The organism is Pseudarthrobacter sp. MOO14, assembly GCF_058267675.1.
Genome location: NZ_CM177849.1, coordinates 1,589,913 through 1,647,348, shown reverse-complemented (window position 1 = coordinate 1,647,348; position 57,436 = coordinate 1,589,913). Strand labels below are relative to the sequence as shown.

The window sequence follows — 57,436 nt, the reverse complement described above, 5'->3', positions numbered from 1 at the left end:
AGCCTCTGGCACCTCGCCGCCGCCCTGGGGGCGGAACGCGTTGCCGTACTACCGGACGCCGCGGCCTGGCTGGCAGACCACCTCAGCCGGTCCCGCTCACCGGGTCCGGGTGGAGTGGTCCTGGGCATCACGGGCGGGTGCGGCGGGGCAGGGGCCACCACGGCTGCCATCTGGATTGCGCAGGCAGCCGCCCGGCTCGGTGTGCGCGTCCTGATGGTTGACGGCGATCCCTGGGGCGGGGGACTTGAACTTGCGCTCGCCGCGGAGGACAATCCTGGCCTCCGCTGGCCGGACCTCGCCGAGGCCAGGGGCAGCATCGACCCCGTGCAGCTGGTGGATTCCCTGCCTGCGGCGGGAGGGTTGTCCTTCCTCTCGTGGCCTGCCACCCGGGAGCAACCGCTGCCGGTCCCCGCCGCTGCCATGGCCGGGGTCCTCGACGCCGCCCGCCGTGGCTACGAACTGGTGGTGGTCGATGTGGGGCGGGGTGCAGGGCCGCTGACCACGGTGGCGTGGGACTGCGACCGGATCATGGTGGTGGTCCCGGCCCAACTCAAGGCGGCGGTGGCAACCGTGCGACTGCTCCAGGAGCTTCCCCCGGTCGAGGCGGCACTGCTGGTCCGCGGGCGTTCGGGCGCCGCGTTGGACAGTTCACTGATCGCCGACGCCGTCGGGCTGCCGGTGCATGGCAGGATCCCTGAACTGCGCGCCGTACCAGGTGCCACGGAAGCGGGCCGCCTGCTGGACTTGGGGAAGCGGCGCAACATCCGGCGCTTCGCCGCCGCCGCCCTCGATTGGCTGGGCGATGACCTGTACGCGGGGGACGTGGCATGAGGCACCCGCAGGGAACTCCCGGAATCATTGGGCGGGATCCGGGCAGCGGGGCGGCGCAAGGAAACGCCGGCGCCCGGCGGAGCGCCCGGATCCTGGAAACCAACCAGGCAGGCCGCTCCTGGCGGTCGCGGGATGCAGCAGGGACCGGAAGGGCAGTGGACGCCGGCCTGCTGGAGTCGGTCCGCGAGTCGATGATGGCCGAGGCAGGGGCCGTGACGCCTTCACGGGTTGCCGCGGCGGTCCAGGCCACCGGCAAGCTGCTGGGTACCGCCGGTTCGCTGGCAGCAGTAGAGCGGATCAGCGCCGAACTCAACGGCCTGGGCCCGCTTCAGGAACTCACCCGGGATCCGGCCGTCACGGACATTTTCGTGAACGAGCCGGGTTCTGTCTGGGTGGACCGGGGACATGGCATCGAGCGGGTTTCCGTCCGGTTCGCCGATGAAGCCCAGGTGCGGGCACTGGCCGGCAGGCTTGTGGCTGCAGGTGGCCGTCGCCTGGATGACGGCTCGCCGTGCGTCGATGTAAGGCTTGCCGGCGGCTACCGTGTCCACGCCGTGTTGCCGCCGGTTTCCACGTCCGGGACGCTCCTGAGCATCCGGATCCGCCGGGAGCAGGTGTTCACCATGGCGGAGCTTCGGGCCGCCGGAATGTTCGGCGCGCGGGTGCAGGCAGTGCTGGAGGCCGTGGTGGCCAGGAGGTTAAGCTTCCTGGTCAGCGGGGCCACCGGTTCCGGCAAGACCACGCTGCTGTCCACGTTGTTGGGATTGTGTGCGCCGGACGAACGCCTCGTCCTGATCGAGGATGCGTCCGAGCTCAACCCGGTCCACCCGCACGTGGTGGCCCTTGAATCGCGTCATGGAAACCTTGAAGGCGGGGGAGCCGTGGACCTGGGGGAACTCGTCAGGCAGGCCCTGCGCATGCGCCCGGACCGCCTGGTGGTGGGCGAGTGCCGGGGGCCCGAAGTGCGCGAGCTCCTCACCGCGATGAACACCGGCCACAGCGGTGGCGGCGGAACCATCCATGCCAACACCGCAACGGCGGTGCCGGCCAGGCTCACAGCACTCGGGGCCCTCGCCGGATTGGGACCGGAGGCCGTGCGGCTCCAGGCTGCCAGCGCGCTGGACGTGGTCATCCACCTCGGCCGGACGCCCCGGGGCAGGGAAGTCCTCTGTGTGGGACTCCTCGGCGACGGTCCCGAGGGCCTAGGCGTGGTGCCGGCCGTCGAGGAATCCGGAAAGCCGGGTCCGGCGTGGCCTGCGCTGGCTGCCCGGTTGGGGCTGGATTCCGGGGAAGCCCTGTGACACTCTTCCTGGCGGCGCTCCTTTGCACCGCCGCGCTGCTCCTCAAACCGCCGCTGCGTGCGCCGGCGAGGCTGCGTTCCGTGGCGCGGAATTCCCCGGGTGCGCAACGAACCACCAGGCGCACGATGGTGCCGTGGTCCCGGCGCGCCGGCCGCGACTCTGTCGGTAAACGCGGAATGGGCCTGACCCTGGTGGTGCAGCAATTGGCGGCGCTGCTCAGGGGCGGAAGGACGCCCGCCCGGCTGTGGGATGAACTGTGGACCGTGTACGGCGTCCCCGGCGGCCAAGAGCAGCGGCTCCAGGACGCCGCACGCTCCCTGGGCCCCGTACTGTCGAGGGGGTCAACCACAGTCCTCGCATCAGCGCGTGCAGCCGCGGCTACCGGAGCTCCCGTGTCCGAGGCCATCCGTCGGGTGCTTCCCACGGCATTTCCGGGCCGGGACCGTGAAGCCGGAACATGGTCCGAGCTGGCGGCCTGCCTCGATATCGCTGAAGCCAGTGGATGCCCGCTCGCTGACGTGCTGACCAGGTTCGCGGCCCAGCTGGAGGCCGCGGAGGACGCCGACGCCGCCAGGCAGACGGCCCTCGCCGGGCCTAAGGCCACGGTCCGCCTGCTGACCTGGCTTCCGTTGATGGGACTCGGCCTGGGCGCAGCCTTGGGGGTCGATCCGGTGGCCACGCTGCTGGGCACTCCGCTGGGACTGGCAGCGCTGGCAGGCGGCGTAGTCCTTACCATGGCCGGCCGGGTGTGGTCCGCCCGGCTCGTTTCGGCCGCCGCGGAGTCAGGGCCATGATGCCGGAATGGGGCCACGGGCCGGCCCTGTTCCTGCTCCTCGCCATGGCTGCCTGGTTGTCGTGCTCGGGCCGCAGCCGGTCACGCCAACGCCTGCGGCAGCTTAACCTGGACACCCCGCGGGAGAACCACCGCCAGGCGGCTGCGCGGACCGAAAACCGCTGTGCCCGCGGCCTCAAGGACACGGCCATGATGCTCGAACTCGTGGCGGCAATGCTGGATGCCGGCGCCGGAATCGGACGTTCGCTGGAACTGGTGGCCGCTTCCGCAGCTCCCCACTACCGGGACTCGCTGCGTCCTGTGGTCTCCGCGTTGGCCATCGGCGCCGACTGGGAGACGGCGTGGCGCAGCTCCGCGGTACGGCTCCCGGAGGTCCTGGAGCTTCGGGATGCCCTGGGGTTTGCCGCGCTGACCGGCGCACCCTCGTCCGCGATCCTGTATGCGCAGGCTGCAAGGCTTCGGCGGGAGAGATTCCGTGCCGCAGAAAAACGCGCCGCGTCGCTCGGCGTGAAGCTGGTGGTCCCGCTGGGCCTTTGCTCGCTGCCGGCCTTCATCTGCCTGGGCGTCGTCCCGGTGCTGCTTGCCTTGGTTCCATCCGGTTCCTAGACCTCCGGCCGGATACCCCGGCGCCTCTGTCCTTTCCTCCACAAGCTGGCGGCGGCCCGGCTTTTCCACTTAGCCCACCCCACCCCTTACCGGCCGCAGCGCCGGCGGGAAGAGTCGAGACAGCCGGGAAACACCCCGGCAGACCCGCGAAAGGAAAACACATGTCCATCCACCACCACCGCTGCTCCGCCGGAACCCCTGCGCTCGCCGACTCCGCCACGGCCGGCACCTCACCCGGCGGTCAAGGGTTCGCCACCGGCGGTACCGGGCACGCTTCCGCGCCCATCGCTTCTGCCAGGCATGGCGCAGCGGCCGCAGACGGTAATGTCGTTGAGCTTTACCCGGGATCGGATCCATTCCGGCATGGGAACCGGCGCAGGGCCGGGCTGCTGGGCTCTGAGGCAGGTATGGCCACGGCGGAATATGCCATCGCCACCCTGGCCGCTGTCGGCTTCGCCGGGCTGCTCGTGTTCATCCTTCGCAGTGATGAAGTCCGCGGCTTCCTGCTGAACCTGATCCGGACCGCGCTGGCGTTGCCGTGACCGGCTCCCATGCGCCGGGCACTGCCGATTCACCCGACACGCCCCATGCACCGGGCAGGACCCGTTCGCCGGACAAACCCCAGGCAGCGGGCAACACCAGTTCGCAGGACCCGCCCCATGCGCCGGACAAACACAATGTACCGGGCACTGCCGATGTGTCGCCCAGGGGGATGGCCAGGGGCGCGGTCACAGCAGAGTTCGCCGTGGCGCTGCCGGCGGTACTGGCGCTGCTTGCCATGCTGCTGGCCGGAGCCGCCGCAGGTATGACGCAACTGCGGATCGAAGAAGGAGCCCGCGCCGGGGCGCGGGCCCTGGCCCGAGGCGAAGACCCCGGCGCCGTGCAACATACAGTCAGGACCCTTGCCGGCGACTCGGCGGCCGCGTCCATTGCGGCCGACGGCGAATGGTTCAGCATCACCGTCACCGACCATGTGTCCGGACCCCTGGGAGCGTCCATTCCGTGGACCCTCACCGCACGCGCGTCGACGCGGAGTGAGTCGCCGGGAACCGGTGGCGCAGACGGGACCCGCAACGGCAGCGGCCTGACCGATGGAAAGGGAAACCGGTGACGGGGATGGAAACGTGCCTCCCAGCAAAGGTCCGCGCGTGCCGCCCAGCCTCAAGGGAGTGCCCAGCCGACAGGCTGGGTCGCCTTGGCGGTTCGTCCAGCTGGACGGGTGCGCACGATGGCCGGGAGCGCGGCTCCGGAACGGTCATGGCGGCAGGGCTCGCGCTGGTGGTCATGACAGCCATGGCCGTCATGCTCTTGCTCGCCCAGTCGGCCGTGCTGGCCAGCCGGGCGGCTGCAGCCGCGGACTTGGCAGCCCTCGCAGCGGCCGACGCCCTCCGCGGCATCACCACCGGGGAACCCTGCATGGTTGCCTCAGAGGTATCGGGCCGCCATGCCGCCACAGTGATCAGTTGCGTGGAAGGTGCCGGGCAGACGATTGACGTGCGGACCGAGCTTAACGAACGGTCGCTCCTGGGCGCCGCCACGGGACATGCACGGGCCGGGCCACCTCCGTGAGGAGATGCCATGGGGGGCGGCGCACGGGACTGTCCACGCCGCGCCGCACATCCTTCAGCCTGCAGGTCCTTCAGTCCCCACGTTCTTCAGCCCTGCACGTCCTTCCGACCGGCACGTTCCGCTCAGCTCCTGGCGTCCAGCACCTCCCGGCTGGCTTCCGAGGCGTCCTTGAGCAGGACATCCAGCAGGGTTACCGCCGCGGCCTTGTCCAACGGGTTGTTCTTATTGCCGCACTTGGGCGACTGGACACAGGACGGGCAGCCGGTGTCACACTCGCAGGCCTTGATGGCGTCCCGCGTGGCCGCCAGCCACACCACGGCCTTGTCGAACCCCCGTTCGGCGAACCCGGCGCCCCCGGGGTGCCCGTCATACACAAAGATGGTGGGCACCCCGGTATCGGCGTGCAGTGCGGTTGAGACCCCGCCGATATCCCACCGGTCGCTGGAAGCCACCAGGGGAAGAAGCCCTATTGCCGCGTGTTCGGCAGCGTGCAAGGCACCCGGGAACTGTGCCTCGATCAGTCCCGCCGCCGTCAGGGAACGGTTCTCCACCACGAACCACACCGCTTTGGTGAAAAGGTCGCGTGCGCCCAGCTCCAACGGTTCCTCGCCCAGCACCTCATTGGAAATCAGTGCCTTGCGCTGGAAGGAAACCACCTGGGTGGTGACCTTTACGTCGCCGAAGTGGACCGTCACGTCACCCCACTGCATGGTTCGCTGGGTCTCCAGCACCTCGATCTGGGTCACGTCCCGCGCGGTCGTGTAATAGTCCGGGTTGGCGCGCCGCACCATGACGCAGTGGTCGTCTTCGTTGAGGTCCTCCACCACATAGGTGTCGCCCTGGTGGACGTACACCGCCCCGGTGTGCGCCTGGTAGTGGGTCTGCGGCGAGTCCATGGTTCCCAGGAGCGAACCGGTCTCGGCGTCCACGATGCTGACGGGTCCCCCTCCGTCCGCCCGGAGGTTGACCATGGCGGCGGCACTCTGCGAATGGGTCCAGAACCAGCCGGCCGGCCGGCGCCGGAGGTAGCCCTGTGCCACCAGCCGGTCCAGGAGCATCTCTGCGGTATCGCCGAAGAGATCGAGCTCCGCCGGTCCCAGCGGCAGTTCAGCGGCAGCGGCGCACAGATGCGGCCCCAGGACGTAGGGATTGGACGGGTCAAAGACTGTTGCTTCCACTGAAACGTCGAAGATGGCTTCGGGATGGTTCACCAGGTAGGTATCCAGGGGGTCATCGCTTGCCACGAAAGCCGCAATCGCATCCTGGCCGGCGCGGCCCGCCCTGCCGATCTGCTGGAACAGCGAGGCCCGCGTCCCGGGCCACCCGGCCACCAGGACCGCATCAAGGCCGGAAATGTCGATCCCCAGCTCCAGGGCCGACGTACTGGAAACACCCAGCAACTGGCCGGAACGCAACGCCTTCTCCACCGCCCGGCGTTCCTCCGGCAGGTAGCCCGAGCGGTACGCGGCCACCCGTTGCGGCAGGCCCGGATCCACCTCGTCAAGGAGCCGTTTGGTAATGGCGGAGATGGTTTCCGCGCCACGTCGTGACTTGATGAACGCGATGGTGCGGATCTGCGCGGACACCAGGTTGGCCAGCAGGTCAGAGGTCTCCGCCACGGCCGTCCGTCGTTCCTTGGCACCGTTCTCGCCGCGGACGTCCGTCAGCGCCGGTTCCCAGAGTGCCACCGTGGTGGCACCGTGGGGCGAGCAATCGCGGGACACCGCAGTGACGGGGGCGCCAATGAGGCGCGCGAAGGAGACGTCAGGCTCCGACGCCGTGGCCGATGCCGCAATGAACACCGGCTCCGGGTACGACGATCCTGCCCCGTAGTAGGCGCAGATCCGGCGCAGCCGCCGCATCAGGTTGGCCACATGGGAGCCGAACACGCCACGGTAACTGTGCGCCTCATCGACGATGACATAGCGCAACCGGCGGAAGAACGACGCCCACCACGCGTGGTTGGGGAGGATGCCGAAGTGCAGCATGTCTGGGTTGGCCAGGATGAAGTTCGCGTGGTCCCGGATCCAGCGGCGGGCAGCGGGATCGGTATCCCCGTCGTAGGTCTCCGCCCGGACCGTAGGGAGTTTCAAAGCCCGGATGGCGTTCAACTGGTCCGCCGCCAGTGCCTTGGTGGGGGAGAGGTACAGCGTCACGGCGCCGTCGGCGTGGATCTTCCCCGGGTCGGCCAGCACACGCAACTCCGACCGGTGGATCGCGTCCAGCGCCGGCAACTGGTACGCCAGCGATTTCCCCGACGCGGTTCCGGTGGCCACCACCACGTGCTTCCCCTCATGGGCGGCGTTGGCTGCCTCCACCTGGTGGCGGTACGGCTCCCGGATGCCGAGCGAGCCGTATGCCTCAACGAGGTCCGGGTGCATCCATTCAGGCCAAGGCTCGTGGACCGCCTCCCGCGCAGGGATGGTGCGGACATGACGGAGCTGTTCCGGTTCCGGGCCGCGGCCCAGGAGGGGAATCAGGGAGTCATGGGGGGTCACCCCACCATTCTTCCACCCGGCACCAAGCCGGAGGGCAGCGGTTCGCCAAACGCACAACCGGGCCGTGGCACCCTCAGCTGAGCGAAAGATCCGCTCCGTCATGGGACGCCGAGAGCATCAGGACGCGGGCCACCGTGGTCCAGCCCAGGTGTGAGTACAGCTTCTGTCCGTCAGTGGACGCCAGCAGGAGTCCTGTGCGCACGTCGTGGCCGAAGGCCTGTGCCGCCAAGGCCCGCATGATGAGGCTGCCCAGGCCCCTGCGCTGGAATGCGGGCTCGGTGATGATCTTGTCGAACACCGCGGTATCGCCCACGACGAATACCCTTCCGCTGGCCGCGATCTCGTCCCCGGAGCGGACCTCTGCGTAGTGCACGCCATCCCGCTCGAACGTGGACAGGCTCAGGTCGTCGTCGGAAAGCCATGGATCCTCGGCGTCCTGGGTCTCCATGTCCACGATCATCATCGTCTGCGAATCGGAGGTGACGTTCAACCCGTGCTTGGCCGCCAGGCCGGTGAACCGGGCGGGATCGTGCGTAAGGATGGTCAGCACGCGGGCGGGCGCCTCGGCAGTCGTGGCGGCGAGGGCCGCGAATTCGTCGGGGCTGGGTTCGGACGCAAAAACTTCCCACTCACCGCTGGTATCAGCCCGGAGCACGGCCGGGAACCGGCCCTGCGTCGAGGTCCGGTAGCCGCGACATCCGGCCCAGCCCGCAACCCACACCTGAAAAAGGCCAGTGATGTCTTCAACCAGGGTTTCCTGACTCATGGCATGAAGACTATTCCAGCAGGATCGCAAGCAACAGGGGGTGGCCCAGTGCTTATGGAATTGTGATGCGCCCCCGCTCCCGGGCCGGCGGTAACCCTGCTCCGGGCCGGCGGTACCCTTAAATACGTGGCTTTGAACCGAATTGTGCTCTTTTACGGCTTTACCCCTATCGCGGATCCGGACGCCGTGCGGCTTTGGCAGCGCGCCCTCTGCGAGAAGCTCGGCCTGACCGGCCGCATCCTTATCTCCAAGGACGGAATCAACGCCACGGTGGGCGGGGAAATCGGCGCGGTCAAACAGTACGTCAAGACCACCCGCGAGTACCCGGGGTTCCGGGGCATCGACGTGAAGTGGTCCGACGGCGGCGCAGAGGACTTTCCCAGGCTCAGCGTCAAGGTGCGGGACGAGATCGTCTCCTTCGGTGCGCCCGGAGAATTGACCGTCGATGCCAATGGAGTGGTGGGCGGAGGCAAGCACCTCAAGCCCGAGGAACTGCACGAACTGGTGGACGCCAAGAAGCAGGGCGGCGAGGACGTGGTGTTCTTCGACGGCAGGAATGCCTTTGAGGCCCAAATCGGCCGGTTCAAGGACGCCGTGGTCCCCGACGTCGCCACCACGCACGACTTCATCAAGGAACTCGACTCGGGCAAGTACGACGACCTCAAGGACAAGCCCGTGGTCACCTACTGCACCGGCGGCATCCGCTGCGAGGTCCTCTCCAGCCTGATGGTGAACCGCGGCTTCAAGGAGGTCTACCAGCTCGACGGCGGCATTGTCCGCTACGGCGAGGCCTTCAAGGACCAGGGGCTCTGGGAAGGCTCACTCTACGTCTTCGACAAGCGCATGCACCTCGAGTTCAGCGAGGACGCCAAGACGATCGGCCAGTGCGCCCGCTGCTCGGCACCCACCAGCAAATTCGAGAACTGCTCCAACCCCAGCTGCCGGACCCTGACGCTGTACTGCGCCGGGTGCGCCTCCAGCCCGGAGACGCTCCGCTGCCCCGAAGGCTGCGCCGCTGCCTGAGCCCGCACGTCAAAGCCTGCGGAGCCGGAACGCATAGTTCGCCGCGCTGCCCGCTTCCAGCCGCACCGTCAGGACGCTCCGGGTGGAGAGATAGAAGACGTTCTCCCGGTTGATGCCGCAGCGAAGGCCAAGATCCACCAGCGTCACGTCCTCGGTGCTCACCGTGAACGCCACCCGGCGTTGGCTTCGGCAGGCCAAGGCCAGCGAGTATGTGCCGGCCTCCAGGGCCGGTGATGCCACGGTCCGCACTTCGCCGGACCCCAACAACCCGGCATCGGCCTGGACCTCGGGTGCCGTACCCTCCGGCAGGGCACGGGACACCCAATCATCGAGGTCGGCGCCGCTGACCGGGTCCTGTTGCAAAGGATCGCGGGTGAACGCTGGAACCGGGGCGATGGTAGTGCCGCCCTGGACGGCACCGGCCCGGCCGTCGTCGTACGTATATTCGCAGCCTGCCAGGGCACCTGCCGCAAGCACCAGTCCAAGGGCGACGGCGGCCGCGGGCTTCGGTGCCCGCGGCGCCCGTGCTGTCCCTCGGGGAAGGGGCGCGGAGAACCTCCGCACACTGGGCATAGTCCGACTGTATGCCCGCGACGGGCGCCGGGCCAGAGCCGGAAACCGGTGTTATTGCGCCGGGGCCAGCCGGTACGCGTAGAGCAGCGGGGCGTCCACGCTGGAGCTGCTGATTTGGACCCGGCCGCCGGCAGGCAGGTTGATCCTGGTGGTCTCGGCACGGCCGTTGCAGGCCGCACCCGCTTCGGTGACGGCCTTGCCGTCCAGTGACACCGCGAAGAACGCCTTGCCGGTGCCGGCACACACCGCCGTGAGCGTGTAGCTGCCGGCAGGAACGGAAGCTGCTTCCTGCACGAGGTGGTCCCGGTTGAGGATCTTGCCCGAATCCTGAAGCACCACGTCCGCCGGGGACGTGGGCAGCGCCGTGGCCCGCCACTGCGGAACATCCGCGGCCTCCACCGAGCCCGCAGGCGAACACCCTGCGACGGTGAGCCCAAGGGCTGCGGCCACCAGTACCGCCGGCAGCGTACGGCGTACCGCGGCGGTGCGGGCGCGCGGAAGGAAGGTCAGGCGGGAAGGCATGCTTCCACCGTACCCCGCTGCCGGGCCGGACTAAACTTGAGCGGTGCCTAAATCCCCGTACGAGTTCACCGCCGGCAACACTCCCGACGCACCCCGCAGCGACCTTCCCGGGCTGCTGGCGGCGCTCGCCGCAGACCTCCGCAGGATCGACTACACGCTCGACGGCGTCGCCCGGCTGCTGGGGCCCACGGCCTCCGCGGCGCTGAACCGGGACCAGGTCATTCCCGCCATGCTGGCAACCGCGCAGGCAGTGCAGCGCACCGCAGCGGCGGCGCCCCTTGCCGCCGTCGTCCGGCTGTGGCTCCTGGCCGAGCCGCAGGAACGGGAAACGCTCGACGCCGCGCTGCCGGGCATCGGCGTGGAAGGGCTCCTGGAGCTGGGGCTGGTCCAGCCCGTCCCCGGCACGCCCCGCATCACGGCCAAAGCCGACCTGCGCCCGTACGGCTGGGATGCCAACCCCGACGGCAGCGGCGGCGCTGAACTGTGGGTGGCCAGCGACCTCGCGGCCCACCAGCAGGCAGGAGTCCTGCGGCGCGACCATGTCCTGGGCATCGGGCAGGCGTCCACCACGCTGGTGCAGACCACCGTCCGGCAGCACACCGAACGCGCCCTGGACCTGGGCACGGGGTGCGGCATCCAGGCCTTCCACCTGCTGCACCACTGCCAGCACGTGACCGCCACCGACATCTCCGAACGCGCCCTGGCCTATGCCCGCTTCAACATCCTGCTCAACGCCGAGGCACTCTCCGTGGACCCGGACCGGCTCGAGGACCGGGTGAGCCTGCGCCTGGGTTCGCTGCTGGAGCCGGTGGCCGGGGAGGAATTCAGCCTGGTGGTGTCCAACCCGCCGTTCGTGATCACGCCGCGCAGTGCCGGAGAGGACGCGGCCGGCCAATTCACCTACCGCGACGGCGGTCTGCCGGGCGATGAGATCGTCGCGTCCCTGGTGGCGGACCTGCCCGGCGTCCTGGCGCCGGGCGGTGTGGCCCAGCTGCTGGGAAACTGGGAAGTCCCTGCCGGCGCCAACTGGGATGAGCGGCCGAGGTCCTGGGTGCGGGCAGGCACCGACGCCTGGTTCATCCAGCGGGAGCAGGTCAGCCCGGAACAATACGCGGAAACCTGGCTGCAGGACGCCTCCGAATCCCGGGACCGGGCACACTACCGGGACGCCTACGCCGCGTACCTCGCGGATTTCGGGTCCCGGAACGTCGCCGGGATCGGCTTTGGCATGGTGTGGCTGCGGCGCCCCGCTGCGGCCGGGCAGGAAACCATCAGCCGCTTTGAGGAAATCACATACCCCATCGAGCAGCCCATCGGACCCCACCTGGGCGCCGCCGTCGAACGCAGCGACTGGCTGGCAGGGCACGATCTCGCCGGAACGCACCTGCTCGTGGCCGACGACGTCACCGAGGAGCGCCACCAGCGCCCCGGCGCCGAGCACCCCGGCGTGATCCTGCTCCGGCAGGGCGCCGGGCTGCGCCGCACCAACCTGATGAGCACCGAGCTGGCCGGGTTCGTCTCGGCGTGCGACGGCGACCTGGCCGCCGGGCAGATCGCCGCGGCCCTGGAGGCCCTCCTGGGCGGCGAGGCCGGGTCGTTCCAGCGCTTGCTGCTTGCCGACGTGGCCAACCTGGTGCGGGACGGCTTCCTCATTCCGGCCGTGTTTCCGGCCGAACAGTAAGCCCCCTTATGCTCCAGGCCGCGCCCCGTCTTTTCCACATGAATGCGCACGATTCCCCAAAATATGGTGAACTAGGCGAACATGGGCTCATCTGCCCCAGCAACCTTTTTCTGTAGGAGCACCGTGCCAAGCAAGGCCAAAACCGGCAAGAAACTCGTGATTGTGGAGTCTCCGGCCAAGAGCAAGACCATCGCCAAGTACCTCGGCGAGGGCTTCATCGTAGAGGCCTCCATTGGTCACATCCGCGACCTGCCGCAACCGTCCGAACTCCCCGCCGAGCTGAAGAAAACGTCGGTGGGCAAGTTCGCCGTCGACATCGACCACGACTTCAAGCCCTACTACGTGGTGTCTCCGGACAAGAAGAAAAAGGTGACCGAGCTCAAGGCTGCGCTCAAGGACGCCGACGAACTTTACCTCGCAACCGATGGGGACCGCGAAGGCGAAGCCATCGCGTGGCACCTGCTGGAAGTGCTCAAGCCCAAGGTTCCGGTCTACCGGATGACGTTCGGCGAAATCACCAAGGAAGCCATCCAGCGCGCCATGGGCAACCTGCGCGATGTTGACCAGGACCTGGTGGATGCGCAGGAAACCCGCCGCGTGCTGGACCGCCTGTACGGCTACGAGATCTCCCCGGTGCTGTGGCGCAAGGTGGCCCGCGGCCTGTCCGCCGGCCGCGTGCAGTCCGTGGTCACGCGCATGGTGGTGGACCGCGAACGCGAACGCATGGCCTTCAAAGCCGCCTCCTACTGGGACCTGACCGGCCAGTTCGGCGCGGACTCGGGCTCGTTCAAGGCCAAGCTCGCCGCCGTTGACGGCGCCAAGGTGGCCAGCGGCCGCGACTTCAATGACAACGGCGAGCTCACCGCCAAGAACGTGGCCCACCTCAACGAGGAGCTTGCGACGTCCCTCGCCGCCGGGCTCCAGGATGCGGACTTCCGCGTCCGCTCGGTGGACACCAAGCCGTACACCCGCCGCCCGGCCGCGCCGTTCACCACCTCCACCCTCCAGCAGGAGGCCGGCCGCAAGCTGCGCTTCTCCTCAAAGAGCACCATGCAGGTGGCCCAGCGGCTCTACGAAAACGGCTACATCACCTATATGCGTACGGACTCGTCGGCGCTGAGTGACGAAGCCATCACCGCGGCGCGCCGGCAGGCCTCGGAGCTCTACGGGCCGGAATACATTCCGCAGTCCCCGCGCGTCTACTCCAACAAGGCCGCCAACGCGCAGGAAGCGCACGAGGCCATCCGCCCGGCAGGAGACTCCTTCCGCACGCCGGCCCAGGTTGCCAAGCAGCTCTCCGGGGACGAGTTCCGCCTGTATGAGCTCATCTGGAAGCGCACCGTGGCGTCCCAGATGGGCGATGCCAAGGGCTCGACGGCGACCATCCGCCTGGGTGCCATTGCCGCCGACGGGCGGGACGCCGAGTTCTCCGCCTCCGGCACCGTCATCACCTTCCCCGGCTTCCTGGCCGCCTACGAAGAAGGCAAGGACGAGACCCGCGGCGATGACGAGTCCGACGAAGCACGCCGGCTCCCGAACGTGGCCAAGGACGACTCCCTCACCGCCGCGGACATCCAGGCGGTAGGCCACGAAACCTCGCCGCCGCCGCGCTACACGGAAGCGTCCCTGACCGCCGAACTGGAAAAGAAGGGCATCGGCCGCCCGTCGACGTACGCGTCCACGATCTCCACCATCCAGGACCGCGGCTACGTCCGGAAGCAGGGCTCCGCGCTGGTGCCCAGCTGGATCGCGTTCTCGGTGATCCGGTTGCTGGAGCAGCACTTCAGCGACTACGTGGACTACGAATTCACTGCCGACATGGAAGGCGACCTGGACAAGATCGCCAACGGCCAGGAGGCGGGAGCTTCGTGGCTCCGGCACTTCTACTTCGGCGAAGACTCCGACCCCGGCCTGTTGAGCATCGTCAACAACCTGGGCGAGATCGATGCCCGTGAGATCAACTCCATCCCGATCACCGACGACATCACCTTGCGGGTGGGCAAGTTCGGCCCGTACCTGGAAAGTTCGGCAGCCGTCGTTGATCCCAAGACGGGCGAGATCGTGGAGTCGGCCCGGGCCAACGTGCCCGAGGACCTGGCCCCGGACGAACTGACCGCAGCCAAAGCCATTGAGCTGATGGAGACTGCGGCGCCGGAGGAGCGCGTGCTCGGTGCAGACCCGCACACGGGACACACTGTCGTGGCCAAGAACGGCCGCTACGGCGCCTACGTCACCGAGATCATCCCGGAAATGACCGACGAAGACCTGGCCAAGCAGCCGGTGGAGTACTACAAGAACGGCAAGCCCAAGCCGCCCAAGAAACCGGTCAAGGCCAAGCCGCGCACGGGTTCGTTGTTCAAGTCCATGACCGTGGAGTCCGTGACGCTGGACGAAGCCCTGCAGCTCATGAGCCTGCCTCGCGCGCTGGGCGAGGACGCCGAAGGCAACCTCATTACCGTGCAGAACGGCCGGTTCGGTCCGTACCTGAAAAAGGGCACGGATTCGCGCTCGATCGGATCCGAAGAGGAAATCTTCACCATTACCCTGGAGCAGGCGCTGGAGATCTATTCACAGCCCAAGCAGCGCGGCGCCCGTGCCGCCGTGCCGCCGCTGGCCGAGTTCGGTCCGGACCCGGTGTCGGAGAAGAACATCGTGGTGAAGGAAGGCCGGTTCGGTCCGTACATCACCGACGGCATCACCAACATCACGGTTCCGCGTGCCACCTCCCTGGAGGAACTCACCCGGGAACAGGCCGTGGAACTGTTGGCCGAGAAGCGCGCCAAGGGCCCGGTCAAGCGGACGGCCACCCGCAAGGCACCCGCAAAGAAGAAGGCAACGGCCAAGAAGTAGTTAGTGCCTGGCCGGCGCGTTTGCGCCGGCCACCGGATCGTGATCGGGTAGACGGTATGACTGAACAGCCCGCGCACACGGATCTCCAGCCGCTTAACGACCTTGAGGAGAAGCTCGCCACCGGTGGGCAGGAAGACGCCAATCCTGTTGACGTCATCCTGTCCTTCCTGAACAGCGAGGTCTACATCATCAGCTCGGACACGGTGGAAGGCGTGGACTCCCAGGTTGAGCCGCTGGTCCTTGCCAACGCCGACGGCCGCCCCGTCCTCGCCGTGTTCTCGCACCCCACCCGGGTGGACCAGCAGTACCTGGAAGCCGCACCCAACGTGCTGGGCACGCAGGGTGCAGCCATCATCGCCAACCTTGGCGACGAACTGGGCATGGTGATCAACCCCGGCGCCGCCTACGGCTTCGAGATCGATCCTGAAGGCGTGGCGAACATCCGGCGCGACTTCAAGCGCGCCGACGAGCAATAATGTCCCCATGCGTCTAGGCGTCCTCGACATCGGGTCCAACACCGTCCACCTGCTCCTGGTGGACGCCCACCCCGGTGCGCAGCCTGTCCCGTTTGCGTCCCACAAGCGGCCGTTGTCCCTGGTCCAGTACCTTGAACCGGACGGCAGCATCAGCGACGAAGGACAGCATGAGCTGACCGAGTTCGTCCTGGAGGCCTGGGAATTCGCGGCCCGGCACAAGGCCGAAGACCTGCTGGCATTCTGTACCTCGGCCATCCGCGAGGCCACCAACGGCCCCGCCGTCCTGGCCCGGGTCAAGCACGAGACCACGGTGACCCTCCAGGAACTCACCGGGAGCGAAGAAGCGTCCATGACGTTCTTCGCGGTGCGGCGCTGGCACGGGTGGGGCGCCGGCCCCATCCTGAACCTGGACATCGGTGGCGGCTCCTTTGAAATGGCCTTCGGCCAGGACGAGCTTCCTGAGGTGGCCACCTCCGTGCCGCTCGGCGCCAGCAGGCTCACCCGCGACTGGTTCCCCGAGGACCCGCCGTCGGCCAAAAGCGTCAAGGAACTGCGGCGCTACATCAGGGCCACCCTCAAACCTGCTGTCCGGGAATTCGACGGCCTCGGCCGGGCCAACGTGGTGGCAGGCACCTCAAAAACGTTCCGCTCCCTGGCCCGGATCGCCGGGGCCGCGCCCAGCGCCGAAGGCCCCTACGTCAAGCGCGAACTGCACGCCTCGGACCTGGGGATCTGGACCCAGCGGATCTCGGCCATGAGCTCCGAGGACAGGCTGCATCTCCCCGGTGTATCCGAAGCACGGGCGCACCAGCTCCTTGCCGGTGCACTGGTGGCCGAAGCCGCCCTGGAGATGTTCAAGTTCAAGAAGCTGCGCATCTGCCCCTGGGCTTTGCGCGAAGGGCTCATCCTGCGCCGCCTGGACCAGCTGGTCTTCGCCGGGCCGCTGGAACCGGCGCCCCATGTGGCCGCGTCCCGCCCGGTGGAACCTGCCCTCTAGCAACCAAGCGTTCGGCCGGGCAGCGACACCAGCCGCGCTTAAATGCGGAAGCACCGGGGCCGGCAACAGGAAAATGGGGGAAAACCTGTTGCCGAGCCACCGGTGCCCTGGCAGGCATCCCCATGCCTGCCGCATCACTCGCACCCTCAATGAGGTAATAACTACGTTAGGACCCCAAGTTGTGCGCTGCCTGCGCTGAACATGGGAGTTGCCTGTGAATGCATGCGTACTGCAATGATGGAGGCATGAGCAACCGAATTGCATTCCTTGGCTGTGGATCCATGAACGAGGCCATTCTTGCCGGCCTGCTGGAGGCCGGGACGGACCCCGGGGATGTGGTGGCCACCGTCCGCCGCGCGGAGCGCGCATCGGAACTCGCCGAACGGTACCCGGGCATTACCGCGATCGCCGGCGAGGAAGAACCAGACAACAACAAACAGGCCACCAAGGGATCCGCCGTCGTCATCCTTGGCGTCAAACCGGTGGGAATTGCTGACCTGGCCCGGGAGATCGGCCCGGCCCTTTCGCCGGATGCCGTGGTGGTCAGCGTTGCCGCGGCAGTATCCATCGCCCAGCTCGAAGCCGCGCTCCCCGCCGGCCAGCCGGTCATCCGGACCATGCCCAACACGCCGGCAAAGCTGGGCCGCGGCGTGGTGTCCGTCTCGCCGGGAACCCACTGCACTCCCGAGCAGCTCCGGAAGGTCAAGGACATCCTGCAGGGCGCCGGGACGGTGGTCGAAGTGCCCGAAGAGCAGGTGGATGCGCTGTCAGCGATCAGCGGCTCGGGCCCGGCGTACGCCTTCTACCTGGCCGAGGCCATGGCGTCGGCGGGGGAGGAGTTGGGCCTGGACCGCGAGCTGTCCCTGCTCCTTGCCCGCGAAACGGTGGCCGGCGCAGGCTTCATGCTCGCCGAACCGGGGGCGGATCCCTCCGCGCTGCGCAAAGCGGTCACCAGCCCCAACGGCACCACGGAACGGGCCATCGCCACGTTCGACGAACAGGGCATCCCGGCCATCATCGCCGCCGGCGCCAAGGCGGCAGCGGACCGGGCGGCGGAAATCACCAAGCAGCTTGGGTAACGGAGGTTGGGCATGTCGAAATCCGGTTTCAGCAAGCCCAACCACCGGGGGACCTTATGGCCGGGCGGCGAACCGTTCCAGCAGGTCGACGTGCCCGGAGACAATGAGCATGTCCCGCGAGGACACCTTGGTCTCGGGCCGGGCGTAGGTGAAATCCTCGCCCGGGGACTTCACGCCCACAATGGTCACACCGTACTTGGAGCGGACCTTCGACTCGTCCAGCGTGAACCCCACGGTCTCGCGCGGCGGGTACATCTTCACAATGGCGAAGTCGTCGTCGAACTCGATGAAGTCCAGCATCCTGCCCGAGACCAGGTGCGCTGCCCGGACTCCGGCGTCGGCCTCCGGGTAGATCACGTGGTTGGCCCCGATCCGCGTCAGGATCTTGCCGTGCGAGGGGGTGATTGCCTTGACCCAAAGGTGTTCGATTCCCAGGTCCACCAGGTTGACAGTGATCAGCACGGAGGACTCGATGGACGTCCCCACCCCCACCACCGCGGAACTGAACTCCTGCGCGCCCAGCTGGCGCAACGCGTCGATGTTGGTGGCGTCAGCCTCCACCACGTGGGTCAGGAGCGGGGCCCATTTCTGCACCAGGTTCCGGTCGCGTTCGATCGCGAGTACTTCCCGGCCCTGTTTGACCAGCTGCTCTGCCGTGGATGATCCGAAGCGGCCCAGCCCGATCACCAGCACCGGGGCGTTGTGGGCGGGGCGCCGCGGGGCGTCTGTGGAACTAGCCAATGATGGGCCTCTCTTCGGGGTAGTGGTACAACTGGCTGCGCTGGCGCAGGGCCAGGGCGGCTGCGAGGGTCACGGTTCCCACGCGGCCCGCGAACATCAGGGCCGCGAGGACATAGACGCCGGCAGGGGGCACCTCGGCGCTGAGGTTGGTGCTCAGGCCCACCGTGGCGAACGCGGAAATGGTTTCGAACAGCACCCGGTCAAGCGACTGGCCGCTGATGGCCAGGAGCAGGAAAGCGGACACTGACACCAGGGTGGCGCCGGCCACGATCACCGAGATGGCCACCCGCATGCTTCCTTGCGGGATGGTCCTGCCGTAGACCTTGACGTCCGCGTCACCGCGGGCCTCCGCGACGATGGCCAGGAACATCACGGCGATGGTGGTGACCTTGATGCCGCCCGCCGTCGACGCGGAACCGCCGCCGGCGAACATCAGGGCGTCCGTCAGCAGCATGGTGGTGGAATCCATATGGTTCTGGTCCACCAGGTTGAAGCCGCCGGAACGCGTCATGACGGAGGCGAACAGCGCGTGGGTGATCTTGTCGCCCACATCCATGGTGCCGATGGTCCGGACGTTGTCCCACTCCATCAGCGCCCAGAGGAACGCCCCGGCCACCAGCAGGATCAGCGATACCTGGATGGTGAGCTTGGTATGCAGGTTCCACTTTTTCCAGTTCAAGCCGTTCTGTTGGAGGACCATCACCACGGGGAAGCCCAGGCTGCCCAGGAAGACGCCCACCATCAGCGGGATAAGGATCCACAGGTCCGTCTCGTAGGGCACGATGCCGTCCGAGTGCGGGGTGAAGCCGGCGTTGTTGAACGACGAAATGGCATAAAAGATGCCATGCCACACCGACTGCCAGAAGGGCTCGCCCAGGGTCAGGAACCGGGGAACGAGCGCCAGGGCCAGGACGCCCTCGATGACCACGGAGGTGGTGATGACGATCCGGAGCAGGGTGCCCACCTCACCGAGGCGGCCGGCGTTGTTCATGGATTCGGCGGCAATGATCTTCCCGCGCACCCCCAACCGCTTGCTCACCATCAGCGCCAGCAGCGAGGCCAGCGTCAAGGTACCCAACCCGCCGATGAAGATGCCCACCAGGATCACCAGCTGGCCGAAGAAGGACCAGTGCACCGCCGTCGACACCACCGTTAGTCCCGTCACGCAGACGGCCGAGACGGCGGTGAACAGGGCCTCGTGGATGGGGGTGGCGGTTCCGTTGGCCGAAGCCATGGGCAGGGACAGCAGGAACGTGAACACCATGCAGACCGCGGCGAACGCCGTCAGGGCAAGCCTGGCAGGGGAGGTGTTGGCGATGTCGTCGATGAAGTCGCGAAGCCGCGTGAAGATCCAGAGGCCCTCCCGCTCCTGCGCTGGGGGGTGCCAGCTGGCCGGGGTCCGGGGCCTTGACTGGCTCTGCGTCATGTGTGGCTTTTCCTCGGTCGAAACTGCTTCCCCCAGTAGTAAACCACTAAAGCCCGGCTTCATGGCCCGGCTGGGAGTCCGGCGGGCTCGGGTAGCCTGTGATTGATGACATATCTGCCCGGTCTAAGCCAGCCCGCGCCGCCGACGATGGTGGCGTGGAGCCCTGACATGACTGCCTACAACTTTGGTCCGGGCCACCCCATGGCACCGGAACGGATGGACCTGACGGCCCGCCTGGCGCGCAGCCTGGGGCTCTTCGACCTGGACCATGTGGACGTGCAGGCGCCGGAGACCGCCTCCGACGCGGAACTGGAAGCGGTTCACTCGGTGGATTATGTCGCGGCGGTGCGCAGGGTCAGCGCCGACCCCTCCCGGCCGGACGAGTCCCGGGGGCTGGGGACCGAGGATGACCCGGCTTTCGCGGGAATGCATGAGGCCGCGGCGCGGCTTGCCGGCGGATCCCTGATGGCCGCCCAGGGCGTGCTGGAGGGCTGGGCCGTGCATGCGGTCAACTTCGGCGGCGGCATGCACCACGCCGCCCGGGACCGTGCCAGTGGATTCTGCATCTACAACGACGCCGCCCTTGCCGTCCAGCGGCTCCTCGACGGCGGCGTGGGAAAAGTGGCCTACATCGATGTCGATGCCCACCACGGCGACGGAACGCAGAACATCTTCTGGGACGATCCCCGGGTCCTGACGCTCTCGCTGCACGAAACAGGACTGACCCTCTTTCCCGGAACAGGGTTCGCCAACGAGATCGGCGGCCCCGCAGCGGAGGGAACAGCCGTCAACGTTGCCCTGCCCGCCGGCACCGGGGACGCCGGCTGGCTCCGGGCGTTCTACGCCATCGTGCCGCAACTGGTGGGCGCGTTCGAACCGGAGGTCATCGTGAGCCAGCACGGCTGCGATTCACACCGCAGCGACCCCCTCACCCACCTCAACCTCAGTGTCGACGGGCAGCGCGAGGCCGCGAACGCCGTCGCAAACCTGGCCGAACGGTTCTGCGGGGGCCGGTGGATCGCCACCGGCGGCGGCGGCTACAACGTCCTGGATGTGGTGCCGCGGTCCTGGAGCCACCTGGTGGCGATCGCCGCCGGGCGGCCAGTGCCGCTGCGCACCGCCGTCCCGGAAGACTGGCGGCTCTATGTGGCGGAGAAATTCGGGACCGTGGCCCCCGCGCTGATGGGGGATGACGTGGAGCTGTGGTGGCGGTCCTGGGAAGTGGGCTTCGACCCCAACGACGCCGTGGACCGTACCGTCATGGCGACCCGCAAGGCGGTGTTCCCCTTGCACGGGCTGGACCCCTGGTTCGACTAGCGGCTCCGGTGGTGCACCGGAGCAGTGGGGTACCGAAATAGTTGATGCCTTTCGGCGTATATGTCGCTAGGGTGGGAGGCATGGTGACAGACGACGTATTTGCCGTCATAGCGGAATCCACCCGGCGGGAGATCCTGGTGGCCCTCCGGGCGGGGGACAAAGCAGTGGGGGAGCTGGTGGAGGAACTGGACGCCAGCCAGCCCACCATTTCCAAGCACCTGAAGGTCCTGCGGGAAGCGCAGCTGGTCAGCATGCGCGCGCAGGGCCAGAAGCGGTACTACGCCTTGAACCGGGGTCCGCTGGAGGGCATCGCAAGCTGGCTGGAGACGTTCGACGTCGGCACGGCCGCCAAAGCTGCCTCCTCGCCAACCAGCGCCTCACCAAAGAACGGCGCCGCAGGGAACACCGCATCAGCGGCGAAGGGCAGGCCAGCGGCGGCCGCCGCGGCGGGCCTGGCGGAGGCACCCGCCGCCGTCGTGCCGGGGCATGTGGCGCCTCGCCAGGAGGACGCCGCGGCGGGCGTCCTGGCGCGCGAGGGAGCAGAACTGAGTCCCGCCGTCGTCATTCCCGGCGGAACAGCAGCCCCGTTGAGCGATGACAGCGTTCCGCAGCAGATCGGACGCAGTGTTGGCCGCGCGGCCACCAAAGCCGCGGACCTGTTGGCAAACCTCCCCAACCTGCCCAAGTTCGGCCGCAAGAAATAGGGTGGACGCCGGCGGCTCAGTGCTTGCCCAGCAGCCGCACGTGGTCCGGCGTGAGCCCCGAAACGGAACTGACGCCCAGCAGCGCCATGGTGCGTGCCATGTCCTTTTCCAGGATCTCCAGGGCGCGGTCCACGCCGGCCCGTCCGCCGGCCATCAGGCCGTAGAGGTAGGCGCGCCCAATCAGGGTGAAGTCCGCGCCAAGGGCAAGGGCGGCCACGATGTCGGCGCCGCTCATGATGCCGGTGTCCAGCATGATGGCCGCGTCCGTGTGGTCCTTGGTGAATGCCTCCTTGACCTCGGGGAGCAGGTGGAACGGGATGGGGGCCCGGTCCAGCTGGCGGCCGCCGTGGTTGGAGAGCACCACGCCGTCTGCGCCATGGTCCACGACGCGGCGGGCGTCCTCCACCGTCTGGATGCCCTTGACCACCAGGTTGCCTTTCCAGGTGTCGCGCAGCCAGTCCAGGTCCTCGAAGGTGAGCGTGGGATCGAACATGGAGTTGATCAGGTCCGCCACGGTGCCGGTGTAGCGCGAGAGCGACGCGAAGGTCAGCGGCTCGTGGGTGAGGAAGTTGAACCACCAGGCCGGCCGGTAGGAGGCATCCAGGACAGTCTTCAGGGTCAATGCCGGCGGGATGGTCATGCCGTTGCGGACGTCGCGGAGGCGGGCACCGGCCACGGCTGTGTCCACGGTGACCATGAGGGTGTCGTTGCCGGCCTTGGCGGCGCGCTCGATCAGTTCCAGCGAACGGTCGCGGTCCGTCCACAGGTACAGCTGGAACCAGTTCCGGCCGTTGGGTGCGGCTGCTGCCACGTCCTCAATGGACGCGGTGCCCATGGTGGAGAGCGTGTAGGGGATGCCCGCTGACTCGGCGGCCCGGGACCCGGCGTATTCGCCCTCGGACTGCATCATCCGGGTGAATCCGGTGGGGGCGATGCCGACGGGAAGCCGGGACGGTTTGCCGAGGATGGTGGTGCTGAGGTCGATGGCAGAGACGTTCCGCAGGATCCCGGGCCGGAATTCGATGTCCAGGAAGGCCTGGCGGGCCCGGCGGAGGGTAATTTCCTCCTCGGCTGCTCCGTCCGTGTAGTCGAAGGGAGCTTGCGGAGTACGCCGCTTGGCGATGTCCCGGAGTTCCCAGATGGTGCTGGCCCGCTTGAGCCGGGCGTCCTTGCTGAACTCCGGCTTCTTGAACTGCATCAGCGGAGCGAGGTCCGAGTACTTGGGCACGCGGCGCTTCAGGGCGGGGGGCACGGCGGACGACGCCGGCGCCCTGGCGGGTGCGTGCGCTGCCGGGATGTCCGTGGTGTCCGGGGCCGGGGCGGCCTCCGGGTTGCCGGGCTGGATGATGTGGGTCATGGCGTCCTCCTGTGGTCCAACCACACTGTAGGCCATGTGGTCCAACCACATCAACTACCATTGGCCGTATGCGAACCCATCAGCTGGTCCTGGCGTGGATCGAGGACCAACTCTCTGCCGGCCGGCTGGCCGTCGGCGGCAGGCTGCCTGCCGAACGGACCCTGGCCGAGCAGCTCACGGTCTCCCGGACGTCCGTGCGGGAAGCCATCCGGATCCTCGAGGCGATGGGCGTGGTCCGCGCGGGTGTTGGGTCCGGCCCCGATGCCGGGACGGTGGTCATCTCCGATCCCACCGCGGCGCTCGGCTCCGCCCTCCGCCTGCACGTTGCCACCCAGCACCTGCCCGTGGCGGACATTGTGGAGACCCGCGTCCTGCTGGAGTCCTGGGCTGCGGGCAAGGCACGGCCGGATGCCCCCGAACTCGACGAGGCCGCGGCCCTGCTGGCCGGGATGGACCAGGCGGAAGGCCTGTCGGTCGGTGACTTCCTGGCCCTCGATGTCCGCTTCCATTTCGCGCTGGCCAACGCCGCCGGCAATGCGGTGGTCAGCGCCATGATGGGATCCCTCCGCGAGGCTATCCAGGGCTACGCCGCAGAGCTGACGTCAAACCTGCCCGACTGGGACGCCACCGCCTCCCGTTTGCGCGCTGAGCACCACGCCATCCTTGCCGCGGTCCGGAAGGGCGACGGCGGCCGGGCGGCGGAACTGGTGGCGGCACACATCGAGGGGTATTACCGGGAAGCGGGCCTGGGGGCCGGGTCCCGGGAACCCTAGCCGTGGACGGCGCTCCGTGGCGCCTTGGCCGGGCCGCTGCTGGCCCGGACTTCCAGCCGCGGCTGGAACCGGCTGCCGGGCACCTCGTTCCCTTCCTTGCGGATCAATGCCCGGAGCTGGTGCCAGGCCTGCTCGCCCAGTTCGGTGATGGGGACGGCCGCGGTGGTGAGCGCCGGCGTCGTGTACTTGGCGAAGGGGATGTCGTCGAATCCGGTGACGGAGATGTCGCCGGGCACGTCCAGGCCCCGTTCATGCAGTCCGCTCATCAGGCCCATGGCCACGAGGTCGTTGAAGGCGAGGATGCCGGTGGCCCCGCTCGCCAGGACCGCGTCAACTGCTTCATGTCCCGTGTCGAAGTCCGAGCCGCCCTCAAGCATGGTGACCTCCACCTGCGGGTGGGCGGCCTTGAAAGCCTCCAGGCCCTTGAGCCGCATGCCGTTGGATGCGCTCCGCGGAGGCCCTGCCAGGAAGGCCAGCCGGGTGTGCCCCAGCTCCACCAGGTGCCCTGCGATGTCCTGGACGCCCTGCCCGTAGTCCACCACCAGGCTGGGCACGTCCGGCGCGTCCGTGGTGCGGTTGATCAGCACCAGCGGGTGCAGGGACGGCGCGATCTCCGTCAGTTCGGCATCGGACATGCGGGGGGCGCAGAGGACCAGTCCGTCGCAGCGGCGGCGCGCTTCGCCGGCCAGGATGGACTCCTCGCTGGAAACCTCGAACGAATCCGCGATCAGCACCCGGTAGCCGTCCTGTGCCGCGGCCCGGCTGAGGCCGCGAAGGATCGCCTGGAACGTGGGATTGGCCAGATCCGGCACCACGATGCCGATGGTGTCCGTCTTTCCCAGTGCGAGGCTGCGGCCCACCGGGTTGGGCTGGTACTTCAGTTCGGCGGCGGCTGCGCGGACCCTGGCGGCGATGTCCGGGTCCACGGTGAAGTTCCCGTTCATGACACGCGAAACCGTGGCGTGTGAGACTCCTGCCTTAACGGCGACATCCGCGATGCCGATCCGGCCGCTTGCCGATTTCCTGGCCATGGGGAACCCTTCTGTCGCGCCACTCCGGACGGATGCTGCCGGCTGCGTTAGGCGCCGTGCCAACAAGCCCCGGGTGGCAGGTGCTTTGGAAGACAGCATATACGGCAGCCGGAAAGCGATTTCTATCCTTTTCCCGGCAGTTTTCCGCCGGGGAGGGCGCCAGCGCTCCGCGCTTGCTCAGAAAACGCTTTCTGTTAGCGCCCGGAGTGGTTGACGGATGGGCGGGCGGGTTGATACAACTTCTATAGCGAACTGAGAAAACGCTTTCTCAGGCAGGTGCAGCAGAGTGCCACCGCCGAACCGCAGCGGCCGCCCCGGCGGCCGGGCAATGAGCTTTCGAAAGGGACCCCCACATGGTCAACACAGCCGAGACGACGTCGGCCGCAGCTGCTCCCCATACGGCTGCCGGCAGCCCCACCTCCGACGGCCGCAAGGCGCGCCTTGCCCTGGTGGGCACCGGAGGGCGTTCTGAAATGTACATCCGCGCAGTGTTCGGCAAGCACGCCGACACCGCGGAACTGGTCGCGTTCTCGGACGTGAACCCCGGCCGCGTGGAGTTCTACCAGGGCCTCATCCAGGAACTCGGCGCTCCCGGCCCCATTGCCTCGTTCGATCCGGCGGACCTGACGGCCTTTATCCAGGCCAACCACATTGACCGCGTCGTGGTGACCACTCCGGACTACACCCACGCCGACTACATCGTCGAAGCCCTCCGGGCCGGCGCGGACGTTGTGGTGGAAAAGCCGCTCACCATCGATGCCGAGGGCTGCCGCCGCATCACCAAAGCGGTCCAGGAAACCGGCCGCAATGTGGTGGTGACGTTCAACTACCGCTACTCGCCCCGCAACAGCGCCCTGAAGGAGATCATCCAGAGCGGCGTGATCGGCAAGGTCACCTCGATCGACTTCAGCTGGGTCCTGGACACGGTCCACGGCGCTGACTACTTCCGCCGCTGGCACCGCGAGAAGAAGAACTCCGGCGGCCTGCTCATCCACAAGGCGTCCCACCATTTCGACCTCGTCAACTGGTGGATCGACGACGTCCCGGAGCGCGTCTTCGCCTCCGGCGGCCTGAAATTCTATGGCGACAAGAACGCCGCCGAACGCGGGCTGGGCCCCCGCCCCGAGCGCGGAACGCCCGACGCCGGTGCGCCCGCAGGTGACAAGGACCCGTTCGCGCTGGACCTCCGCGAGGACGAACGGCTCAAAGCGCTCTTCCTGGACAACGAACACTACGACGGCTACCGCCGCGACCAGGACGTCTTCACCGGAGGCATCACCATCGAGGACAACCTGGCACTGGTGGTTGAGTACCAGGGCGGGCCGCGCCTGAGCTACTCCCTGAACGCGCACAGCCCGTGGGAGGGGTACCGGGTGGCGGTCAACGGCACGGAAGGCCGGGCTGAGCTCGAAGTGGTGGAACGCGCCGCCGTCCTGCACAGCACGGACAAGAAGACAGTGGTGGACCCGAGCGCAACCCCCGTGGAGGAAGAGGACGCCGTCCGCCGCAACGGCGAACGGCTGGTGGTCCAACGCCACTGGGAGGCCGCGTACGAGGTCCCGATCGTCAATGGCGAAGGCGGCCACGGCGGGGGCGATGAGCTCCTGCTCTCGGACCTCTTCAACGGCCCGGGTGAAGACCCGTTGGGCCGCCCCTCCGGCTACCTCGACGGGCTGCGTTCGGTATCCGTGGGCATCGCCGGCAACCAGTCGCTCGAGACCTCGCTGCCCATCCGCGTGGAGGACCTGGACCTCGGCGTCGATCTCCGCCGCGGCAAGTAGGGACGAACCATGAGCAGGATATTCGTTACCGGCGGCTCCGGCCGCCTGGGACGCAGTGTTGTCGCGGGGCTCGCCCAGGCGGGCCACGAGGTGGTCTCTGTGGACCGGGACGCCGTGCCCGCCGGCCAGCTGCCGCCCGGCGTCGTGCAGGAAACCGCCGACCTCCTGGCGCCGGGCGAGGCGCTGCGCCTCCTCCGGGAGTCAAGGCCCGACGCCGTCATCCACCTTGCAGCGATCGCCGTCCCTTTCAGCGCGCCGGAGGACGTCATCTTCGCCACCAACACCAGGCTCGCCTTCGCCGTGATCAGCGCGGCTACCGAGCTTGGCGTCCCGAAAATCATCACCGCCAGCAGCCCCACCGTGCTCGGTTATGGCTCGCCCGCGGGCTGGCTTCCGTCGTCGTTCCCGCTCGATGAGCGGACGCCGCCGAAGCCTTGGAACGCCTATGCGCTGTCCAAGCTCATCGCCGAACAGACAGTGCAGATGTTCGCCGCTGCCCAGGGTGAGCGGATCCGGTATGCGGCATTCCGCCCATGCTTCGTGATCTCACCGGAGGAATGGGAGGGGGCGCCCACGCAGCAGGGCCACACCCTGGCTGAACGCCTGGCCGATCCCGCCCTCTCCGCACCGGCCCTGTTCAACTACGTGGACGCCCGGGATGTGGCGGACTTCCTTGACCTGCTGCTCCGGAAAATGACGGATATTCCCAACGGCGAAACCTTCTTCGTCGGCGCCGCGGACGCCCTGGCAACCGCGCCGCTGGCCGAGCTCATGCCCCGCTTCCTGCCGGGCAGCGAAGACATCAGTGCAGGCCTGACCGGGACCAGCCCCGCGTTCTCCATCGCCAAGGCACAGGAACTCCTGGGCTGGCAGCCGCGGCGCAGCTGGCGCACCGAACTCACGTCCCGCCACACCCTCAACGACGAGGCTTCCGCGCTGGTCACTGCCGGCGGCGGAAGCAAGGAGACACCATGAAATTCGACGGCGTACTGTTTTTTCCCGTCACCCCGTTCACGGCCGAAGGCGCCGTTGACGTCGCACTGCTCAAGGAACACATCGCCTCCCGGCTGCCCTACGGCCCGGGCGGCGTCTTCCCTGCCTGCGGCACTGGTGAATTCCATGCCCTCAGCATCGACGAGGTCCGCACCGTGGTGGCGGCCGCCGTCGAGGTCGTCGCCGGAAAGGTCCCCGTGGTGGCCGGGGCGGGTGGACCGCTGGGCCACGCCCTCGCTGCCGCCCGGGTGGCCGAGGAAGCCGGCGCCGACGCCCTCCTGGTGCTTCCGCCCTACCTGGTGACCGGACCCACCGACGGCCTGGTGGCCTACATCGAGGCTGTCGCCGATGCCAGCAGCCTGCCGGTCATTGTCTACCACCGCGGCAATGCAAAGTTCACCGCCGCGTCCATGGCGAAGCTGGCCGCCAATCCCAAGGTCATCGGCTTCAAGGACGGCCTGGGCGACGTCGGCCTTGCCCAGGAAATCGTGTCCGCCGTCAAGGCTGCCGGCCGGGAGGAGTTTGCGTTCTTCAACGGCCTGCTCACGGCGGAACTGACGCAGGGCGCCTACCGGGGCCTGGGGATCCCGCTGTATTCGTCGGCAGCATTCGCGATGGCGCCGGAGATCGCCAAGGCGTACTACGACGCCTACGTATCCGGGGATGAAGACCGCCGCAATGCCTTGCTGGAGGGCTTTTACGCGCCGCTGGTCCGCCTGCGCGACCAGACGCCCGGGTTCGGCGTCTCCCTGATCAAGGCCGGCCTGCGCCTGGGAGGCCTTCCGGTGGGCCCCGTGCGGCCGCCGCTGGTGGATCCCACGGAGGAGCAGCTCGTGGAGCTCAAGGCCATCCTGGCCAAGGGCTACGAGCTGGCCGGACACTGATGAGCGCACCGGCGGCCGAAACCGTCCGCACCGTCCCGCGCATCACCGGCCTGTCGACGAGGCTCCTTACCGTTGCGCTGCGCCGCAGCTGGGGCGCGGAGGCACCGGAGAACCACGTGATCGCCACCGAGATCTCCACGGACGACGGCGGCACGGGCTTTGGTTTCTCCTGGACGCCTACCATCGGTCCCCGGGCAGTCAAGGCGTTGCTTGACCACGACATCGCCCCTTTCGTGACCGGGCTGCCCGCAACCCCCGAGGGTGTGTGGGACGTGCTCTGGAAGCGGCTGCACGAGGCCGGCGGCGGAGGGCTCACCACCATTGCCATGGCCGGTGTGGACCTTGCATTGTGGGACCTGCAGGCCCGCCGTGCCGGCATGTCCGTCACGGGCCTGCTGGGCCAGCGGCAGGAGTCAGCCGAGGTTTACGGTTCCGGCGTGAACCTGCACTACACCCTGGAAGAGTTGGTGGCGCAGGCCGAACGCTGGGTTGCCGCCGGCCACCAGGCAGTGAAGATCAAGGTGGGCAAGCCGGACCTCCGCGAGGACCGCGAACGCGTTGCCGCCGTCCGTTCCGTCCTGGGCCCGGACCGCAGGCTCATGATCGACGCCAACCAGCGGTGGGACCTGCCCACCACCTTCCGGGCCCTCGACGTACTGGCCGAATTCGGGCTGGAATGGCTGGAAGAACCTCTCCGCGCGGACGACCTCTGGGCCTACCGAAGGCTCCGCAAACATTCGCCGGTGCCCATTGCCCTTGGCGAAAACCTGCACACGATCTACCGGTTCCGCGATTTCATCGAGGCGGAGGCGGTGGACATCATCCAGCCCAACATCATCCGGGTGGGCGGCATCACCCCGTTCCGGCGGATCGTGGAGCTGGCACGGACCCACAGCATCAAGGTCATGCCGCACCTGCTGCCGGAACTGTCCGGGCAGCTGGCATTGACCTTGGCGGAGCCCACCATGGTGGAGGATGTCGAGGAGGCATCCTTCGAACAGTTGGGGATCCTGGCCGGGCCATCGCCGGTGAGGTTCGCCAACAGCAGGGTGGCCCTGGCGGACCAGCCCGGACTGGGCTTCCGTTTCCGGGACGCACCGTAACCACCGACGCACATCCACAGAACAGGTACCTGACGTGACAACTGCAACGCTTTCCCTGTCCGAACTCACCGCCGCCGCGACGGAGGCAGCCCGGACCGCTGCTGCGGCCACCGATGCCGAGCGCGCCGCGTGGCTTCACGCGGTGGCGGACGCGTTGGACGCCAACGCGGCCGAACTGGTGGAACTCGCCGATGCCGAGACCAGCCTGGGTGTCCCGCGCCTGACGGGGGAAGTGGCCCGCACCACAGGCCAGCTGCGCTTGTTCGCACGCGTGATCACCGAGGGCTCCTACCTTGAAGCCATCATCGACCACGCGGACCCGTCCTCCACCCCGCCCAAGCCGGACCTGCGCCGCATCCTGCGGCCCATCGGGCCGGTGGCGGTCTTCTCGGCGTCGAACTTCCCGTTCGCCTTCTCCGTGGCAGGCGGGGACACGGCCTCGGCCCTCGCCGTCGGCTGCTCCGTGGTTGTCAAAGCCCACTCAGGGCACCTGCGGCTCTCCGAGCGGACCGCCGGGATTGTGGCTGAGGCGCTTCGCGGCGCGGGTGCCCCGGAAGGCCTGTTCGCCCTGGTCAGCGGCCGCGAGGTGGGAACGGCGCTGGTCCAGGACCCCGCCATCAAGGCCGTGGGCTTCACCGGGTCCATTCCCGGCGGCCGCGCCCTGTTCGACCTCGCCACCTCCCGCCCGGATCCCATCCCGTTCTACGGAGAGCTGGGCAGCCTCAACCCGGTGGTCATCACCGCGGCAGCACTGAAGGCCCGCTCCGCGGAACTCGCCGCCGGCCTGGCAGGCTCCTTCACCCTTGGGGCCGGCCAGTTCTGCACCAAGCCGGGCCTGGTGTTCATCCCAGCCGGAACCTCCTTCGCAGCCGAGGTAGCGGACGCCAGCAAGGACAAGCCCGCGGCCGGGATGCTGACCAGCCGCATCGCCGAAGCCTACCCGGACGGGCTGCGCAGCTTCGCAGCCGTGGAGGGCGTGCAGGTGGTGGGCGGCAGCGTTGACCAGGACGCGGCAGCCAACGGGGCTGCCCCGGTGGTGTTCGCCACCACCGCGGCCAAGGTCCTGGAGCGACCCGGGCAGCTGCTTGAAGAATGCTTCGGGCCCACCACCATCCTCATCGAGTACAAGGACCAGCAGGAACTGTCTGCTGTCCTGGCGGAGGTTCCCGGCAGCCTGACGGCCACCGTGCACGCAGAGCCGGAGGAGGACATCGCCGCCCTGGTGGAGCAGCTCGCCGGCCTGGCCGGCCGGGTCCTGTTCGATGGCTGGCCCACCGGCGTCGCCGTGAACTGGGCCCAGCAGCACGGCGGCCCGTACCCTGCCACCACCTCGCTGTTCACCTCGGTGGGTGCGACGGCGGTCCGCCGCTTCCAGCGCCCCGTCGCCTACCAGGACGCCCCGGAAAGCGTCCTGCACCCGGCGCTCCGTGACGACAATCCGCTGGGGATCCCGCGCCGTGTGGATGGGGAACTGCGGCTCCCGTAACAACGCCCGCTCACATACTGCAGCTAAACACGAAACGCCCGCTCACTTATGGCCGTAAATACGGCCATAAGTGAGCGGGCGTTTCGATTAAAGCTGCAGTATGTGAGCGGGCGCCGGACTAGAGCTGCAGGGTCACGGGGCGTTCCAGCCCGTTCACGGTGGCCACCGGCCAGCGCGGGTCAACAGTCAGGATGTGGAGCCCGGATTCCGTGAGCTGGACCGTGTCCTCGATCTTGACGCCCGGCCCTGACGGGTTCCACGTGAACGCCTGGTCCAGCACCACCGTATCCGTGGCTTCCGACGTGACCCGGGGATCGCGCCCCGCGTAACCGGCGGGCCCGCCCTGATGGTGTTGTTCCCACTGGTCCGCGCCGAAGCCATGCCGGACGTAAGCGGCCTGGATCTCGGTGAAGATCCGGTCCAGCCGGGTGCCGGGAACCGTGGCATCGAAAATATCCGCCTCCACTGCCGCGATGCGGGCCTCGGCGTCGCGCTCCCCGGGAGTGCCGGCGTCGAACCTGATCCAGCGGGTGATGTTGGCCACGAGGCCGTCGCGGCGGGCGCAAACCACCGCCATGGCACGCCGGCCAAGAGGCGCGTGCGTGGCCAAGGGGTGCCGGAACGTGCTGCGGGAGCTGCCGTTGCACAGGAGTACCAGCGGCTCTGCACCGGCGGCCACCACCCGGGCAGCCAGCGCCGACACCAGCGCGAATTCCGTGGTGTCCGGGCGGGCGGCGGACAGGACCTCGGTCATGATGCCGGCCACGTCGGCGCTGAGCAGGGCATAGCGGGCGCTTTCCGCCGGAAGCAGCTGCTGGCGCGCGGCGCGCAGTTCGGCGGCCACCTCTGCCTCGGACAGCGGAGGCAGGGCGCCATTGCCCACGGCGGCCGCGGCCTGGTGCAGGTTCGCGTACCAGGGAACGGTATGCAGGTTGACTCCCAGCGGAAGCTCCTCGGCGGCGATCCGGCCGGCTTCGTTGTTGAACGTCACCAGGTGGTCGCCGTCGCGCGCGACGAGCAGGGCGGCGATGGGGTCGCCGGCCAGGCTGATGTGCACCCGGCTGCCGTCCAGGTACCAGGTCAGGGCCGTGTTGGTGGTGAGGAGCAGCGAATCCCGCCCGGCCTCGTCCAGGATGTCCAGCACGCGCCGGCGCTTGATGGCCCGGTCGCCCGGGGATCCGGGAGCCAGGCGGGCCTCCTGCTGGGGAACGGCTGCGGCTGTGGTCTGGGTCATGACGGATCCCCTTGTTCGTTGATCAGTGTTTCGATGTCGGCGGTGGCCAGGAGCCCGTCGGCCACGAAGACGGTGACGTGCCGCCGCACCGGCGCGCCGGGCTCTGCGATGACGGGCGTATCCCAGGCCAGCGACTTGCCGACGCCCGGGTAGCCGTCAACCCGGACAAACCATGGGTCCGTGGAGTCCCCGGCAGCGACGAACACCAAGGTGGCCGGGCCGCCGTCGAACGTTCCGGACCAGGCGAGCCATGGCGCGACGCTGCCGTGGGCCTGTGACTCACCGGAGCCGGCGGGCGTCCAGACGGCAGGGTCCGCGCACTCGGGCAGCCGCCAGAAGAAGCCGCCGTAGCCACCCTCGAACCGGCCGTTGGAGCCCGGACTGCCCAGGCTGACCGGCGTGTTCCCTGCAGGTGACAACGCAAAATCCAGTGACAGCCGCCAGGCGGAGGGTGCGACGGCGGACCACGCCCAGGTGCGTTCCTCGCGGAGCACAGGGGAGCCGTCCGGCCCGTTCCAGCTCAGCGTCTCTTGCAGGACGCCGGGCCGTCCCGCGCCGGCGTCGGCCTGGAAGGATGCGGTGCCGGTGCTTGCGATGCTGCCGTGGTCCGGGCGCCACACGTACTGGCCGGCTTCCCTGGTGTAGGTGCGGCCGCCCCAGAAATTCACCCCGTCCACATCCTGCAGGGCCACGCCGGCGCCCAGATGCCATACGTGGTCAAGGGGCTGGTGGTCAGTCACCACGGTGCCGTTCAGGGTGCGCACCGGGTGGAGGTAGGGGCGCGGGGAGGATACTGCCCTGATATGGCTGCCGTCCTGGTAATCGGCCACCGGGCGGCCCCCAACGGTCAGCGTCCGGACCGGCGGAAGGGGACGGGCCCAGGGCACGCCGAGTTCGGCGAACGTTGCCTGTGCCTTGACGGCGCGCTCCAGCGTTCCGGAGATGTCCTGCACCACCGGATGGGCGTCGTCGCCCTCGCCTTCCCACGTGATGAAGCCGGTGCCGATCGGCGCTGGTGCGGGCGCGGTGCGGATAGCCTCCAGGACGGCGGTGAAGGCTCCGGTGTCTTCCAGCGCGCACAGCAGCGGCGTTCCGTTGGCCCGGGCATCCAGCAGGTTTTCGAGCAGGTCAGTCCGGCCGAAGGACTCCCGGCGCTCGCCGGCCGGGGTGGTGATGACGACGTGGTCCTCCGTGTAGGAAAGGGTGATCTCGCCCAGCGTTCCGTGCACGGTGACGGCCGGGTTGAGCTCTTCGGGGGCGCAGAGCGTCAAGGCACAAAGGAGGGTCTCTCCGCCTGCGGTGCGGATCCGCAGAATGGACGTGTCATCGCTTTCGGTGCTGTTGGCCCGGTACAGGTCCGTTTCCACCGAGCGGACGTCCGCGAGGGTATGCGCGCCCGCCAGATGCAGTCCGGTGGCAACGGCGTGGGCCAGGGCGTTCGTGGCCACCCCGTCCACTACGTCCGTGCCGTCGAGGCTGCGCTTCCCGGCCCAGCGCGAGCGGTTGAAGTACGCCTTGGTCCGCAGCCATTGGCCGGTGGCGCTGAGCCCCAGCACGGTGCCTATTTCACCTGCCTCCACCAGGCCCCGGATGGCGGGCAGGGCTTGGGAGCCCAGGCTCTGGAAGCCCACCTGGACCCGGCGGCCGTGGTCCCTGGCCGCGGCCAGGACTTGCTCGAATTGCGCCAGGGATGCCACCGGCGGCTTTTCGACATAGACGTCCATCCCGGCGGACAACGCCGCGATGGCCAAGGGGGCATGCGTCTGGATGGGGGTGGCAATAATGACGACGTCGACGCCAGGCTTGGCGGCCAGCAGCCCGTCCAGGTCCGGGTACACAGCCACTGAGCCGGCCAGGCTGCCGGGCTGCGGCGGGTGGGGATCGGCGACGGCTACCAGTTCCAGGGCGCCGGCCTGTTCGAGCCGGGCCAGGTTGGCGAGGTGCCGTTCGCCGAAGCCGTGCACACCCACCAGGGCAACCCTGGGAAGGTCTGTGGACGGGGACTGCGGATGGGTGGATTCCGCCGAATGCTGTGTGGTCACGTGGGTCCTTGGGAGCGGTGCTGGTTGGGGGGGCAGGTGGTCAGCGTTTTCGCCAGGAAGTCGAGGGCCTCGTCCTGCATGGCCGCCGTGAAGACGTGCCCGCCGGGCCAGAAGCTGCCCGCATACCTGTCGGTGCCGCCGTGCAGGGATTCGAGTAACTGGTGGGCCCGGCGCATCCCGGCTTCCGGGAAGAGCTCGTCAGCAAGGGCGTACTGCACCAGGAACCGGGCGGACCCTGCGCGGGCTGTGAGTTCCGGCCAGTCACCCAGCTTCCACAGCCCGGGAGTCTGCAGCAGCCACGAATGTGCGTCGAGGTACGCGGGGAAGAGGGATTCAAACGTGGTCATCATGCAGGTGACCACGGCGGCCCTGATGCGCGGGCTAAGGGCGGCCAGGGTGAGGGAACGGCCGCCGCCGCCGGAGAAACCGATGCACCCCAGGCTGTCCGCATCGACGCCGGGCAGTGCGGCCAGGACGTCGAGGGCGGCAAGGTCGTCGTGGGCCACCATGCCGGCAAGGCTGGTGCCGAGCAGCCCCGCCGCCTTGGCCACGGTGTCCTCATGGACGCCGGCCGCGGCGTTGTATTCGTCGGCCTCGGAAGGCGCGATGCCGTCCGCCCGCCACTGCGCCTGCCGTGCGTCAACGGCCGCGGCGGTCCGCCATGGCGGGGTGGAGAGGTCAAACCGGCGGCTTCCCCAGGCAAACGTGTCATGGGCAAGGACAGCGAAACCCTGGCGGGCCAGGCCGGTGGCCAGCGCACGGCCGTCATAGTGCCCTGCGCGTGCGGCAGCCGCCGACGGGTGGGTTGTCGGGAGCTCCACGAGCCGGTCCGCACCGCCAAACTTGTTGCCGCCGTGGCAGTGCAGGGCCAGGACGCCTGGCAGCGGTCCGGAATGTCCTGCCGGCCGGACCAGCCAGCCCGTGGTGCGCGGCCCGAAGCCCAACTGCCAGCTCAGTTCGGTGGTGGTGGCGTCGTCGTACGTTTCCTCCCAGTGCACCCGTACGTCCGGCGGCGCGGGCACAGCCGGGACGCCCAAGGCGTCAGAGAGTTCCTGCGCCGCCGCGGTGGACGCCCGGTGGCGGGGACGGGCCCGGACGTAGGCAGGCCAATCGTCGTAGCCGCCGATGGCGCTGGGCCGTGTTGCCGTGATCATGTGCCTGCCCCCTTTCATGGTTGGTGTCTGTTCATCCGTCCGCCGCGGCAACCGTCAGGCGAGGTTTTGGTTGACCTCTGAAATCATGCCTTTGGCAGCGTCCCGAGGCGCGATCTTTCCGAAGAGTACATCCGTGTTGTAACGGTTCAAAACTTCCAGGGTTGCGGATGATCCTGCCGGGAAGGGCTTGGGTGCCGGAACCTTCATGGCCGCGATCCGGTCCAGGTAGGTGGCTTCCTTCTGCTGGGTTTCCTTGAGCAGGGGAGTGATGCCCGCCTTCAGTTCGGTGTTGGCGGGCATGCCGCGGTCGCTCTTGATCTTGGTGGCCGCGTCCATGTTGTTGACCAGGTAGTTGATGAACAGGGCCGCTTCCTTGGGCTGGGCGGATTTGGACGAGATGGCGTATTCCATCGACGAACGCAGCCAGGCCCCCGGCGTCCTGCTTTCGCCGGGAAGTTTCACCATGACCAGCGGGGCGCCGGAGTAGGACGTCATCTGGTTGCTCCAGGAAATCTTCATTCCTTGCTTTCCCTGGCCCATCAGTGTCATCTCAGGCTGGGCGGACCCGTCCTCGACGGTCTGGGACGCTGACGGGGCGCCGCCCGTTTCCATCAGCTTCTTGTTGAGCTCAAACCACTTGGCGAGCGTGTCCTCGCTGATGCCCATCTTCTTGCCGTCGTCGGTGTAGAGCTCCTGGCCATTCTGGCGTGCCCAGACGGCGAGGAAGGAGTCGTTGGCCATGGGGGTCGTGCCGAAGGTGCCGGCCGGCGACTTCTTGGTGATTTCGGCGGCGATCCGTGCGTAGTCGTCCCAGGTCCAGGTTTCGTCGTCCGGCAGCGGCACGCCGGCGGCCTCGAAGACCTTGGGGTCCAGGACCATGGACATGGAGTTGACGCCCGCCGTAATGGTGTACTGCTTTCCGTTGATCTTGCCCAGCTCAACGGTCCCGTCGGCGAACTTCGAGGTGTCGATCTGGTCCTTCACCTTGTCGAGGTCCAGGAGGACGCCGCGGCTGGAGTATTCGCTGGGATAGGCGCCGCTCATGGCGATGACGTCCGGGGTGGTTCCGCCGGCGATCTGGGTGGCCATTTTGTCCCAGTAGGAGCTGAATTCGGTGTTCTCGCCCTGGACCTTGATGGTGGGGTTGGCGGCTTCAAATGCTTTGATGACCTCCATGGTGGTCTTCGCCCTGGAGTCGTTGCCCCACCAGGCGAACCGGATGGTGACGGGATCCTCCGCAGTCCCCACTTTCCCGGCCTGCGGGCTGTTGCCGCAGCCGGTAAGGACCATGGCCAGCGCGGCGGCGGCGCCGGTGATTCCCATGACCGATTTCCTGAGACCAAACCTCATTGTTGTCCCCCTTATTCTGGTGGTCGCGTCCCCTTGCCAGATGCAACAGAAAACGTTTTCTCAAAAACTAACAAAGGGCTGTACAGGAGTCAAGAAACCGTTTACTTTGGTACGGAGCCGCTTTCTAGAACGACGCTCCCGGCGGGCGGAACCGCTCCAGCCCTGACGGGCATGCAGCGGGCCCGCGAAGGGAGTCCCGAACCCCCATCGCCTGGCGATGACCGAAACGTGGAGGCCACGATGACCAAAGGAGACCACATGGCCGCAAAGCATATTCCCAGGACGCGCCGTCCGGCCCCGCTGCCGGCCGACGCTTGCCTGCTGTCCGTGATGGAGCAGCAACCGTGAGCGCCATCAGCGAACTGTCTTCGTTGAGCCGGCGGAAGGGCAAAGCCACCGCTGAGGAGAAGAAGGCCAACAGGCGGGACAACAAGGCCGCCTACATTTTCCTGCTCCCGTGGCTGGTGGGTTTGGTGGCCATCACCATCGGCCCCATGTTGATGTCCCTCTACCTTTCGTTTACGGACTACAACCTGCTGCAGCCGCCCGAGTGGACGGGGCTGGACAACTTCACCAGGATGCTCAGCGACGCCCGGCTGCACAACTCGTTGCGGGTTACGTTCACCTACGTCCTGGTGGGTGTTCCACTGCAGCTGGCCGTGGCACTGCTGATCGCGCTCGTCCTGGACAAGGGGCTCCGCGGCCTTCCGTTCTACCGTTCCGTGTTCTACTTGCCGTCGCTGCTGGGCGGTTCGGTCGCCGTCGCCATCCTGTGGAAGCAGATCTTCGGCACCACCGGCCTGGTGAACCAGGTCCTGGCCATGTTCGGCATTCAGGGTCCCGGCTGGATCTCGGATCCCAGCACGGCCCTGGGATCGATCATCCTGCTGCACGTCTGGACCTTTGGCGCTCCGATGATCATCTTCCTCGCGGGCCTGCGCCAGATCCCCAACATGTACTACGAGGCGGCCAGGGTGGATGGTGCCACCACGCTCCAGCAGTTCTGGCGGATCACCATGCCGATGCTCAGCCCGATCATCTTCTTCAACCTGGTCCTGCAGATCATCGGTTCGTTCCAGTCCTTCACCCAGGCGTTCATCGTCTCCGGCGGCAACGGCGGACCTTCGGACTCAACGATGTTCTTTACGTTGTACCTCTACCAAAAGGGCTTCGGCCAGTTCGACATGGGCTACGCCTCAGCCATGGCGTGGGTGCTGCTGCTTATCATCGGCGTCTTCACCGCCATCAACTTCATCGCTTCTAAGTATTGGGTTTTCTATGACGACTAAGCTTGAGACGCTGCCCACCCCGGAGAAGAAGTCCGGGGGCGCCGGCAAGCCTACGAACCGCAAGCCCAGGGTCCGCGAGTCCCGGGGAACGCTGGCCTTCAGCAGGGCCCAGCGCGGTAAATCGCTGATGAAGCACGGGATCCTGATCCTGGCCGGCGGGCTGATGATCTATCCGCTCCTGTGGATGGTGGTCTCCTCGCTGCGGCCGAATGACCTGATCTTCCGTGAACCGGGCCTGTGGCTGAACAGCCTGGAAATGAGCAACTACACCTCCGGATGGTCGGCCCTGACGCACCCGTTCGGCCACTACATGATCAACTCCGCGATTGTGGTGATCGGCTCGATCCTGGGCAACCTGGTCTCATGCTCGATGGCTGCCTACGCGTTCGCGCGGCTGCAGTTCACCGCCAAGAAGCTGTTCTTCGGCATCATGCTGCTGACCATCATGCTCCCGTTCCACGTGGTGATCGTGCCGCAGTACATCCTGTTCTCGCAGATCGGCTGGGTGAACACTTTCTGGCCGCTGATCGTTCCCAAGCTGCTTGCCACGGATGCGTTCTTCGTCTTCCTCATGGTGCAGTTCATCCGCGGCATCCCCAAGGAGCTTGACGAGGCCGCGAGGATCGACGGAGCCGGCCATCCGCGCATCTTCCTTCGCGTGATCCTGCCGCTGATGGTGCCGGCCCTGGCCACCACCACGATCTTCACCTTCATCTGGACCTGGAACGACTTCTTCGGCGCCCTGATCTACCTCACGGACCCGGATATGTTCACCGTTCCCGTGGCACTGCGTGCGTTCGTCGACTCGCAGTCCGCCACCAGCTGGGGATCCTTGTTCGCCATGTCCATCGTGTCCCTGCTCCCGGTCTTCCTGGTGTTCCTGTTCGGCCAGCGGTTCCTGATCAAGGGCATCGCCACCACGGGCATCAAGTAACGCCGGGCCGCACCCGGCGCCACGCACCCCCTGCACCACCTGTTTTGAACGGCCCGTCGCCAGCGGCGGGCCGTTCGCGCGTCACGGGGGCGGATGCACTTCGCCGAACACCTTGTAATACAAGTTATAGACTTGTAGTATTAGATGCAGAAAGCGCTTTCACGGCCTGAGGCCCTCTTCGAAACCTCGACGGCTACGCCCCCGGCCACCCCCAACATCACCGCACCTGGATCAAAGAAGATCGGAGTTACACAGTGCCGCTTTTTCCCCGTCCTGCATCCGCTGCCAAGCAGCCGGCAGGGGCACCACCGTCACGCTCATCGCGCCGAACCCGTACAGCGGGTGCTGTCGCAGCCGCAGTCGCCGCTGTCATGGCCCTCAGTGCCTGCGGCGGTGGAGCAGCTCCGCAGAGCGCCGACGGAACCGTTGAGCTTCGCTTCTCCTGGTGGGGCGGCGACAAGCGCGCCCAGCTGACGCAGGAAGCCATCAAGCAGTTCGAAGCCGAAAACCCCAAAATCAAGATCAAACCCGAATTCGGCGACTGGAGCGGTTACTGGGACAAGCTCGCCACCCAGGTGGCCGCCAACGACGCCCCGGACATCATCCAGATGGACGAGAAATACATCACCGAGTACTCCAGCCGCGGCGCCCTCCTGGATCTGTCCAAGTACGACATCGACACCTCCAAGCTGGATGAGGCGGCCCTGAATGCAGGCAAGAGCCAGAAGGGCCTGACGGGCATCGCGGCCGGCATCAACGCCGCCACCATCCTGGCCAATCCCGCAGTCTTCCAGGCCGCCGGAGTTCCGCTGCCGGATGACACCAAATGGACCTGGGACGATTTCGGCCGGATCGCCGCCGAGATCACCGCGAAGTCGCCCAAGGGCACCTACGGCGCGGCAGCGTACGGAACGGATGAGGCCTCCTTGGGCGTCTGGCTCCGGCAGGACGGCAAGTCCCTCTACACATCCGACGGCAAGCTGGGCTTCGAGTCCGGTGACATCGCCGAATGGTGGGCGTTCCTGAAGGAGCTGAGCCAGAAGAAGGCGGTGCCTTCCGCATCGGAGGTGGTCGAGGCTGAGGCTGCGCCCCTTGACCAGAGCGGCCTGGCGACCGGCAAGAACGCCATGGCGTTCTGGTGGTCCAACCAGGCGCCAGCCCTGGAGAAGGCCAGCGGCGGAGACCTCAAGATCCTGCGGTTCCCCACCAAGACGGGATCGGCAGCCGATGCGGAGCTTTGGTACAAAGCCTCGCAGTTCTGGTCCGCTTCCTCGCGCACCAAGCACCCGCAGGAAACGGCCAAGTTCATCAACTTCCTGACCAACAACGTCAAAGCCGGTGAAGCGCTCCTGGCGGATCGTGGTGTGTATCCCAACGCTGATGTCCGGGCAGCCATCCAGCCCAAACTGACCCCGGCAGACGTCAAGGTGGTCACCTTCATCGATCAGATCAAAGGCGAACTCGGCGAAGCCCCGGCGCCGCCGCCAAAGGGTGCGGGAGCGATCCAGGAAATCATCAAGCGCTACACCTCGGAAGTCCTGTTTGACCGCTTGTCCCCGGCCGACGCGGGAAAGAAGGCCACGGACGAGATGAAGTCCGCCATCAGCAGCTGATCTTCACACCGCCAACACGGCTCCGGACAACACGGGTGGACGCCTCCCCGCCCGAGGCGTCCGACGGCGGGTGGCAGCTCCGCCCCGGCGGGAACCGATGGTTCCTTTCCGGGGCGGAGGTGTTTAAGGCGCAGTCCACTTTTAACGGGACTGAGCGTTCCGTGGACGGCGGCACCCAAGCCGGTGCCGCCGTCGGCCGTCCTTAGGGCTTTGCCTGGCCCTCCGCCACCACCGCGACGCCGCCGGCAGGAACGGTGCCCGGGAAGGGGTCGCCGGTCAGCAGGTCCTGGCCAGTGGCTGAGACGGCGGCATCCGCCCTCGTGTGGTTGATGGCGAACAGGAAGCTGCGCCCGTCGGCGGACAGGCGCCGCACCAGTTCCACCCCGGGATCGGCAGCGGCGACGGGCGAAACGCCCGATTCGGCCAGCAGCTTGTCAACCAGGGCTTCGATGCCGTTGGCGTCCGGGAAGGTGGCCAGGTACCAGGCCGCGCCTGGCCCAACAGGCCGCCGGGTCAGGGAGGGAACCCCCTCCAGCGGGTATTCGGTAAAGGTTTGCACCACCTCGGCGCCGGCAAGGTGGACATGCTCGCTCCAGATGGAAGAAGTGGTCCCGTCGCTCAACTTGAGCTGGGCTCCGGCCAGCAGCGGATAAAACTCCTCCACCCGGACGCCCAGGAGATCGCGGAACGCGCCCGGGTAGCCGCCGAGCAGCACATGGTCCTGAGTGTCCACGATGCCGCTGAAATAGCTGACCAGGACCGTGGCCCCGCGCGAAGCCGCGGCGGCGATGGTGGCGGCGTCCTCATCGGACACCGCGTACAGGGTGCACGCCAGCACCAGGTCGTAGCCGTCAAGTGACGCCGACGGATGCACCAGGTCCACGGAGACTCCGCGCAGGACCAGCGACCGGTGAAACGCCCTCAGCAGGTCCAGGTACTTCACGTCGACGCTCGGTTTGGAGTCGATCTCGCTGGCCCACCAGGCCTCGTAGTCGAAGACAATGGCGGCGCGCGACTGGACCCGCGAACCGCGCACGGGTTCGAGGCGCTGCAGGGCCGCGCCAAGCTCCACCACCTCACGCCACACCCGCGTCTCCCGTCCCCCGTGCGGCACCATGGCGGAGTGGAACTTCTCCGACCCCGCAAAGCTTTGCCGCCACTGGAAGAACATCACGGCGTCCGCCCCGCGGGCCACGTGGGCCAGCGAATTGCGCAGCATCTCGCCGGGCATCTTGGGTTGGTTGCGCGGCTGCCAGTTGACCGCCGACGTCGAATGTTCCATCAGGATCCACGGGTCACCGCCAGCAATGCCGCGCGTGAGGTCCGCGCTGAACGCGAGTTCCAGGTGGCGTTCCGGGTCCGCGGCCACGAGGTAGTGGTCGTTGGCGATGACGTCCAGGTCTTTGGCCCAGCTGAAGTAGTCCATGGATTTGGTGGCACTTGAGGCCATCAGGTTGGTGGTGCAGGGGATGTCCGGGGTCACCTCGCGAAGGACGGCCACCAGCTCCCGGTAGTAGTCCATCAGCGCCCACGAGCTGAACCGCTGGAAGTCCAGTTGCTGGCCCGGGTTCAGGGTGGACGGTGCGACGGCGGGCGGCAGGATTTCCTCGAAGGAGCCGTAGTTCTGGGACCAGAATGCCGTGCCCCAGGAAGCGTTCAAGGCAGCGATGCTCCCGTACCGGCGTTCAAGCCAGGTGCGGAAGGCGGCTGCGTCCTCTTCGCCGTAGAACTCCGAGACGTGGCAGCCCAGTTCGTTGTCCACATGCCACAGTGCCAGCGCGGGGTGGTCCTTGTAGCGTTCGGCGAGTGCGCGGGTGATCCCGGCGGCGTAGCGGCGGTACACGGCCGACGACGGCGTGTAGTGCCGCCGTGAGCCCGGTCCCAGCACGGTCCCGTCGGCCGTGACCGGCAGGATCTCCGGGTGTTTGCGCACCAGCCAGGCCGGAGGTGCGGCGGTGGCGGTGGCCAGGGCCACTTTCACGCCGATCCCGGCGAGGTTGTCCAGTACTTCGTCCAGCCAGCCGAACTCGTAGTGCCCTTCGACGGGTTCCAGCAGGGCCCAGGAGAAAATGCCGACGCTGAGGAAATTCACGCCCGCTTCCTGCATGAGGTCCAGATCCTCCAGGCGGACACTGGCGGGCCATTGCTCGGGGTTGTAGTCGCCTCCGAAAGCGATGCCCCCAATGTTGCTCCACACTTTGGACGGGCCGGGGCTTTCCTGCTGTGTCATGGGACTCCTTTGTCAACTGTGAGACGGGGTTTGCAATGAGGAAACGCTTTCTTGGAAAACGCTTGCCTGGCGGCTCGGAAAACGCTTGCCCATTAATCCGAATGCAGCTATTGTATCGTTTCAGACGCCATGTTAGCCAGCTCACTACTTACGTTGTAGACCGAGCCAAGGCAGGCACCCAAAGAGCAAGGAGGCTCCCGTGATCAACAGAAGGCATTTCCTCACAACCGTGGCCATCGGCACCGCATCTGCCGCAGCCCTGGCAGCCTGCGGGAACGGAGGCAGCTCATCCGGCCAGACCGGATCCGCTGAAAAACCCGTGACCATCAACTACACCTGGTGGGGCAACGACGACCGCGCCGAGCGGACCCGCAAGGCCATCGCCCTGTTCGAGTCAAAGAACCCGGACATCAAGGTCAACGGCAACTTCACGGATTTCGCGGGCTACTGGCAGAAGCGTGCCACCGAAGCGGCCGGCGGCGGCCTGCCCGACGTGATGCAGTGGGACCTGTCCTACCTGCGCGATTACGGCCAGCGCAACCAGCTCCTGGACCTGGGCACGGTGAAGATCGATACCTCCGCGTTCGAGAAATCACTCCTGCCGTCCGGCCAGATCAAGGGCAAGACCTACGGCATCCCCACCAGCACCAACGCCTTCGCGGTCTACTATGATCCTGCCAAGCTGGCCTCCCTGGGCATCGCCGAACCCACCGGCAAATGGACCTGGTCCGAATTCCAGGCGTTCCTGAAGGAAGTTGGGGACAAGGGCAACGGCACCCTCTTCGGCTCCACGGACTTCACCGGTGTCTGGTGGCAGTTCAACATCTGGCTCCGCCAGAAGAACATCCAGGCCTTCACCAGCGACGGGAAGCTGGGATTCAGCAAGGACGACCTGAAGACCTGGTGGAACCTCAACTCGAAGCTGCGCGGAACCCAGGCCCTCGTGCCGGAAGACAGGGTAACCCAGCTCAAGCCCAAGTCCCCGTTCGGCTCCAACGTCAGTGCCGCCGAGGTCACCTGGGACAACTTCATGGCCGGATACCTGGCTGACAGCGGCGCCAAGCAACTCAAGCTGGTACCGGTGCCCTCGGATGACCCGAACAACCTGGGCCTGTTCCTGAAGCCGTCCATGCTGATGGTGGCCAGCGCCAAGACCAAGTTCAAGGACGCGGCCGCACGCTTCATCGATTTCATGGTCAACGATCCCGAGGTGGGCCAGATCTTCAAGACCTCCCGCGGCGTTCCGGCCTCCAAGACCCAGCGCGACGGCACCACGTTCGATGGCGCCGACAAGCTGGTGGTGGATTACGAGAAGTCCATCGAGCAGTACCTCAAGGACGCACCCGAGCCGCCGATCGTCGGGTTCGGCACTCTGGAAGCATCGTTCGGCCGGATTGCCTCCGACCTCAACTACGGCAAGCTCACCGTTGACGGTGCCGTCGACGCGTGGTTCAAGGAAGCCGAAGACCTCATCAAGCAGAACGCCTGATCCGGCCAGTGCCTGATCGAGTGTTCACGACTGACGGATTGAACTCGTGACTCAAAGCCCAACCCTGAGCAGGCGCCAGGGGCACTCCGGTACCGCGTTGCCGCGCAAGTCGCGGCAGCGCGGGGCGGATGCCCGCGCCGGTTACACCTTCCTGCTGCCCTGGCTGCTGGGGTTCATCGCCCTGACGGTCGGGCCGATGATCTCCTCCCTGTACCTCTCGTTCACCAACTACAACCTGTTCGAGCCGCCCAAGTGGATCGGCTTCGACAACTACGCCACCCTCTTCCAGGACGAGCGCTTCCTGCAGTCCGTGGGCGTGACCCTCTCCTATGTGGTCTTCGGCACCCCGCTCAAGCTCGCCGCGGCCCTGGCGGTGGCGATGCTGCTGAACAGCAAGCGCCGCGGCCAGGGCTTCTACCGGTCGGCGTTCTACGCCCCGTCCCTGATCGGGGCCTCGGTGTCCATCGCGATCGTCTGGAAGGCCATGTTCGGCGATTCCGGGCCGGTGGACCAGGGCCTGTCCTTCTTCGGGATCAACATCGGCGGCTGGGTGGGAAATCCGTCCATGACCATGCCCATGATGATCCTGCTGACCGTGTGGCAGTTCGGCGCCCCGATGGTGATCTTCCTGGCCGGCCTGAAACAGATCCCGGGCGAACTCTACGAGGCGGCATCGATGGACGGTGCCGGTCCGGTGCGGAAGTTCTTCAACATCACCTGGCCCATGCTCTCGCCGGTGATCTTCTTCAACCTCCTGATGGAAACCATCCACGCGTTCCAGATCTTCGCGTCGGCCTACATCATCTCCAACGGTGACGGCGGCCCCGCCGGCTCCACCCTCTTCTACACCCTTTACCTGTACCTGCGCGGCTTCAGCGACTTCCGGATGGGCTACGCCTCGGCCATGGCCTGGCTGCTGGTGATCGTGGTCGGCATCATCACGCTGATCTTCTTCCGCACTTCCAAGTCCTGGGTCCACTACAGCGGTGATGCAAAATGACAACCACGGCAACCCCCGTCCAACCGGCCCCGGGCGCCACCGCCCCGGCCTACAACCCGAAGTCCGAATCCACCACCGCCAAACGCGCCAAGAGCACCATCTTCCACGCCGCAGCCCTCCTGCTGACCTGCGTGGTGCTCTACCCCGCCCTGTGGATGATCGCCTCCGCGTTCAAACCCAACTCGGAAATCGGCGGCCAGAACATCTCGCTGTGGTCCAGCAACTTCAGCTTTGACAACTTCGCCACCGCGATGGACGGCATCGGCGGGGTCTCCACCCTGCAGTTCTTCACCAACTCGCTGATCCTGGCCATCGGCGCCGTCGTCGGCACCATCCTCTCAGCGAGCGTGTCCGCCTACGCCTTCGCCCGGATCAAATTCCCGGGCCGCAGCGTGTTCTTCGGCATGATGATCGCCACCTTGCTGCTGCCGTTCCACGTGGTGATCATCCCGCAGTACATCATTTTCCAGCAGCTCGGTCTGGTGGACACCTATGTCCCCCTGCTCATCGGCAAGTTCCTCGCCGGAGACGCGTTCTTCGTGTTCCTGATGGTGCAGTTCATGCGCAACCTGCCCGCCGAACTCGACGAAGCAGCCCGCATCGACGGCGCAGGGCACGTCCGGATCTTCACCTCCATCATGCTGCCCCTGATGAAACCGGCCCTGATCTCCACCTCGATCTTCTCCTTCATCTGGAGCTGGAACGACTTCCTGGGCCCGCTGCTCTACCTGAACACCCCCGACAAGTACCCGTTGCCCCTGGCACTGCGCCTCTTTGTGGACCAAACCCAGTCCTCGGACTACGGCGCCATGATCGCCATGTCCGTCCTGGCCCTGCTCCCCGTGCTGATCTTCTTCCTGATCTTCCAGCGGTACATCGTCGAGGGCGTTTCCACCCAGGGCCTCAAGGGCTAACGGTCAACGGAGAGAAAAATGAGCGCCATGGACAGCACCACCCACGTTTCCGGCCACGAGCCCATCCCGGTGAACCGGTTTGCCCTGTTCTCCGAAACCCTCCTGGCAGGCCTGCTGGTGCTGGTGCTGTCCGTCCCGCTGGTAACCCTCCCGGCCGCCTACGCGGCCGGCATCGCCCACCTGGAACGGCACCTGGCCGGCCGGGATGATTCGGTCCGCGGACTCTGGCGCCTCTTCAGGGCGGCCCTGCCCGGCAGCTGGAAGCTGGGCCTGACGATGGCGGCAGCCACCGTCGTGATTGTCCTCAACCTCCTGCTCGCCTGGGTGGGGCAACTGCCGGGCCGTGGAGTGGTGCTGCCAGCCACCCTGATCCTGGCGGCCGGAGCGGCGATCGTGCTGCTCCGCGCCGCCTCGGCCTGGACCGACGCAACCGGCCAACGCGCCACCGCAGGGGACTCCTGGCGCACGGCCCTCCAGGCCGGGCAGGCAATGACCCTGCGCGACTGGACCGGTTCGCTGCTGCTCGCGGCCGCGCTGTTCTGCGCCGTGGTGTTCGTCTGGATGCTCGCGGCGCTCTTCGTGGTGGTCCCCGGCACCCTCATCCTCGCCGCGGCGGCAGTAAAACTGCGGTCCGGCCGGCCCCGACGCTAGCTGTGCCGTTGCGCCGCGCCCGAACCGAACACCGCGCCCGTACCGGTCAAAGCGGCCGCCCCGGGCCCGGCCAACCCCGGTGGTACCACCCGCTGACGCAGCACAACTACCGGCTGTTCCTGGGCATGCAGCTGGCCGGCAGCCTGGGGGTGTGGATGCAGCGCCTGGCCCAGGACTGGCTGGTGCTGCAGCTGACCGGAAGCCCCGCAGCGGTGGGCGCCGCCGTCGCCCTGCAGTTCCTGCCCATGCTGGTGGTGGGCCCGCTGGCCGGGCTGGTAGTGGACCTCTTTCCCAAGCGCCGGATCATGATGGTATGCCAGTCCGTCATCGTGCTGCTGGGCATTGGCCTCGCTGCCTGGGCCGCGAGCGGCACCCTGAAGGTATGGGTGGTGTACGCCAGCTGCGTCGCCTTGGGCATCATTGCGGCGGTGGACCAGCCCACCAGGCAGGTGTTCGTCAATGAAGTGGTGGGAGACGCCGCGCTGCGGCCGGCCATCGGACTGAACAATGCGCTGTCCCAACTGGGCGGCATGGCCGGCCCGGCGTTGGGCGGGCTGCTCATCGCCCAGGCCGGACCGGCGGCGGCCTTTGCCGCCAACGCGCTGATCGGCATGGGTGTCCTGGGCCTGATCACGGCCATTCGGACCAACGAGCTGCATCCTGGCCCGCGCGCCGGACGCGGCCGGGGCCAGGTGCTTGCCGGCCTCCACTATGTCCGCGAACGGCCACGGCTGCTCCTCCTTATTCTCCTCGCCGGCCTGCTGGGCGCCTTCGGGATGAACGGGCCGGTGGTCCTGGCGGCGTTCGCCGAACGGGTGTGGCACAACGGCGTGGAAGGCTTCGGCCTGTTCAACACCGTCAGCGCCGTCGGCGCCCTGGCCGGGGCGCTCCTGGCCGCCCGGCTTGGCACCATGGGCCGGAAAGGCATTGTGGCTTCGGCCGGCCTTTTCGGCCTGTCCCAGCTGCTGGCGGCGCTCATGCCCACCGTCGGCCTCTTCATCGCCATGCTGGTGGTGGTGGGCATGATGACGCTGCTGTTCCTCACCAGTGCCGCCACCGCCGTCCAGCTCGAGGCCGGTCCCGCCATCCGCGGCCGCGTCATGGCCCTGTACCTTCCGCTCCTGCTGGGCGGACATGCGCTCGGTGGCCTCCTGGCCGGCTGGCTGACCGAGCAGTTCGGAGTCCGGGCGGGCCTGGTGGCCACCGGCTGCCTGGGCATGCTGTCCGCCATGGTCATCGGCCTCTTGCTCTGGCGGCACGGGCGGCGCACCCGTCCTCCAGTGGCAACTACCGGGGCGTAAAGATCCAGGTGCCGGTGTGCACGCGGAATTCCCTGGCGGCGCCGTCCGCGGTGCCCAACGGGGCGGAAGGTACCGGGGCGGCATCCGCAGTGGGCCCTTTGACCCCGTAGGTGCCGGCGGGCAGCCTCACGGTGGCAGTGGTGCCCGGTGGAACCGTGCACTCCAGCTCCACCGAACCACCGCGCCTGCGCCAGCTCGCCTGTACGTATCCGTTGTCCACCGGGATACTGCCGCGGGCGTGCTCCAAGCGGCACAGCGGCGGTTCGATCACCACCGCGGTGCCGCCGGGGACGGCGTACCGGATGCCGAGCAGGTGCTCGAGGATCTCCTTGAGCACGGACGCGGACCAGGCGTGCGACTGGCTGTAGTCGGTCCCCTCGGCCAGGTCCCAGGCTTCCCAGGTGAAGGTGGCTCCGCGGTCCAGGAGCCGTGCCCAGCCGGGCTGGTCTTTGGCGGTGAGGAGGTCCAGGACGGCGTCCATGCGGCCCTGGCGCACCAGGGCACGGACCAGCCGGTGCACCGTCATGGGGCCCTGCCGCATGCCCATTCCGGCGATCCGGGCGGCATCGGCTTCCGCGTGGCCGGGGTCCGTGATGCCCAGTGAGAGCGGGAAGGACGTGGCGTGCTGGGAGGCGTGGGAACTGGGTGTCCCGTCCTCATGGAGCCCGTCCACCATGACCCCGCCGACGCGCAGCCGGCCGCGGATGGCGCCGGCCAGCGCACGGGCTGCCGTGGCGTAGCGGACGGCGGCGTCTTCCTTGCCGGCCGTGTTGCAGAGCCGTGCCGTTGACACCAGCGCCGAGTAGGCCTGGGCGTTGACGGTGGTCTTGGCCGCGCACTCCATGTCGTAGCCGAACCGGCCGGGTGCGGGCCAGTCCACGATGCCGTGCAGGTAGGGGCCCGAGCCGCCGCCCAGCCTGGTGACCAGTCCCGCCGTCGGGCCTTCCGCCGGAATGCAGCGCAGCGCGTAGTCGGCCGTGTCGCACAGGTGGGGGAGCAGTTCGCGGACCAGGCCCAGGTCTCCGGAGCGCAGGTGGTACTCCTCCGCCCACTCCGGCATCATCAGGGAGAAATCGGGGATGTCGCGCTTGCCGTCGCCGTTGGGATAGACGGCGTTGTACCGGCCCTTGTCCGCCCCGGTGTTCCAGTAGCGGCGGGCTGACCAGGCGAATTCCCGCAGTGCCTGCGCCGTGTAGGCGTGTTCGCCGAAGAACGCCATGGTGGCGTAGGAAATGTTGGCGGCGTCGGCCAGGAACTGGCCTTTTTCCCGGGTGGGAGTATCCACGAACTGCTCCTGGACACCGTAGAGCGCAGAATCGCGCAGCAGCCCGACGACCTCGTCCAGGACGGGGTCGGAACTGGTGAAGCTGCCCTCGCCGGGGTGGCTGCCGTAGACCGTGGTGGCGCCGACGCGTGACACGTCCGCCGCCTCCACGCCCGGCAGTTCCAGGTAGCGGAAGCCGAGGTGGACGGAGGCCCGGAACTGCTGTGGCCCGGCGGTTTGGGTGTAGGGGAAGGACATGTCCGTGTTCTGGCTGGGGGTCTTTCCGGCATCCACCCTGCCGTCCGGGCGCAGGACGTAGCCGGCCCGGAGCATGACCGTGCGCCCCGGGACGCCGGCCAGGAAGTCCACCTCGGGCCGGGCCGGGATGACGCGCCCGAAGTCCGCCACCAAGGTGCCGTCCTCCGCGGCAAGGAACCGCCGCGGTGCCACGAACTCCCCGCCCAGGAACGTCCGGCGGGCGTGCAGCCGGGGAAAGTCCGACGTCGGGTGCCGGCCGGCGCTGATGGCGGCAGGAAGGTCTTCGGTGATGTCCAGGGACGCTGCGGCCTCGCCATCCAGGTGCTCCACGGGGTCGCCCTCGTCATTGCGGTAGCCCGACTGGCGGTACGGGGCCTCGCCGGCACGCCAGCCAGGGCCCGAGACAAGGACGCCGCGCCGTCCGTCGTCGTAATCAACACTCAGCCTGACCAACAGGCCGGGAACACCTGCGGCGCGGCCCTGGCCCGGACCGTACCAGTGGAGGAGGGCTGTCACCGGCACGGGCGTACCGGCCGGATGTGCCGCCAGGACCCCGGTGACGTCGGCGGCATCGAAATACCCCTCGCCGGGGTAGCCGAACGAGGTGGTGCCGAGGCAGGGCGTTCCGGCCACCGAAACCTGCGCGTGGTGGTGTGCCGCCACGAAGAGCCTGGCCCGCCGGACCGTCCCGTCCAGCGCCATGGTGCCCCGGAACAGGGTCCACTCGTCGGGCTGCCGGTGTCCGGTGGTGCGGTCCCATTGTGCCAAGGACGCAAGCGCGTCGTCCTCGGCGGCGTCAAAACGGTGGTCCAGCAGGATGGTTCCGGAACGGCCGGGAACCTCCCCGGTGATTTTGAGCCGCGCATACTCCGCCTGGCTCCGGGGTCCCTGGTGCAGGGCGGCCCTTTCGCCGCTGTCCGCGGATGCCGGTACGTCAACCACCAGCAGTTCCGTTCCGCCCAGCGACACCCGGATGGTCAGCCCGTCGTCGCTGATATCCAGGTCCTGCCACGATCCGGGACCAGGTTGCCGGTCTCCTGCCGGTGCGGCGGTTCCCAGGACCTCGGAATCCGGGGCGGCGGGGGAGGGGATTTCCCAGTCCGGAGTGCGGCGGAGTACCAGTTCTCCGGCCGGGCCCAGTTCGAGCAGCACGCCCGTCCCGGGTCCGCTGCTCCGCAGGATCATGCCGGCTTTGCCCATGACGGGCCGGAGCCGGGCCTGGATCCGGACGCTGCGGACGGCGGGGCACGGCACAGGCAGGAACGGCGAGCCTGCCACCCGCAGGGCGCGGTTGTGGATTTCCAGCGGGGCGCGCCCGCCCGGGGCCCGGCTGATCCAGCCGGCTTGCCAGGACGCGTCCGTCAGGCCGGTGCTGAAGGGGTGCGGGGAAGACCAGGAGCCCGCCCTGCCGGCAGCATCATGGATGCGCACGCGCCAGGCGAAGTCCGAGTCGTCCGCCAGGGCGGGGCCGCCATAGGGCACGCCGCGCTGGGATGCGGAAGCTACCGGACCCGAGCCCCACACCAGCGCGCCCCGGGTGTCCCGGACCTCAACCTCGTAGCCGGTCTGCTGTGCCAGGGCGGGATCGTCGCCGTCGCCCTGGGCCAGCTGCCAGCTGAACGCGGGGGCCGGCGAAGCAGCCAGGCAGGCGGAAAGCCCGTCCGTCAGCAGGTTGGCTGCGTGCAGGTGACCGGCGTCGCGGAACTGGCCGCCCATCAGGAAGCCGGAATATCAAAGGTGGCCGGGGCGGACACGGCCCAGGGGAGTCCCAGCTCGCTGAAGGTGGCGTGCTCCCGGCCCGCACGTTCCAGCGCGGCCTCAATACCTGTTACGACGGCGTGGGCTGAGTCGCCGTCGCCCTCCCACCGGACGTGGGCGGGATCGATGGGGGAGGGCAGCGGCGCCGTCCGGACCGCTTCCAGCACCAGCATGAAGGCTCCGCTGTCCAGCAGGCTGCTGGTGAGCGGAACGCCGGTGGCGCGGTGGGCCAGCAGGTTCTCGGTGAGGTCATCGCGGCCATACGTCTTTTCGCTGCGCCCGGCTGCGGTTTCAATGCTGAGCCGGTCCTCGGTGTAGTGGAACACGGCGGTGCCGGCCGAGCCCTGCAGGGTCACGCAGGGCTCAACGGATTCGGACGCGCAGATGGTCAGCGCGCAGGTGATGGGCAGGCCTGGAGTGGTGCGGATCCGGATCACGGAGGTGTCATCCGATTCGATGTCGTTGGCCCGGTACAGCTCGGTCTCCACGGATGCGATGTCAGCGGTGGTGCGCGCCCCGGCAATCCGGAGGGCGGTTGCCACGGCATGCGCCAACGGATTGGTGGCGACGCCGTCCACCACGTCCACGCCGTTGATGCTGCGTTTCCCGGCCCAGCGCGAGCGTTTGTAGTAGGCCCGGTCCCGGACCCAGCGGCCGGTGGCCGAGATGCCCTCCAAGGTGCCGATGGTGCCGGCCGCGAGCAGTTCCTCGATGGCCCGCAGGGCGTGCGAACCGAGGCTTTGGAACCCGATCTGGACACCGCGCCCGGAATCCTCCGCCGCGGCACACAGCCGGTTGAAATCGGCAAGGGACGCGACGGGGGGTTTTTCCAAGTACAGCTCCGCGTCCGTGGCAAGGGCAGCCAGGGCCAGCGGGGCGTGCGTTTGGATGGGGGTGGCCACGATGACCAGGTCGAGGTCCCCGGCGGCCTGGAGGAGCTCGTCGAGCCCGGGGTGGATGGCGGCCGACGGCGGCACGGCACCTGGGGCGGGCGGCTGCGGATCGGCAACCGCCACCAGCTCGACGGCGCCTGCCGCCTGCAGGCGTTCAAGGTTCCGGAGGTGATGGGTGCCAAAGCCGTGCACGCCCACCAGTGCCACCCGCGCCGCAGTCCCCGGGGCGGTTCCGGCGCCCTTGCCGGCCGCTTCCGTTGCCGTTCCCATGGTTCTCCGTCCTGCCCGTCCGGGCACCAGCCTGTAGCGCCCGCCATCTGTCAGCAAGCGCTTTCCACCGTTCAGTGTGCGGCATGGAGGCATTGCCAGTCCAGCTATGTAACGATTCAAAAATTCACTTGACCGAGATGCCGGTGCGGGTCTAGATTTTCGAGAAACCGATTACCAGCGTGATGCGGGACACTTTCCGCTTCGCCTCTGCAACGATGGAGAACAGAAGGGAGCCCAGCCATGCTGTCCGGGACCTTCAGTGCGCGTGCCTATTCATTCTTTGACACGCTCGCATGGATTGCGGGCCTGAACCTGCTGTGGATCGTGTTCACCCTGATGGGTGGCGGCATCCTTGGTGCCGGGCCGGCCACGGCCGCGGCGCAGATCCTGGTGCGCAAGCGGGCCCGGGGGGAGGCGGCTCCGCTGGTGCGCGGATTTGCTGCCGGATACACCAGGAATTTTGGCCGCGCGAACATCCTTGCACTGCCGGTCATGGCCGTCTCCGTTGCTCTTGCCCTGAACTGGAACTACTTTTCGGCGGGGCGCGGGCTCTTCGCGCAGCTCATGGCGGCAGGCATCTTTGTTGCCGCAATCTTCCTGGCCGGCGCAGCGTGCTACGTGTTTCCCCTGTATGCCCGCTACGAACTGCCGCTGCGGCAGTACTTGCTGACGTCGTCGCGCTTTGCCGTGCGGCATCTTGCGGGAACCGTCATCCTGCTGTTCGTCACCGCCGCCGCGGCGTACGCCAGCGCGGCGCTCCCGGGCCTGATTCCGTTCTTCAGCATCGGAGCCTGGCTCTTCCTGACCGGCTGGCTCTGCGACCGCTTCTTCACCGCGAATGACGAATCGGTAGCCGAAGCGCTGGCAGTGGAACCGGACGGCCGGGCCGCCCTGCAGGGAGCCTCCACCGCCTGACCGCCCTCCTCCCGGGTGCGGCCAGGCCATGCCCGGCTTCTAAATGAAACGTATCAATACTGGCCCTAAGGCCCAATGAACCCCAATGAAGTGGAAAAGGAAAAATATGATCCGCAGGAAACTTTCCCTGGCCGCCGCCGTCGTCACCGCCGCTGCCCTGTCCCTCACGGCCTGCAGCGGAGGTGACGCCCCGGCCGCCGACCCCACCTCGGTGTCCATCATGGCGCCCTTCCTCGAGGCGCAGCCGCCCGGCGCGGACGGCGCAGTGCAAAAGAAGCTGGAGGAGATCACCGGCAAGCAGGTAAAGATCAACTGGGCTCCCAACGCCTCCTACGAGGACAAGACCAACATCACCTTGGCAGGATCGGACATCCCGCAGGTCATGGTGATCCAGGGCAAGAGCCCCGGGTTCGTCAAGAACGCCCAGGCCGGTGCCTTCTGGGACCTCACCGGCAAGCTGGACAAGTACCCCAACCTCAAGACCACCTACCCGGACATCCAGCAGAACGCCAGCGTCAACGGCAAGGTCTACGGCATCTTCCGCGGCCGCGCCCCGATGCGGACCGCGGTCATGTTCCGGCAGGACTGGCTGGACAAGCTGGGCCTGCAGCCGCCCAAGACCGTGGAGGACCTCTACAAGGTGGCCAAGGCGTTCACCGAGCAGGACCCGGACGGCAACGGCAAGAATGACACCTACGGCATCACGATTCCCAAATGGGGCGCGCTGGGAAGCAACAGCCCCTACGACGTCATCGAGGAATGGTTCGGGGCCGGCAACCGCTGGACCGAGCGGGACGGAAAGCTGGTACCCAGCTTCGAGACCGACGAGTTCCTCCAAGCGGACCGCTTCATCAAGAAGATGGTGGATGAGAAGCTCATCAACCCCGACTTCGCCACGTTCGACAGCACCAAATGGAATGAACCATTCTTCAACGGCAAGGGCGGCATCATCGTGGACGTCGATTCCCGGGTCAGCGTCCTCATCAATCTCTTCAAGCAGGCAGATCCCAACAACTTCCAGAACAAAGTGGGCTTCGTGGGCAACCTCGAAGGCCCCGACGGCAAGCTGCACGCCCACCCCACCGACGGCTACTCCGGCTTCCTGGCCGTCCCGAAAGCCAGTGTCCGGACGGAAGCCGAACTGGACAAGGTCCTGGAATTCCTGAACACCCTGAACGGCAAGGATGCCGGCATCCTGCTGAACAACGGCATTGAGGGCGTCAACTTCACGGTGGTGGACGGCAAGGCCGCTCCGGTCAAGCCGGAAACGGACGCAAGCAAGGCCGTCACCACGGACATCAAGAGCTACGCCCAGCTGGGCATGAACGTTGCCGGCAACCAGTTCTACCCGGTCAAGCAGGCCAGCGACTACGAGCAGCAGGTCTTCGACAAGCGCACCGACGTCATGGCGGAGGACCTCAAGAGCGCCGTCTACAACCCGGCAGCGCCTTACGTTTCCGCCACCTATGTGGCCAAGGGGGCCCAGCTGGACAACATCGTGGCCGATGCCCGGATCAAGTACCTGGCGGGCCAGATCGATGAGCAGGGGCTCAAGGACGCCATCAAGCTGTGGAACACCAGCGGCGGCGACAAGGTTAAGGAAGAGATCAACAAGCTCTGGCAGGACAACAAGTAAATGGCAGCCCCCGTTGTCGAGGCTGAGGCACGGGCGGCCAACCGGCCGCCCGTGCGGGAACGGAAGAACGGCAGGTTTTCCGTCCATTTCGCGCACTACAAGTGGTTGTACCTGCTGCTGCTGCCAGGCGTGGTGTACTTCGCGGTGTTCCGGTACGCCCCCATGTATGGCGTATCCATCGCGTTCAAGGATTACGTCCCGTTCCTGGGGGTAAACGGCAGCCCCTGGGTGGGAGTGCAGAACTTCACGGATTTCTTTGCCAACCCGGATTTTCCCCGGCTGTTGGGCAACACCCTGATCCTGGCTTTCCTGAACCTGGGCATCGCGTTCCCGCTGACCATCGTCCTGGCCCTGCTGCTCAATGAGGTACGCCTGTCCGTCCTCAAGCGCACGGTCCAGACCCTGGTGTACATCCCGCACTTCCTGTCCTGGACCATCGTGGCGTCCCTGAGCTTCCTGCTGTTCGCCCTGGACATCGGCCCGCTGTTCCAGTTCCTGAACAACGTCATGGGCACGAACATCGATTTCCTGTCCGATCCCGCGTGGTTCCGGCCCCTGATCGTGCTGCAGGACATCTGGAAGAACACCGGCTGGGGCACCATCATCTTCCTGGCCGCCCTGGCCACGGTGGACCAGGACCAGTACGAGGCCGCCATCATCGACGGCGCCGGCCGGTTCCGCCGGGTCTGGCACATCACGCTTCCCGCGATCCGGTCCACCATCATCGTGATGCTGATCCTGGCCATCGGGCAGATGCTCAACACCGGCTTCGAACAGATCTACCTGATGACCAACGCCCTCAACCGCGAGGTGGCGGACGTCTTTGACACCTACGTCTATTTCGTGGGCATCACCCAGGGCGCCTACAGCTACTCCACGGCAGTGGGCCTGTTCAAATCCCTGGTGGGCATCGTGCTGATCTTCGGCACCAACTGGCTGGCCAAACGATTCAACCAGAGCGGACTGTTCTAGCCATGAAAATCCACAACACCCGCGGCGGCCGGGTTTTCGACGCCGTCAACTATGTGTTCCTTGCCCTGATCGGCATCATCACCCTGCTGCCGTTCGTCTACGTCTTCGCCGGGTCCTTCGCCACCGAAGCGGAGATCACCCGCCGGGCATTCTTCGTCTGGCCCGAGAAATTCACCCTGGGCTCCTACGAGTACATCTTCGCCACCCCGGCGTTCACCCGCGCCCTGGTCACCACCATCCTGGTCACCGCCGTGGGCACCTTGGTCCAGCTGGCCTTCACCGTGACCATGGCCTACCCGCTGGCCAAGAAAAGCCTGCGTGGCAGGAACGTCATCCTGTCGCTGGTGGTCTTCGCCATGGTCTTCTCCGGCGGCATGATCCCCACCTTCCTGCTGGTCAAGGACCTGGGCCTGCTCAACTCTTACTGGGCCCTGATCCTGCCGGCGGCCATCAACCCCTTCAGCCTGATCATCATCAAGAACTTCTTCCAGGAACTCCCTGCCGAGCTTGAGGAATCGGCCAAGATGGACGGCGCCACCGAGATCGGCATCCTCTGGCGGATCCTGCTGCCGCTGTCCAAGCCGGTGCTCGCAACGTTCGCGCTCTTTTACGCCGTGGGGATCTGGAACGACTTCATGTCCCCGTTGCTGTACCTGAGCGACAACTCCAAGTGGACGCTGCAGATGTACCTGCGGCAGGTCACCGCCGCCTCGGACCTCCTGGGCACCGGCAACGTGGACCCCAACTACATCCCGCCGGAACAGGGCATCAAGTTTGCGGTGATCGTGGTGGCCACCCTGCCCATCCTGATCTTCTATCCGTTCCTGCAAAAGCACTTTGCCAAGGGCATGCTCATCGGCTCCGTCAAGGGCTGACCCCGTACTGGAGGAAGCACACCATGAAAATCCTGCTGGCCGGCGACTCCACGGTTGCCGACTGCCCCACCCAAGAGTTCCCGATGAGCGGTTGGGGAGCGCAACTTCCGCCGCATACCTACCGGTGGGGCTCGGTGCACAACTTCGCCAAAGGCGGGGCAAGCACGGAATCCTTTCGCGACGAGGGGCTCTGGGCGGACCTGCTGGCCGAGGCCGGGCCCGGCGACGCGGTG

The 57,436-nt window shown here is 67.3% G+C and carries 49 protein-coding genes (2 of these 49 only partly in view); 34 read left to right on the top strand and 15 right to left on the bottom strand.

Annotated elements, in window-relative coordinates:
* From ssd to AC4EEV_RS07745, 7 genes are all read left to right on the top strand, one after another.
* Positions 1-831: the 3' portion of a septum site-determining protein Ssd gene (ssd, locus tag AC4EEV_RS07775; RefSeq protein ID WP_491330580.1), read on the top strand. It extends 369 nt beyond the left edge of the window; 831 of the gene's 1,200 nt are visible here — the last part of the coding sequence; the start codon falls outside the window, past its left edge; the stop codon is at positions 829-831.
* A complete protein-coding gene (locus tag AC4EEV_RS07770) occupies positions 828-2,132 on the top strand; it encodes a TadA family conjugal transfer-associated ATPase (RefSeq protein ID WP_018761839.1) in 1,305 nt (434 codons plus the stop codon). Before ssd ends, AC4EEV_RS07770 begins: the two co-directional genes overlap by 4 nt.
* The gene (locus AC4EEV_RS07765; protein ID WP_018761838.1) at positions 2,129-2,926 is read left to right on the top strand and encodes a type II secretion system F family protein; all 798 of its coding nucleotides are present in this window, start codon (positions 2,129-2,131) and stop codon (positions 2,924-2,926) included. Before AC4EEV_RS07770 ends, AC4EEV_RS07765 begins: the two co-directional genes overlap by 4 nt.
* Complete coding sequence (locus AC4EEV_RS07760) at positions 2,923-3,531, top strand: type II secretion system F family protein (RefSeq protein ID WP_018761837.1); 609 nt, start codon at positions 2,923-2,925, stop codon at positions 3,529-3,531. Before AC4EEV_RS07765 ends, AC4EEV_RS07760 begins: the two co-directional genes overlap by 4 nt.
* Before the next feature lie 161 nt (positions 3,532-3,692).
* Positions 3,693-4,073 carry a DUF4244 domain-containing protein gene (locus AC4EEV_RS07755; RefSeq protein ID WP_018761836.1) on the top strand — a complete coding sequence of 127 codons (381 nt, stop codon included), beginning with the start codon at positions 3,693-3,695 and terminating at the stop codon, positions 4,071-4,073.
* Positions 4,070-4,642, top strand: a complete 573-nt coding sequence (locus AC4EEV_RS07750) for a TadE family type IV pilus minor pilin (protein WP_240617739.1) — start codon at positions 4,070-4,072, stop codon at positions 4,640-4,642. Before AC4EEV_RS07755 ends, AC4EEV_RS07750 begins: the two co-directional genes overlap by 4 nt.
* Positions 4,643-4,716: 74 nt before the next feature.
* Complete coding sequence (locus tag AC4EEV_RS07745) at positions 4,717-5,100, top strand: Rv3654c family TadE-like protein (RefSeq protein ID WP_109045376.1); 384 nt, start codon at positions 4,717-4,719, stop codon at positions 5,098-5,100.
* A gap of 122 nt (positions 5,101-5,222) precedes the next feature.
* Here the strand turns inward: AC4EEV_RS07745 and AC4EEV_RS07740 are convergent, their stop codons facing one another.
* Positions 5,223-7,598 (bottom strand): DEAD/DEAH box helicase, encoded by a 2,376-nt coding sequence (locus tag AC4EEV_RS07740; protein ID WP_491330579.1) that lies wholly within the window; start codon positions 7,596-7,598, stop codon positions 5,223-5,225.
* A 73-nt stretch (positions 7,599-7,671) separates the two neighbouring features.
* Entirely contained in the window at positions 7,672-8,364 is a 693-nt protein-coding gene (locus AC4EEV_RS07735; protein WP_491330578.1) for a GNAT family N-acetyltransferase, read from the bottom strand.
* Positions 8,365-8,490: 126 nt separating this feature from the next.
* Between AC4EEV_RS07735 and trhO the strand changes: the two genes are divergently transcribed.
* On the top strand, positions 8,491-9,387 hold the full coding sequence (gene trhO / locus AC4EEV_RS07730) for an oxygen-dependent tRNA uridine(34) hydroxylase TrhO (RefSeq protein WP_026264601.1): 897 nt from the start codon (positions 8,491-8,493) through the stop codon (positions 9,385-9,387).
* A gap of 9 nt (positions 9,388-9,396) precedes the next feature.
* Here trhO and AC4EEV_RS07725 read toward each other — a convergent pair whose 3' ends face one another.
* Together AC4EEV_RS07725 and AC4EEV_RS07720 are read right to left on the bottom strand one after the other, a co-directional pair.
* Positions 9,397-9,960 (bottom strand): DUF6023 family protein, encoded by a 564-nt coding sequence (locus tag AC4EEV_RS07725; protein ID WP_491330577.1) that lies wholly within the window; start codon positions 9,958-9,960, stop codon positions 9,397-9,399.
* A 51-nt stretch (positions 9,961-10,011) separates the two neighbouring features.
* Positions 10,012-10,482, bottom strand: coding sequence for a DUF6023 family protein (locus AC4EEV_RS07720; protein ID WP_491330576.1), 471 nt, complete (start codon positions 10,480-10,482; stop codon positions 10,012-10,014).
* Between the two features lie 43 nt (positions 10,483-10,525).
* Between AC4EEV_RS07720 and AC4EEV_RS07715 the strand changes: the two genes are divergently transcribed.
* From AC4EEV_RS07715 to proC, 5 genes are all read left to right on the top strand, one after another.
* Positions 10,526-12,163 carry a DUF7059 domain-containing protein gene (locus tag AC4EEV_RS07715; protein WP_491330575.1) on the top strand — a complete coding sequence of 546 codons (1,638 nt, stop codon included), beginning with the start codon at positions 10,526-10,528 and terminating at the stop codon, positions 12,161-12,163.
* Positions 12,164-12,286: 123 nt separating this feature from the next.
* Positions 12,287-15,013, top strand: a complete 2,727-nt coding sequence (topA, locus tag AC4EEV_RS07710) for a type I DNA topoisomerase (RefSeq protein ID WP_018761827.1) — start codon at positions 12,287-12,289, stop codon at positions 15,011-15,013.
* A gap of 56 nt (positions 15,014-15,069) precedes the next feature.
* The gene (locus AC4EEV_RS07705; protein ID WP_018761826.1) at positions 15,070-15,489 is read left to right on the top strand and encodes an SseB family protein; all 420 of its coding nucleotides are present in this window, start codon (positions 15,070-15,072) and stop codon (positions 15,487-15,489) included.
* Between the two features lie 7 nt (positions 15,490-15,496).
* Complete coding sequence (locus AC4EEV_RS07700; protein ID WP_109045173.1) at positions 15,497-16,486, top strand: Ppx/GppA phosphatase family protein; 990 nt, start codon at positions 15,497-15,499, stop codon at positions 16,484-16,486.
* A 245-nt stretch (positions 16,487-16,731) separates the two neighbouring features.
* Positions 16,732-17,565, top strand: coding sequence for a pyrroline-5-carboxylate reductase (gene proC, locus AC4EEV_RS07695; protein WP_018761824.1), 834 nt, complete (start codon positions 16,732-16,734; stop codon positions 17,563-17,565).
* A gap of 54 nt (positions 17,566-17,619) precedes the next feature.
* Here proC and AC4EEV_RS07690 read toward each other — a convergent pair whose 3' ends face one another.
* Together AC4EEV_RS07690 and AC4EEV_RS07685 are read right to left on the bottom strand one after the other, a co-directional pair.
* Positions 17,620-18,258, bottom strand: coding sequence for a potassium channel family protein (locus tag AC4EEV_RS07690; protein WP_018761823.1), 639 nt, complete (start codon positions 18,256-18,258; stop codon positions 17,620-17,622).
* A gap of 40 nt (positions 18,259-18,298) precedes the next feature.
* Positions 18,299-19,732 (bottom strand): TrkH family potassium uptake protein, encoded by a 1,434-nt coding sequence (locus AC4EEV_RS07685; RefSeq protein WP_491330574.1) that lies wholly within the window; start codon positions 19,730-19,732, stop codon positions 18,299-18,301.
* A 105-nt stretch (positions 19,733-19,837) separates the two neighbouring features.
* Between AC4EEV_RS07685 and AC4EEV_RS07680 the strand changes: the two genes are divergently transcribed.
* Positions 19,838-21,049 carry an acetoin utilization protein AcuC gene (locus AC4EEV_RS07680; protein ID WP_285319561.1) on the top strand — a complete coding sequence of 404 codons (1,212 nt, stop codon included), beginning with the start codon at positions 19,838-19,840 and terminating at the stop codon, positions 21,047-21,049.
* An 80-nt stretch (positions 21,050-21,129) separates the two neighbouring features.
* Positions 21,130-21,753 (top strand): ArsR/SmtB family transcription factor, encoded by a 624-nt coding sequence (locus AC4EEV_RS07675; RefSeq protein ID WP_018761820.1) that lies wholly within the window; start codon positions 21,130-21,132, stop codon positions 21,751-21,753.
* Positions 21,754-21,769: 16 nt separating this feature from the next.
* Here the strand turns inward: AC4EEV_RS07675 and AC4EEV_RS07670 are convergent, their stop codons facing one another.
* Positions 21,770-23,110 (bottom strand): alpha-hydroxy acid oxidase, encoded by a 1,341-nt coding sequence (locus tag AC4EEV_RS07670; protein WP_491330573.1) that lies wholly within the window; start codon positions 23,108-23,110, stop codon positions 21,770-21,772.
* A gap of 68 nt (positions 23,111-23,178) precedes the next feature.
* On the opposite strand from AC4EEV_RS07670, the gene AC4EEV_RS07665 reads away from it, so the two are divergent.
* Positions 23,179-23,883, top strand: coding sequence for a FadR/GntR family transcriptional regulator (locus AC4EEV_RS07665; protein ID WP_018761818.1), 705 nt, complete (start codon positions 23,179-23,181; stop codon positions 23,881-23,883).
* Here AC4EEV_RS07665 and AC4EEV_RS07660 read toward each other — a convergent pair.
* Positions 23,880-24,914, bottom strand: coding sequence for a LacI family DNA-binding transcriptional regulator (locus AC4EEV_RS07660; RefSeq protein ID WP_109045178.1), 1,035 nt, complete (start codon positions 24,912-24,914; stop codon positions 23,880-23,882). The genes AC4EEV_RS07665 and AC4EEV_RS07660 overlap by 4 nt on opposite strands.
* A 353-nt stretch (positions 24,915-25,267) precedes the next feature.
* Here AC4EEV_RS07660 and AC4EEV_RS07655 point away from each other — a divergent pair, with 353 nt between their 5' ends.
* From AC4EEV_RS07655 to AC4EEV_RS07635, 5 genes are read left to right on the top strand one after another with little or no spacing between them, the layout of a single operon-like run.
* On the top strand, positions 25,268-26,695 hold the full coding sequence (locus AC4EEV_RS07655; protein ID WP_018761816.1) for a Gfo/Idh/MocA family protein: 1,428 nt from the start codon (positions 25,268-25,270) through the stop codon (positions 26,693-26,695).
* Positions 26,696-26,704: 9 nt separating this feature from the next.
* Positions 26,705-27,670 (top strand): NAD-dependent epimerase/dehydratase family protein, encoded by a 966-nt coding sequence (locus tag AC4EEV_RS07650; protein WP_018761815.1) that lies wholly within the window; start codon positions 26,705-26,707, stop codon positions 27,668-27,670.
* Entirely contained in the window at positions 27,667-28,572 is a 906-nt protein-coding gene (locus AC4EEV_RS07645; protein ID WP_018761814.1) for a 5-dehydro-4-deoxyglucarate dehydratase, read from the top strand. Before AC4EEV_RS07650 ends, AC4EEV_RS07645 begins: the two co-directional genes overlap by 4 nt.
* Positions 28,572-29,675 (top strand): mandelate racemase/muconate lactonizing enzyme family protein, encoded by a 1,104-nt coding sequence (locus AC4EEV_RS07640; RefSeq protein WP_491330572.1) that lies wholly within the window; start codon positions 28,572-28,574, stop codon positions 29,673-29,675. Before AC4EEV_RS07645 ends, AC4EEV_RS07640 begins: the two co-directional genes overlap by 1 nt.
* 34 nt (positions 29,676-29,709) lie before the next feature.
* A complete protein-coding gene (locus AC4EEV_RS07635; protein WP_491330571.1) occupies positions 29,710-31,161 on the top strand; it encodes an aldehyde dehydrogenase (NADP(+)) in 1,452 nt (483 codons plus the stop codon).
* 118 nt (positions 31,162-31,279) lie between these two features.
* Here the strand turns inward: AC4EEV_RS07635 and AC4EEV_RS07630 are convergent, their stop codons facing one another.
* Genes AC4EEV_RS07630 through AC4EEV_RS07615 form a run of 4 tightly spaced genes read right to left on the bottom strand, consistent with a single transcriptional unit; the run spans position 31,280 to position 36,914 of the window.
* Positions 31,280-32,395 carry a M24 family metallopeptidase gene (locus AC4EEV_RS07630; RefSeq protein WP_491330570.1) on the bottom strand — a complete coding sequence of 372 codons (1,116 nt, stop codon included), beginning with the start codon at positions 32,393-32,395 and terminating at the stop codon, positions 31,280-31,282.
* The gene (locus AC4EEV_RS07625; protein ID WP_491330569.1) at positions 32,392-34,437 is read right to left on the bottom strand and encodes a DUF6807 family protein; all 2,046 of its coding nucleotides are present in this window, start codon (positions 34,435-34,437) and stop codon (positions 32,392-32,394) included. The genes AC4EEV_RS07630 and AC4EEV_RS07625 overlap by 4 nt, the downstream gene beginning before the upstream one ends.
* Positions 34,434-35,591 (bottom strand): alpha/beta hydrolase family protein, encoded by a 1,158-nt coding sequence (locus tag AC4EEV_RS07620; protein ID WP_018761809.1) that lies wholly within the window; start codon positions 35,589-35,591, stop codon positions 34,434-34,436. Before AC4EEV_RS07620 ends, AC4EEV_RS07625 begins: the two co-directional genes overlap by 4 nt.
* Before the next feature lie 54 nt (positions 35,592-35,645).
* Positions 35,646-36,914 carry an ABC transporter substrate-binding protein gene (locus tag AC4EEV_RS07615; protein WP_018761808.1) on the bottom strand — a complete coding sequence of 423 codons (1,269 nt, stop codon included), beginning with the start codon at positions 36,912-36,914 and terminating at the stop codon, positions 35,646-35,648.
* 371 nt (positions 36,915-37,285) lie between these two features.
* On the opposite strand from AC4EEV_RS07615, the gene AC4EEV_RS07610 reads away from it, so the two are divergent.
* The 3 genes from AC4EEV_RS07610 to AC4EEV_RS07600 all read left to right on the top strand — a co-directional run bounded on the left by AC4EEV_RS07610 (position 37,286) and on the right by AC4EEV_RS07600 (position 40,777).
* Positions 37,286-38,230 (top strand): carbohydrate ABC transporter permease, encoded by a 945-nt coding sequence (locus tag AC4EEV_RS07610; protein ID WP_018761806.1) that lies wholly within the window; start codon positions 37,286-37,288, stop codon positions 38,228-38,230.
* The gene (locus AC4EEV_RS07605) at positions 38,220-39,164 is read left to right on the top strand and encodes a carbohydrate ABC transporter permease (RefSeq protein WP_018761805.1); all 945 of its coding nucleotides are present in this window, start codon (positions 38,220-38,222) and stop codon (positions 39,162-39,164) included. The genes AC4EEV_RS07610 and AC4EEV_RS07605 overlap by 11 nt, the downstream gene beginning before the upstream one ends.
* Before the next feature lie 254 nt (positions 39,165-39,418).
* Entirely contained in the window at positions 39,419-40,777 is a 1,359-nt protein-coding gene (locus tag AC4EEV_RS07600; protein WP_026264596.1) for an ABC transporter substrate-binding protein, read from the top strand.
* Between the two features lie 202 nt (positions 40,778-40,979).
* Here the strand turns inward: AC4EEV_RS07600 and AC4EEV_RS07595 are convergent, their stop codons facing one another.
* Complete coding sequence (locus AC4EEV_RS07595; protein ID WP_491330568.1) at positions 40,980-43,007, bottom strand: beta-galactosidase; 2,028 nt, start codon at positions 43,005-43,007, stop codon at positions 40,980-40,982.
* A 199-nt stretch (positions 43,008-43,206) separates the two neighbouring features.
* Between AC4EEV_RS07595 and AC4EEV_RS07590 the strand changes: the two genes are divergently transcribed.
* The 5 genes from AC4EEV_RS07590 (at position 43,207) to AC4EEV_RS07570 (ending at position 48,362) form a co-directional block, all read left to right on the top strand.
* Positions 43,207-44,496: an ABC transporter substrate-binding protein gene (locus tag AC4EEV_RS07590; RefSeq protein ID WP_491330567.1), complete on the top strand. Its 1,290-nt coding sequence runs from the start codon at positions 43,207-43,209 to the stop codon at positions 44,494-44,496.
* 46 nt (positions 44,497-44,542) lie between these two features.
* Positions 44,543-45,496 (top strand): carbohydrate ABC transporter permease, encoded by a 954-nt coding sequence (locus AC4EEV_RS07585; RefSeq protein WP_026264595.1) that lies wholly within the window; start codon positions 44,543-44,545, stop codon positions 45,494-45,496.
* On the top strand, positions 45,493-46,410 hold the full coding sequence (locus tag AC4EEV_RS07580; RefSeq protein WP_491330566.1) for a carbohydrate ABC transporter permease: 918 nt from the start codon (positions 45,493-45,495) through the stop codon (positions 46,408-46,410). Before AC4EEV_RS07585 ends, AC4EEV_RS07580 begins: the two co-directional genes overlap by 4 nt.
* A gap of 18 nt (positions 46,411-46,428) precedes the next feature.
* Positions 46,429-47,061, top strand: coding sequence for a Poxvirus protein I5 (locus tag AC4EEV_RS07575; RefSeq protein WP_491330565.1), 633 nt, complete (start codon positions 46,429-46,431; stop codon positions 47,059-47,061).
* Positions 47,062-47,186: 125 nt separating this feature from the next.
* Positions 47,187-48,362, top strand: coding sequence for an MFS transporter (locus AC4EEV_RS07570; protein WP_491330859.1), 1,176 nt, complete (start codon positions 47,187-47,189; stop codon positions 48,360-48,362).
* Here the strand turns inward: AC4EEV_RS07570 and AC4EEV_RS07565 are convergent.
* Together AC4EEV_RS07565 and AC4EEV_RS07560 are read right to left on the bottom strand one after the other, a co-directional pair.
* A complete protein-coding gene (locus AC4EEV_RS07565) occupies positions 48,349-51,600 on the bottom strand; it encodes a family 78 glycoside hydrolase catalytic domain (RefSeq protein WP_491330564.1) in 3,252 nt (1,083 codons plus the stop codon). The genes AC4EEV_RS07570 and AC4EEV_RS07565 overlap by 14 nt on opposite strands.
* Positions 51,600-52,805, bottom strand: a complete 1,206-nt coding sequence (locus AC4EEV_RS07560; RefSeq protein WP_018761795.1) for a Gfo/Idh/MocA family protein — start codon at positions 52,803-52,805, stop codon at positions 51,600-51,602. The genes AC4EEV_RS07565 and AC4EEV_RS07560 overlap by 1 nt, the downstream gene beginning before the upstream one ends.
* Before the next feature lie 240 nt (positions 52,806-53,045).
* On the opposite strand from AC4EEV_RS07560, the gene AC4EEV_RS07555 reads away from it, so the two are divergent.
* The 5 genes from AC4EEV_RS07555 to AC4EEV_RS07535 all read left to right on the top strand — a co-directional run.
* Positions 53,046-53,720 carry a YesL family protein gene (locus tag AC4EEV_RS07555; protein ID WP_109045188.1) on the top strand — a complete coding sequence of 225 codons (675 nt, stop codon included), beginning with the start codon at positions 53,046-53,048 and terminating at the stop codon, positions 53,718-53,720.
* A gap of 106 nt (positions 53,721-53,826) precedes the next feature.
* Positions 53,827-55,356 carry an extracellular solute-binding protein gene (locus AC4EEV_RS07550; protein WP_491330563.1) on the top strand — a complete coding sequence of 510 codons (1,530 nt, stop codon included), beginning with the start codon at positions 53,827-53,829 and terminating at the stop codon, positions 55,354-55,356.
* Positions 55,357-56,328: an ABC transporter permease gene (locus AC4EEV_RS07545; protein ID WP_018761792.1), complete on the top strand. Its 972-nt coding sequence runs from the start codon at positions 55,357-55,359 to the stop codon at positions 56,326-56,328.
* A 2-nt stretch (positions 56,329-56,330) separates the two neighbouring features.
* Entirely contained in the window at positions 56,331-57,203 is an 873-nt protein-coding gene (locus AC4EEV_RS07540) for a carbohydrate ABC transporter permease (protein ID WP_018761791.1), read from the top strand.
* A gap of 23 nt (positions 57,204-57,226) precedes the next feature.
* Positions 57,227-57,436 carry the 5' portion of a rhamnogalacturonan acetylesterase gene (locus tag AC4EEV_RS07535; RefSeq protein WP_018761790.1) on the top strand. It continues 501 nt past the right edge of the window, so only the first 210 of its 711 coding nucleotides appear in the window; the start codon lies at positions 57,227-57,229; its stop codon lies beyond the right edge, outside the window.

What these genes read in the sequence shown, in the direction of transcription:
- AC4EEV_RS07675 (WP_018761820.1), top strand. Translation starts at nt 21,130, where the DNA reads ATGGTGACAGACGACGTATTTGCCGTCATAGCGGAATCCACCCGGCGG.
- AC4EEV_RS07555 (WP_109045188.1), top strand. Translation starts at nt 53,046, where the DNA reads ATGCTGTCCGGGACCTTCAGTGCGCGTGCCTATTCATTCTTTGACACG.
- AC4EEV_RS07620 (WP_018761809.1), bottom strand. Translation starts at nt 35,591, where the DNA reads ATGATCACGGCAACACGGCCCAGCGCCATCGGCGGCTACGACGATTGG.
- AC4EEV_RS07595 (WP_491330568.1), bottom strand. Translation starts at nt 43,007, where the DNA reads ATGACACAGCAGGAAAGCCCCGGCCCGTCCAAAGTGTGGAGCAACATT.
- AC4EEV_RS07655 (WP_018761816.1), top strand. Translation starts at nt 25,268, where the DNA reads ATGGTCAACACAGCCGAGACGACGTCGGCCGCAGCTGCTCCCCATACG.
- AC4EEV_RS07725 (WP_491330577.1), bottom strand. Translation starts at nt 9,960, where the DNA reads ATGCCCAGTGTGCGGAGGTTCTCCGCGCCCCTTCCCCGAGGGACAGCA.
- AC4EEV_RS07640 (WP_491330572.1), top strand. Translation starts at nt 28,572, where the DNA reads ATGAGCGCACCGGCGGCCGAAACCGTCCGCACCGTCCCGCGCATCACC.
- AC4EEV_RS07540 (WP_018761791.1), top strand. Translation starts at nt 56,331, where the DNA reads ATGAAAATCCACAACACCCGCGGCGGCCGGGTTTTCGACGCCGTCAAC.
- proC (WP_018761824.1), top strand. Translation starts at nt 16,732, where the DNA reads ATGAGCAACCGAATTGCATTCCTTGGCTGTGGATCCATGAACGAGGCC.
- AC4EEV_RS07685 (WP_491330574.1), bottom strand. Translation starts at nt 19,732, where the DNA reads ATGACGCAGAGCCAGTCAAGGCCCCGGACCCCGGCCAGCTGGCACCCC.
- AC4EEV_RS07755 (WP_018761836.1), top strand. Translation starts at nt 3,693, where the DNA reads ATGTCCATCCACCACCACCGCTGCTCCGCCGGAACCCCTGCGCTCGCC.
- AC4EEV_RS07660 (WP_109045178.1), bottom strand. Translation starts at nt 24,914, where the DNA reads ATGGCCAGGAAATCGGCAAGCGGCCGGATCGGCATCGCGGATGTCGCC.
- AC4EEV_RS07615 (WP_018761808.1), bottom strand. Translation starts at nt 36,914, where the DNA reads ATGGGAATCACCGGCGCCGCCGCCGCGCTGGCCATGGTCCTTACCGGC.
- AC4EEV_RS07735 (WP_491330578.1), bottom strand. Translation starts at nt 8,364, where the DNA reads ATGAGTCAGGAAACCCTGGTTGAAGACATCACTGGCCTTTTTCAGGTG.
- AC4EEV_RS07645 (WP_018761814.1), top strand. Translation starts at nt 27,667, where the DNA reads ATGAAATTCGACGGCGTACTGTTTTTTCCCGTCACCCCGTTCACGGCC.
- AC4EEV_RS07570 (WP_491330859.1), top strand. Translation starts at nt 47,187, where the DNA reads ATGCAGCTGGCCGGCAGCCTGGGGGTGTGGATGCAGCGCCTGGCCCAG.
- AC4EEV_RS07580 (WP_491330566.1), top strand. Translation starts at nt 45,493, where the DNA reads ATGACAACCACGGCAACCCCCGTCCAACCGGCCCCGGGCGCCACCGCC.
- AC4EEV_RS07670 (WP_491330573.1), bottom strand. Translation starts at nt 23,110, where the DNA reads ATGACCCACATCATCCAGCCCGGCAACCCGGAGGCCGCCCCGGCCCCG.
- AC4EEV_RS07560 (WP_018761795.1), bottom strand. Translation starts at nt 52,805, where the DNA reads ATGGGAACGGCAACGGAAGCGGCCGGCAAGGGCGCCGGAACCGCCCCG.
- AC4EEV_RS07630 (WP_491330570.1), bottom strand. Translation starts at nt 32,395, where the DNA reads ATGACCCAGACCACAGCCGCAGCCGTTCCCCAGCAGGAGGCCCGCCTG.
- AC4EEV_RS07545 (WP_018761792.1), top strand. Translation starts at nt 55,357, where the DNA reads ATGGCAGCCCCCGTTGTCGAGGCTGAGGCACGGGCGGCCAACCGGCCG.
- AC4EEV_RS07700 (WP_109045173.1), top strand. Translation starts at nt 15,497, where the DNA reads ATGCGTCTAGGCGTCCTCGACATCGGGTCCAACACCGTCCACCTGCTC.
- AC4EEV_RS07720 (WP_491330576.1), bottom strand. Translation starts at nt 10,482, where the DNA reads ATGCCTTCCCGCCTGACCTTCCTTCCGCGCGCCCGCACCGCCGCGGTA.
- AC4EEV_RS07575 (WP_491330565.1), top strand. Translation starts at nt 46,429, where the DNA reads ATGAGCGCCATGGACAGCACCACCCACGTTTCCGGCCACGAGCCCATC.
- AC4EEV_RS07760 (WP_018761837.1), top strand. Translation starts at nt 2,923, where the DNA reads ATGATGCCGGAATGGGGCCACGGGCCGGCCCTGTTCCTGCTCCTCGCC.
- AC4EEV_RS07605 (WP_018761805.1), top strand. Translation starts at nt 38,220, where the DNA reads ATGACGACTAAGCTTGAGACGCTGCCCACCCCGGAGAAGAAGTCCGGG.
- AC4EEV_RS07550 (WP_491330563.1), top strand. Translation starts at nt 53,827, where the DNA reads ATGATCCGCAGGAAACTTTCCCTGGCCGCCGCCGTCGTCACCGCCGCT.
- AC4EEV_RS07565 (WP_491330564.1), bottom strand. Translation starts at nt 51,600, where the DNA reads ATGGGCGGCCAGTTCCGCGACGCCGGTCACCTGCACGCAGCCAACCTG.
- AC4EEV_RS07705 (WP_018761826.1), top strand. Translation starts at nt 15,070, where the DNA reads ATGACTGAACAGCCCGCGCACACGGATCTCCAGCCGCTTAACGACCTT.
- AC4EEV_RS07770 (WP_018761839.1), top strand. Translation starts at nt 828, where the DNA reads ATGAGGCACCCGCAGGGAACTCCCGGAATCATTGGGCGGGATCCGGGC.
- AC4EEV_RS07680 (WP_285319561.1), top strand. Translation starts at nt 19,838, where the DNA reads ATGACATATCTGCCCGGTCTAAGCCAGCCCGCGCCGCCGACGATGGTG.
- AC4EEV_RS07665 (WP_018761818.1), top strand. Translation starts at nt 23,179, where the DNA reads ATGCGAACCCATCAGCTGGTCCTGGCGTGGATCGAGGACCAACTCTCT.
- AC4EEV_RS07650 (WP_018761815.1), top strand. Translation starts at nt 26,705, where the DNA reads ATGAGCAGGATATTCGTTACCGGCGGCTCCGGCCGCCTGGGACGCAGT.